This is a genomic window from Dorea sp. AM58-8, assembly GCF_003464045.1.
Taxonomy (GTDB): domain Bacteria; phylum Bacillota; class Clostridia; order Lachnospirales; family Lachnospiraceae; genus Claveliimonas; species Claveliimonas ammoniilytica.
Map to the genome: position 1 here is coordinate 1 of NZ_QSDM01000006.1, position 57671 is coordinate 57671.

The 57671-nt window shown below is 42.1% G+C and carries 62 protein-coding genes, 1 other RNA gene, 2 pseudogenes and 1 riboswitch (1 of these 66 running past the window's edge); of the genes and pseudogenes, 14 read left to right on the plus strand and 51 right to left on the minus strand.

Annotated features, from left to right (window positions below):
• Positions 1-228 precede the first annotated feature (228 nt).
• Positions 229-753 (plus strand): flavodoxin family protein, encoded by a 525-nt coding sequence (locus DXA18_RS06135; protein WP_118383156.1) that lies wholly within the window; start codon positions 229-231, stop codon positions 751-753.
• A gap of 84 nt (positions 754-837) precedes the next feature.
• Here DXA18_RS06135 and DXA18_RS06140 read toward each other — a convergent pair whose 3' ends face one another.
• The 4 genes from DXA18_RS06140 to DXA18_RS06160 form a co-directional block, all read right to left on the minus strand.
• Positions 838-1017 (minus strand): hypothetical protein, encoded by a 180-nt coding sequence (locus tag DXA18_RS06140; protein ID WP_117526579.1) that lies wholly within the window; start codon positions 1015-1017, stop codon positions 838-840.
• Positions 1014-1781, minus strand: a complete 768-nt coding sequence (locus DXA18_RS06145; protein WP_278337063.1) for a zinc-ribbon domain-containing protein — start codon at positions 1779-1781, stop codon at positions 1014-1016. The genes DXA18_RS06140 and DXA18_RS06145 overlap by 4 nt, the downstream gene beginning before the upstream one ends.
• Positions 1782-1936: 155 nt before the next feature.
• Positions 1937-2413, minus strand: a complete 477-nt coding sequence (locus DXA18_RS06155; RefSeq protein ID WP_015512791.1) for an MGMT family protein — start codon at positions 2411-2413, stop codon at positions 1937-1939.
• Positions 2414-2528: 115 nt separating this feature from the next.
• A complete protein-coding gene (locus DXA18_RS06160; RefSeq protein ID WP_117613823.1) occupies positions 2529-2933 on the minus strand; it encodes an LptM family lipoprotein in 405 nt (134 codons plus the stop codon).
• A gap of 368 nt (positions 2934-3301) precedes the next feature.
• On the opposite strand from DXA18_RS06160, the gene DXA18_RS06170 reads away from it, so the two are divergent.
• Entirely contained in the window at positions 3302-3538 is a 237-nt protein-coding gene (locus DXA18_RS06170) for a DUF6061 family protein (protein ID WP_118383158.1), read from the plus strand.
• Positions 3539-3713: 175 nt separating this feature from the next.
• Here DXA18_RS06170 and DXA18_RS06175 read toward each other — a convergent pair whose 3' ends face one another.
• Positions 3714-6212, minus strand: coding sequence for a X2-like carbohydrate binding domain-containing protein (locus DXA18_RS06175; protein ID WP_158567099.1), 2499 nt, complete (start codon positions 6210-6212; stop codon positions 3714-3716).
• A gap of 195 nt (positions 6213-6407) precedes the next feature.
• Here DXA18_RS06175 and DXA18_RS06180 point away from each other — a divergent pair, with 195 nt between their 5' ends.
• Positions 6408-8135, plus strand: a complete 1728-nt coding sequence (locus tag DXA18_RS06180) for a helix-turn-helix domain-containing protein (protein ID WP_118383160.1) — start codon at positions 6408-6410, stop codon at positions 8133-8135.
• Between the two features lie 120 nt (positions 8136-8255).
• On the opposite strand, the gene DXA18_RS15630 is transcribed toward DXA18_RS06180, so the two are convergent.
• The 7 genes and pseudogenes from DXA18_RS15630 to DXA18_RS16070 form a co-directional block, all read right to left on the minus strand.
• Positions 8256-8399, minus strand: coding sequence for a DUF6040 family protein (locus DXA18_RS15630; RefSeq protein ID WP_158567100.1), 144 nt, complete (start codon positions 8397-8399; stop codon positions 8256-8258).
• 64 nt (positions 8400-8463) lie between these two features.
• The gene (locus DXA18_RS06185; RefSeq protein WP_118383161.1) at positions 8464-9840 is read right to left on the minus strand and encodes a sensor histidine kinase; all 1377 of its coding nucleotides are present in this window, start codon (positions 9838-9840) and stop codon (positions 8464-8466) included.
• Positions 9828-10490: a response regulator transcription factor gene (locus DXA18_RS06190; RefSeq protein ID WP_118383162.1), complete on the minus strand. Its 663-nt coding sequence runs from the start codon at positions 10488-10490 to the stop codon at positions 9828-9830. The genes DXA18_RS06185 and DXA18_RS06190 overlap by 13 nt, the downstream gene beginning before the upstream one ends.
• Before the next feature lie 14 nt (positions 10491-10504).
• Positions 10505-11244: pseudogene (locus DXA18_RS06195) on the minus strand (lantibiotic immunity ABC transporter MutG family permease subunit).
• Position 11245: 1 nt separating this feature from the next.
• Positions 11246-11977 carry a lantibiotic immunity ABC transporter MutE/EpiE family permease subunit gene (locus tag DXA18_RS06200; protein WP_004853398.1) on the minus strand — a complete coding sequence of 244 codons (732 nt, stop codon included), beginning with the start codon at positions 11975-11977 and terminating at the stop codon, positions 11246-11248.
• Positions 11970-12683 (minus strand): lantibiotic protection ABC transporter ATP-binding protein, encoded by a 714-nt coding sequence (locus DXA18_RS06205; protein WP_005609481.1) that lies wholly within the window; start codon positions 12681-12683, stop codon positions 11970-11972. The genes DXA18_RS06200 and DXA18_RS06205 overlap by 8 nt, the downstream gene beginning before the upstream one ends.
• Before the next feature lie 165 nt (positions 12684-12848).
• Positions 12849-13037, minus strand: a pseudogene (locus tag DXA18_RS16070) (ParA family protein); the annotation flags it as partial.
• A gap of 581 nt (positions 13038-13618) precedes the next feature.
• On the opposite strand from DXA18_RS16070, the gene DXA18_RS06215 reads away from it, so the two are divergent.
• The 7 genes from DXA18_RS06215 (at position 13619) to DXA18_RS06245 (ending at position 19418) form a co-directional block, all read left to right on the plus strand.
• Entirely contained in the window at positions 13619-13816 is a 198-nt protein-coding gene (locus DXA18_RS06215) for a zinc ribbon domain-containing protein (RefSeq protein WP_118383164.1), read from the plus strand.
• A gap of 275 nt (positions 13817-14091) precedes the next feature.
• Positions 14092-15432 (plus strand): MATE family efflux transporter, encoded by a 1341-nt coding sequence (locus DXA18_RS06220; RefSeq protein ID WP_118383165.1) that lies wholly within the window; start codon positions 14092-14094, stop codon positions 15430-15432.
• A gap of 22 nt (positions 15433-15454) precedes the next feature.
• A complete protein-coding gene (locus DXA18_RS06225) occupies positions 15455-16777 on the plus strand; it encodes an MATE family efflux transporter (protein ID WP_118383166.1) in 1323 nt (440 codons plus the stop codon).
• The gene (locus DXA18_RS06230; protein WP_118383167.1) at positions 16752-17279 is read left to right on the plus strand and encodes an ankyrin repeat domain-containing protein; all 528 of its coding nucleotides are present in this window, start codon (positions 16752-16754) and stop codon (positions 17277-17279) included. The genes DXA18_RS06225 and DXA18_RS06230 overlap by 26 nt, the downstream gene beginning before the upstream one ends.
• A 119-nt stretch (positions 17280-17398) precedes the next feature.
• Positions 17399-17836, plus strand: a complete 438-nt coding sequence (locus DXA18_RS06235) for a radical SAM mobile pair system MarR family transcriptional regulator (protein WP_117676378.1) — start codon at positions 17399-17401, stop codon at positions 17834-17836.
• Positions 17833-18522 carry a radical SAM mobile pair protein A gene (locus DXA18_RS06240; RefSeq protein WP_118383168.1) on the plus strand — a complete coding sequence of 230 codons (690 nt, stop codon included), beginning with the start codon at positions 17833-17835 and terminating at the stop codon, positions 18520-18522. The genes DXA18_RS06235 and DXA18_RS06240 overlap by 4 nt, the downstream gene beginning before the upstream one ends.
• Positions 18510-19418, plus strand: coding sequence for a radical SAM mobile pair protein B (locus DXA18_RS06245; RefSeq protein ID WP_118383169.1), 909 nt, complete (start codon positions 18510-18512; stop codon positions 19416-19418). The genes DXA18_RS06240 and DXA18_RS06245 overlap by 13 nt, the downstream gene beginning before the upstream one ends.
• A 103-nt stretch (positions 19419-19521) precedes the next feature.
• On the opposite strand, the gene DXA18_RS06250 is transcribed toward DXA18_RS06245, so the two are convergent.
• Positions 19522-19875, minus strand: coding sequence for a cupin domain-containing protein (locus DXA18_RS06250; protein WP_004614173.1), 354 nt, complete (start codon positions 19873-19875; stop codon positions 19522-19524).
• A gap of 140 nt (positions 19876-20015) precedes the next feature.
• Between DXA18_RS06250 and DXA18_RS06255 the strand changes: the two genes are divergently transcribed.
• Entirely contained in the window at positions 20016-20348 is a 333-nt protein-coding gene (locus DXA18_RS06255; protein WP_008373705.1) for a winged helix-turn-helix transcriptional regulator, read from the plus strand.
• 65 nt (positions 20349-20413) lie between these two features.
• A complete protein-coding gene (locus DXA18_RS06260) occupies positions 20414-20860 on the plus strand; it encodes a hypothetical protein (protein ID WP_118383170.1) in 447 nt (148 codons plus the stop codon).
• Between the two features lie 126 nt (positions 20861-20986).
• Here DXA18_RS06260 and DXA18_RS15780 read toward each other — a convergent pair whose 3' ends face one another.
• The 22 genes from DXA18_RS15780 to DXA18_RS06370 all read right to left on the minus strand — a co-directional run bounded on the left by DXA18_RS15780 (position 20987) and on the right by DXA18_RS06370 (position 40163).
• Positions 20987-21130: a hypothetical protein gene (locus tag DXA18_RS15780; protein WP_199665554.1), complete on the minus strand. Its 144-nt coding sequence runs from the start codon at positions 21128-21130 to the stop codon at positions 20987-20989.
• Positions 21127-21441, minus strand: coding sequence for a hypothetical protein (locus tag DXA18_RS06265; RefSeq protein WP_118383171.1), 315 nt, complete (start codon positions 21439-21441; stop codon positions 21127-21129). Before DXA18_RS06265 ends, DXA18_RS15780 begins: the two co-directional genes overlap by 4 nt.
• Entirely contained in the window at positions 21438-21890 is a 453-nt protein-coding gene (locus DXA18_RS06270) for a zinc-ribbon domain-containing protein (protein ID WP_118383172.1), read from the minus strand. The genes DXA18_RS06265 and DXA18_RS06270 overlap by 4 nt, the downstream gene beginning before the upstream one ends.
• 133 nt (positions 21891-22023) lie before the next feature.
• A complete protein-coding gene (locus DXA18_RS06280) occupies positions 22024-22908 on the minus strand; it encodes a MerR family transcriptional regulator (RefSeq protein ID WP_117603519.1) in 885 nt (294 codons plus the stop codon).
• A 137-nt stretch (positions 22909-23045) separates the two neighbouring features.
• The gene (locus DXA18_RS06285; protein ID WP_117529287.1) at positions 23046-23786 is read right to left on the minus strand and encodes an alpha/beta fold hydrolase; all 741 of its coding nucleotides are present in this window, start codon (positions 23784-23786) and stop codon (positions 23046-23048) included.
• 60 nt (positions 23787-23846) lie between these two features.
• Positions 23847-24449 (minus strand): Type 1 glutamine amidotransferase-like domain-containing protein, encoded by a 603-nt coding sequence (locus DXA18_RS06290; protein ID WP_118383173.1) that lies wholly within the window; start codon positions 24447-24449, stop codon positions 23847-23849.
• A 218-nt stretch (positions 24450-24667) separates the two neighbouring features.
• Positions 24668-26722, minus strand: a complete 2055-nt coding sequence (gene lysS / locus DXA18_RS06295) for a lysine--tRNA ligase (RefSeq protein WP_199665547.1) — start codon at positions 26720-26722, stop codon at positions 24668-24670.
• Between the two features lie 19 nt (positions 26723-26741).
• Positions 26742-27224 (minus strand): transcription elongation factor GreA, encoded by a 483-nt coding sequence (gene greA, locus DXA18_RS06300; protein ID WP_118383174.1) that lies wholly within the window; start codon positions 27222-27224, stop codon positions 26742-26744.
• Positions 27225-27288: 64 nt separating this feature from the next.
• Entirely contained in the window at positions 27289-28254 is a 966-nt protein-coding gene (dusB, locus tag DXA18_RS06305; protein WP_118383175.1) for a tRNA dihydrouridine synthase DusB, read from the minus strand.
• Between the two features lie 34 nt (positions 28255-28288).
• Positions 28289-29077, minus strand: a complete 789-nt coding sequence (locus tag DXA18_RS06310; protein ID WP_118383176.1) for a type III pantothenate kinase — start codon at positions 29075-29077, stop codon at positions 28289-28291.
• A 9-nt stretch (positions 29078-29086) separates the two neighbouring features.
• Complete coding sequence (locus DXA18_RS06315) at positions 29087-29434, minus strand: DUF6145 family protein (RefSeq protein WP_118383267.1); 348 nt, start codon at positions 29432-29434, stop codon at positions 29087-29089.
• Positions 29427-30407, minus strand: coding sequence for a biotin--[acetyl-CoA-carboxylase] ligase (locus DXA18_RS06320; protein WP_118383177.1), 981 nt, complete (start codon positions 30405-30407; stop codon positions 29427-29429). Before DXA18_RS06320 ends, DXA18_RS06315 begins: the two co-directional genes overlap by 8 nt.
• Complete coding sequence (gene argF / locus DXA18_RS06325) at positions 30408-31343, minus strand: ornithine carbamoyltransferase (protein ID WP_118383178.1); 936 nt, start codon at positions 31341-31343, stop codon at positions 30408-30410. It abuts the gene before it with no gap.
• Positions 31344-31368: 25 nt separating this feature from the next.
• Complete coding sequence (locus DXA18_RS06330) at positions 31369-32313, minus strand: SPFH domain-containing protein (protein WP_118383179.1); 945 nt, start codon at positions 32311-32313, stop codon at positions 31369-31371.
• A 2-nt stretch (positions 32314-32315) separates the two neighbouring features.
• Positions 32316-32750, minus strand: coding sequence for an NfeD family protein (locus DXA18_RS06335; RefSeq protein WP_118383180.1), 435 nt, complete (start codon positions 32748-32750; stop codon positions 32316-32318).
• Positions 32751-32817: 67 nt separating this feature from the next.
• A complete protein-coding gene (gene rlmB, locus DXA18_RS06340) occupies positions 32818-33621 on the minus strand; it encodes a 23S rRNA (guanosine(2251)-2'-O)-methyltransferase RlmB (RefSeq protein ID WP_118383181.1) in 804 nt (267 codons plus the stop codon).
• A 77-nt stretch (positions 33622-33698) separates the two neighbouring features.
• Complete coding sequence (locus DXA18_RS06345; protein WP_118383182.1) at positions 33699-34388, minus strand: response regulator transcription factor; 690 nt, start codon at positions 34386-34388, stop codon at positions 33699-33701.
• On the minus strand, positions 34381-35877 hold the full coding sequence (locus DXA18_RS06350) for a sensor histidine kinase (protein ID WP_118383183.1): 1497 nt from the start codon (positions 35875-35877) through the stop codon (positions 34381-34383). Before DXA18_RS06350 ends, DXA18_RS06345 begins: the two co-directional genes overlap by 8 nt.
• A 315-nt stretch (positions 35878-36192) precedes the next feature.
• A complete protein-coding gene (metK, locus tag DXA18_RS06355; RefSeq protein WP_118383184.1) occupies positions 36193-37380 on the minus strand; it encodes a methionine adenosyltransferase in 1188 nt (395 codons plus the stop codon).
• A gap of 167 nt (positions 37381-37547) precedes the next feature.
• Positions 37548-37647: riboswitch (SAM riboswitch) on the minus strand.
• Positions 37648-37705: 58 nt separating this feature from the next.
• The gene (locus tag DXA18_RS06360; protein ID WP_118383185.1) at positions 37706-38998 is read right to left on the minus strand and encodes a UDP-N-acetylglucosamine 1-carboxyvinyltransferase; all 1293 of its coding nucleotides are present in this window, start codon (positions 38996-38998) and stop codon (positions 37706-37708) included.
• Between the two features lie 174 nt (positions 38999-39172).
• The gene (locus tag DXA18_RS06365; RefSeq protein WP_118383186.1) at positions 39173-39673 is read right to left on the minus strand and encodes a shikimate kinase; all 501 of its coding nucleotides are present in this window, start codon (positions 39671-39673) and stop codon (positions 39173-39175) included.
• 76 nt (positions 39674-39749) lie between these two features.
• Entirely contained in the window at positions 39750-40163 is a 414-nt protein-coding gene (locus DXA18_RS06370; protein ID WP_118383187.1) for a hypothetical protein, read from the minus strand.
• 141 nt (positions 40164-40304) lie between these two features.
• Between DXA18_RS06370 and DXA18_RS06375 the strand changes: the two genes are divergently transcribed.
• The gene (locus tag DXA18_RS06375; protein WP_118383188.1) at positions 40305-40838 is read left to right on the plus strand and encodes a YcxB family protein; all 534 of its coding nucleotides are present in this window, start codon (positions 40305-40307) and stop codon (positions 40836-40838) included.
• Between the two features lie 81 nt (positions 40839-40919).
• Here the strand turns inward: DXA18_RS06375 and DXA18_RS06380 are convergent, their stop codons facing one another.
• The 13 genes from DXA18_RS06380 to DXA18_RS06440 form a co-directional block, all read right to left on the minus strand.
• Positions 40920-41417, minus strand: a complete 498-nt coding sequence (locus DXA18_RS06380) for a tRNA (cytidine(34)-2'-O)-methyltransferase (RefSeq protein ID WP_118383189.1) — start codon at positions 41415-41417, stop codon at positions 40920-40922.
• A gap of 14 nt (positions 41418-41431) precedes the next feature.
• A complete protein-coding gene (locus DXA18_RS06385) occupies positions 41432-42139 on the minus strand; it encodes a FadR/GntR family transcriptional regulator (protein ID WP_118383190.1) in 708 nt (235 codons plus the stop codon).
• A 335-nt stretch (positions 42140-42474) separates the two neighbouring features.
• Positions 42475-43233, minus strand: a complete 759-nt coding sequence (locus tag DXA18_RS06390) for an SDR family NAD(P)-dependent oxidoreductase (protein WP_118383191.1) — start codon at positions 43231-43233, stop codon at positions 42475-42477.
• A gap of 32 nt (positions 43234-43265) precedes the next feature.
• On the minus strand, positions 43266-44222 hold the full coding sequence (locus DXA18_RS06395) for a transketolase family protein (RefSeq protein ID WP_118383192.1): 957 nt from the start codon (positions 44220-44222) through the stop codon (positions 43266-43268).
• 22 nt (positions 44223-44244) lie between these two features.
• A complete protein-coding gene (locus tag DXA18_RS06400) occupies positions 44245-45081 on the minus strand; it encodes a transketolase (protein WP_118383193.1) in 837 nt (278 codons plus the stop codon).
• 158 nt (positions 45082-45239) lie between these two features.
• Positions 45240-46523, minus strand: a complete 1284-nt coding sequence (locus tag DXA18_RS06405; RefSeq protein ID WP_118383194.1) for a TRAP transporter large permease — start codon at positions 46521-46523, stop codon at positions 45240-45242.
• Complete coding sequence (locus tag DXA18_RS06410; protein ID WP_118383195.1) at positions 46524-46985, minus strand: TRAP transporter small permease; 462 nt, start codon at positions 46983-46985, stop codon at positions 46524-46526. It abuts the gene before it with no gap.
• Between the two features lie 17 nt (positions 46986-47002).
• A complete protein-coding gene (locus tag DXA18_RS06415; protein WP_243007054.1) occupies positions 47003-48061 on the minus strand; it encodes a DctP family TRAP transporter solute-binding subunit in 1059 nt (352 codons plus the stop codon).
• 408 nt (positions 48062-48469) lie between these two features.
• The gene (locus tag DXA18_RS06420; protein ID WP_118383196.1) at positions 48470-49645 is read right to left on the minus strand and encodes an aminotransferase class I/II-fold pyridoxal phosphate-dependent enzyme; all 1176 of its coding nucleotides are present in this window, start codon (positions 49643-49645) and stop codon (positions 48470-48472) included.
• Positions 49642-50133: an Lrp/AsnC family transcriptional regulator gene (locus DXA18_RS06425; protein WP_118383197.1), complete on the minus strand. Its 492-nt coding sequence runs from the start codon at positions 50131-50133 to the stop codon at positions 49642-49644. Before DXA18_RS06425 ends, DXA18_RS06420 begins: the two co-directional genes overlap by 4 nt.
• Before the next feature lie 92 nt (positions 50134-50225).
• Entirely contained in the window at positions 50226-51107 is an 882-nt protein-coding gene (locus DXA18_RS06430) for an AIR synthase-related protein (protein ID WP_118383198.1), read from the minus strand.
• Between the two features lie 21 nt (positions 51108-51128).
• Positions 51129-52655 carry a VanW family protein gene (locus DXA18_RS06435; protein WP_118383199.1) on the minus strand — a complete coding sequence of 509 codons (1527 nt, stop codon included), beginning with the start codon at positions 52653-52655 and terminating at the stop codon, positions 51129-51131.
• Between the two features lie 254 nt (positions 52656-52909).
• Positions 52910-54607, minus strand: coding sequence for a B12-binding domain-containing radical SAM protein (locus DXA18_RS06440; RefSeq protein WP_118383200.1), 1698 nt, complete (start codon positions 54605-54607; stop codon positions 52910-52912).
• A gap of 80 nt (positions 54608-54687) precedes the next feature.
• Here DXA18_RS06440 and ffs point away from each other — a divergent pair.
• An RNA gene (ffs, locus tag DXA18_RS06445) (signal recognition particle sRNA large type) lies at positions 54688-54950 on the plus strand.
• A gap of 45 nt (positions 54951-54995) precedes the next feature.
• Here ffs and tadA read toward each other — a convergent pair.
• The 3 genes in view from tadA to DXA18_RS06460 are tightly spaced (at most 32 nt apart) and all read right to left on the minus strand, a layout consistent with a single transcriptional unit that may run on beyond the window.
• Positions 54996-55496, minus strand: coding sequence for a tRNA adenosine(34) deaminase TadA (gene tadA, locus DXA18_RS06450; RefSeq protein ID WP_199665551.1), 501 nt, complete (start codon positions 55494-55496; stop codon positions 54996-54998).
• A 30-nt stretch (positions 55497-55526) separates the two neighbouring features.
• On the minus strand, positions 55527-56393 hold the full coding sequence (locus tag DXA18_RS06455) for a DUF6128 domain-containing protein (RefSeq protein WP_147345579.1): 867 nt from the start codon (positions 56391-56393) through the stop codon (positions 55527-55529).
• Positions 56394-56425: 32 nt separating this feature from the next.
• Positions 56426-57671, minus strand: the 3' portion of a protein-coding gene (locus tag DXA18_RS06460; RefSeq protein ID WP_118383203.1) for a deoxyguanosinetriphosphate triphosphohydrolase. It continues 179 nt past the right edge of the window; only the last 1246 of its 1425 coding nucleotides appear in the window; its start codon lies off the right edge, out of view; the stop codon is at positions 56426-56428.

Here is a 57671-nt window from a genome sequence, read left to right on the forward strand (position 1 = left end):
GCGGTTTAGGACCCACACTTATTATATCATTGGAGGTTTTCTTATCTAGGGCTAAAGCCGTAAGGGGAACCACCAGCATAGCAGGTGGTTTTATTGTATAGGCATACAAAAAAAGCCGCCTATTTTCCTCAAAATTGAGGTCAATAGACGGCTGGTAGAAATATTCACAATTTTGGTGTATAATATGAAATCCAGAGAAGAACAAATCGAAAGTTGGAGGATACACGCATGAAAATTGTAATCATTAATGGAAGTGCCAGAAAAGGAAATACGCTGGCAGCAATCAATGCATTTATAAAAGGAGCGTCAGAAAAGAATAAAATTGAAATCATTGAACCCGACAAACTCAACATTGCACCATGCAAGGGATGTGGTGTCTGTCAATGCTCCAAGGGATGCGTCGATAAGGATGATACAAATTCTACAATTGATAAAATTGCTGCCGCAGATATGATTCTTTTTGCTACACCAGTTTATTGGTGGGGAATGTCAGCACAATTGAAACTTATCATTGATAAGTGCTACTGCCGTGGATTGCAGTTAAAAAACAAAAAAGTTGGCACAATTGTTGTAGGTGGTTCTCCCGTAGGCAGTATCCAGTATGAGCTGATTGATAAGCAGTTTGACTGTATGACAAAATATCTTTCATGGGATATGCTTTTCAAAAAATCATATTACGCAACAGCCAGAGATGAACTTGAAAAAAATAAGGATTCCATGAACGAACTTGAGTGGATTGGAAAAAATTTATAAAGCACACACCAAATTCAAGTTTGTCGGACTTACTCTACAATAATCAAAGACCGCTTACATCGTGTAGGCGGTCTCTTTTCTTATTCAGAAATATTTGATTTTGAGCTTTCTTTTCTTGGCTGACATTACCTTGCAGAGAACATCGTCAACCCCATCGGTATATCTGCCTTGTGCTATCAGGCTGTTCTTCAAACGGATAAGTGATTGTATTACTCTGCCATATTCGTCATCATTAAGATAGATATGGAACTTTTCTTCTCTCATAGTCTTTTCCTCCATTCATTAAATTTTGCTCTGATTACCGAAACATCTGCATCAGTGTCAGAATAAATAAAGATATGTACGCTTTTGAAAACTGCTTTTACTCTGCCGGAATATTCCGCTTCCGTTTCGGTTGTCTTAAAAGGGAGTTTAACGAGTTTTATATTTCGCTGCTTGCATAAGTGGCTTTTGAGAACCTCCATCTGTTCTGAGCCGCTCGTAAATTCTATCGCCAGCTTTTCTGACGGAATGTAGGTTTCAAGTGGTATTCCTAATAGTTTATCTGAACCGAGCTGCACTTTTAATCCTTTTTGATTTGCGTAATAGGCAACAGCCAAGCCGGGGAACACGGAGCGATATTGGCTTTCGCATACGGTGCATTTTCCTTTAAGAATTGTTCTGTCGCTGATTTTTGCTTTCCAAGAGTGTCCGAGGGAACATTTCCACCACGCTCTCTTTGCTGAAGTTCGTGATACTTGTGTCGGTTTCAATTTATTCTGTTCATAATCCCATTCGCTGAGAAGCTGACTGTCTGTTGTCGCCAAATCATTATATCCGGCAAGGACTTCTCTCTCCGCACAAACAGGGCATACCGTACCTTTCACACGGGCATTGATAACTGATTTCCACTCGTTACCGCATTTACCGCATCTCCACCAGACATTTTTCCTCGACTTTGCATTTACTTCATCAGGCTTCAATGGTAAGTTCTTCTCCGACCACTCCGAAACAAGTTCCGGATGTACTTCTGCTAAACTGTTGTTCATAGCCAAACCTCAACCTCCTTGTGTTTAGAGTATATGAAGTTTTAGCTTTATCTTGTAGTTTGCGAATATCTGTATAAATAGAAAAAACCCTTTGAGAAAAGGATTTCTCCTCTCTCAAAGGGCAAATTGAAAAACTGGAATTTTCACATCATCTATTACAATGTAAATAATGCTTTTTCGTAGTCCTTAACATAATACTTAATATTGGTTTTACCTTTTTGGATTACGATATGTCCCTCTTTTTCAAGCATCTCCTTTTGTGCCTCAACGCCTCCTGGATACTTTGCATTTAATTCCCCTTTTGCTTTTAATGTTCTCCAATAAGGGGTTTTATCTTCTGCACGCTGATAACTCGCCCATGCAACTATCGAAACAAAAATTCCAGCTGTAATTGGCTCTGTAAAATCAGCACCATTTTGTTTAGCAAAGAATTCCCTTATTGTACCTACCGTAAGTAATTTTCCACAAGGCACAAGTCGCATTACTTTGTCGTAGTCAATAGGTGGGGCAAAATACATTTTATCTCCACCATATTTTTCGATGCTCTTTTCATCTGTTATGATTTGAACTTTTGGCATATCCTTGCTATCCATAAGCATAGCATTAAAATCTTTTTTATCTTCATTTGCCATAATGTATCACCTCCAAACCAATCATATCTTAATAAACGAAACCATACAATGAGACAGTTTTAAAAATCCTTACGAAACTTCAAATTTTCATGTGTTCGACAAACTTGAATTTATTTTAATATCCATGGTCAACATGTTGCCATTGTCCGCCGTTTGTTCTAACTAAAATCCACTTCCAATCATTGTATGTACTATTTGGATTCAGTGAACCATCTCCTCCAGATGAATCAACATCGAATGAAGATAGCAAAACAATGACTTCATCTGCATTGTTCCTATCTGCCCAATCTTGATGGTCTTTAGAGCTGTCATCCCCTGCATAATAAATTTCTGTAAGAGTACATCCATTCCAGTTGCTCTTAAACTCTTTTTTTATGGTGTCAATAGCAGCTGCAATGTCCTCTTCAGAATATATTTCAGATTCTACATTATGCGTATTTACTTCATTAACATTTCCGCCACAAGCACTCAAACTAAATACAAGCAGAATACATAGCATTGCACATACAATCTTTTTCATAATTCACACTACCTCCATCAATTCCGATTGAGATTTCACCTGTTTTAAGCGAGTTAATAACTGTTATATCTTGTTATTAAATTCTCCGCAAACCCTTGAAAACACTGAATTTGTCGCAGGTGAGCTTTCCCTTATTGTTTCCCTTGTGTTATATCATCCCATCAGTGTTTACGAACTCTGATAAGGGCAAATACAAGGGCACAAGAGGTCCGGTGGACCTCTGCTCTGTGCCGACCGAAGCGGCAGCGGAGACCAAAAAAATCATATAAAACAGTATAACACAAAATAAAAATGACATGGTGAACTGATTGAAATGCTTCTGATTTTTGTAACTGATGATTGATTGAATGATAAGGAGATTCGATACGATGAGAACGATATTTGCAGAATACAACCCACAACGCAACAGTATTGATGTTTATACTTCTGCTGGCTATATGCTCCGCATTGACTGTTGGGAAACAGAAAAAAATTTAAAGACTACACCCGGATCAGACTGTGCATTAAACGCATTTGCCATTAATGAACCACTTGAGTATGCAAGATTATGTCTTAATGGAAATTTGCAGATGTGGATAGATGCGGAAGATTCTCTTGAAATCTAAAGATTCTTTGTAGTGTCACGATCGAGGGAGCACTTACCGCACTTGTTTACATTATAAAGCTCCAGTGGGTCTAAAGCTCCCTCTTTAAGATATCTAAAAATTTTACAATAGAATCTTAATTAAAATAACGACGACCATCGTTCTCGATAGTCGCCGCATAAATTAACCTATTCTGTTATCTATTATACTGTTTCTTTCGATGTACCATCAGCGTACCAATAGTTACGCTTCCACTGACAAAAAGTATGATAAACCACAAAAACATATTGTTTGTATCGCCGGTTTTAGGACTTGTTGTTTCACTTGTATCCGGTTTGTTTACTTTTGATGAAGTGCTACCCGAATTATTACCAGTACTGTCAGTACTTGAAGTGATGCTTGCCGCCTTGATTTCAAACTCCGTGCTGCACTCGCCGTCGTTATAAACAATAGTCAGGGTATGCTTGCCGACAGAAAGAGTGCTGAGATAATCTTTTTTCAGTGTGATCACCGTAGAACCAGATACGGCAGTATATTTATCGGCTGCAACTAGCGTACCGTCCAACTTAACGCCGGTAAACTTGGAGAAATCTCCGTTTGCAACAAATTTCAGCGTGTCGTCGCTGTTCTGCTTCCAAGAGCTATTTGCACCCTCAGTGATTTTATATTCAGGGGTTGTGCCGGATACCTGTGGTGTCATGGTCAAATTTGTGTCAACCCACATCGTTGCATATCCGCCATTAGGATATTGTAACAGCGGGTCATAGTCGGTAATGTCATAATCGTAATATTTACCATTTATTTTTAATTTTGTATCAGTTGTAAAACAATATCCTTCTTTTGCCTTGAAATAAATTCCATAAGTGTAAGTTTTACCGCTTTCAAATTCGGTAAATAAATCATCTGGATTGTTGTCGTTCCAAAAATCGGCTGAGTAATGGTATTTTTTACCTCCATCTGTACTCCAAAATTCAGATTGATAAATATACGGAACATTCTCAGCTGTTTTTCCAGTGAATACAGGCTTATCTCCGACCTTAAAGCTGATTGTTGCATTATTTATTTCGACAATACTAATATTTTGTAACTGAACAGTTTCAGGTTTTATTGTTCTTACAGCAACTACAAAAAGTCCTGTTCCAGTATTTGTTATATTTGCATTATTTACATTTGTGCCATTCACCATTACTTTACTATTAGCTGCAAATGTATTTCCGTCTCTTGCTTTAAGAGAAAGACTATACATATAAGTTTTGCCATCCTCAAAGGTCGTTATTTTTTTGTCTTGTGCAAGTGCATTATTCTTGCTTTCATCAGAATACCAGTATTTTACTGGTATAGATTCACCGTTTACATTCGTTTCCATTTCTTCCCAATATTCGTATTCTATATCATATTGTTCATCCCATGGATCACATTTGTAAGCAGTTGCTTTTGGAACATCTCCCGGCTCATAATTAAAGGTTACACCCTCAATATCTACGTCACCAATGCTATTCTGAGAGCTTTCGTCAGTCGCTGTCACCTTTATGTCGTTAAACCAGAGGATTAACTGCTTTCTATCATCGGAGAGTGTGCCAGAAAACGCCGTTATAGTGGAGCCATCGCATATTACAGTGCATCCAACTCCGCTACCTTTGAATCCTTCATGGAAGTAGTAACCGTCTTTCGCTGTTAATTTCACTCCATATCTGTAGGTTGCCCCTGCAACCGGCTTTTTGGGATTGGATTTTGCAATTATAGGGCCATCAATAGTCCACTGCATCCAAAACTCGTCCGTAAGCGTCATCTGGTTTGCACATTCCGAGTTAGGATTGACTTCTGCTGTAAATGCAATAGGCTGTGAAGCATCAAGATTTTTCCAAATATTGCCAATGTCAACCATGGTGATAGCCTCATCCACAGCATCTGGTTCCTGCACAATCAGGTCATAAGTATAATCATATATTTGATATTCGTGAACATCCAGAATCACTGTGAAAGTACCGGTCGCATCCGGGTGCTCATTGAAATACTGCTTTGCCGCTTCTAAATCCGAACTAAAATCAACAGGATTGCCGGATGTGGGCGTAAAAGTATAAAGAGAGGCACTCTCAAAATGATCAATAATCGGCCCCGCACTCTCATTTTCACTTGTAACGGTTCCCCTAGCTTTGTACGGTGTCTCAATCTCGGTCTGAAGATTTTCCACTGCTGTCTGCAGCACTTCGGCACTTGGGAATCCTTCTGTGATAAAATTAAACTCACCGCTGCTTTTACTTACTTGTGTGGTTTCAACCACCGTACCGGTCGAATCCTTAACGGAAACATTGGCAGTTACATCAACTCGTGTGTGATATGCGTGCTTGTAGCCATCAGAAAAATACGTTACTCCCTGAGGGAGATAATCCGGTTTTGGTTGCTCGAGGGCAAGTGTCGCAACTTCCGCAGATGACTTTTCATTGGATTTATCAATCTGTTCATCCTTATTTTCTGTATTTGCATCTTCCGATGTATTTTCGATTACACTATTTGATGTATCCTCTGTTGCATTTTGCTGTTCTGGCATCTGAATTTCTTCTCCTGCAGAGTTCTCACTTTTTGCTGGAGCTGTATCTTCAGCAGCAAATGCTGTTGCAGGTATGATAGATAGTAACAGGCAGCCTGTAAGCAGAACAGACAACCACCTGATTTTTCCCCTTCTTCTTTTTTTCATAATCATCCTCCATTCTCGCTTTCATATAACTAAAACTATTGGTAACGCTTTAAATATACCATACATCCTGTACTTTACCCTTTCTATTTCCTGATTGTCAGTGACATTTCGGAAATTGCAATATTGTAATTCCCCGAGGATATTATATACTACAGGAAAGGGCACCTGTATCATTAAGAAGGAGAACATATCTCAATGGATTTTAAGAAATTATTAGATGACTACATGAAGCAATTGGACTGTACTGCCAAAGATTTAGCAGAAAATTCTGGGCTTTCTGCTGCTACAATCAGCCGTTACAGATCCGGTGAACGTATCCCGGAAGATGGATCCGAAAATTTTGACAGACTTATAAATGGGATTGTTTCTATTGCAGAGAACAAAAAAATACCTAATATCACAGTACAATCTGTCTCTGAAGCATTTTCTCCATATGTAAGAAATAACGTGGATATTGCTCATTTACAGAAAAATTTTCATACATTGCTGACTGTTGTACCGATAAACATTTCCGACCTGGCACGTTTTCTGAACTATGACCCATCCTATATTTCCCGTATCCGGAATGGGCAAAGACAGCCTGCCAACCCTACGGAGTTTGCCAGAAAGATTTCAATTTTTGTTACCAAACATTTCCAGACAGTGGAACAAAAAGCTGTCATATCCAGCTTAATCAATTGTCCCATGGAAGAATTGTCTAACTACACTGATTTTCAGGATCGGATGACAAACTGGTTGCTTGCCGGATCAGGAGCTGTCAAAGACTCAATGACCGTTTTTTTAGAAAAGCTTGATGAATTTAATCTGAATGAATATATCCATAGCATCCACTTCAACGAATTGAAAATTCCTTCTGTTCCATTTCAGATTCCGATTTCCAGAACCTATTGGGGCATCAAAGAAATGATGGAAAGTGAATTGGATTTTCTGAAAGCAACTGTACTTTCCAAATCCACTGCTCCAGTAATCATGTATAGCGATATGCCAATGAAGGAAATGGCAAAAGATCCTGAATTTCCTAAAAAATGGATGTTTGGTATGGCTATGATGCTCAAGAAAGGACTGCACCTCTATCAAATTCATAATCTTGACCGTTCCTTTGATGAAATGATGCTGGGGTTAGAAAGCTGGATTCCGATGTATATGACCGGACTAATCTCACCATACTATTTAAAAAATGTGCAAAACAACACATTCCTGCACTTGTTAAAAGTTTCCGGTTCTGCTGCACTTTCAGGTGAAGCAATTACCGGATGCCATGAAAATGGGAAATACTATCTGACAAAGTCCAAGCGAGAAGTGGCATACTATCAAAGGCGCGCAGATGAACTATTAAAAAATGCTGATTCTTTGATGGATATTTACCGCAGTGAAAGGGAAGCTGAGCTGAACACTTTTCTAATCTCTGACATCAGAAAATCTGGAAAACGCCGGGGCATCCGATCCACATTGCCGTTATACACAATAAGTGAAGAACTTCTCGAACGAATTCTTATTCGGCATGACATAGACGGCAGACAAAAACAGCGGATAAGAAAGCATGTTAAAATGCAAAAGGAAAGAATTATATCTATTCTTGCGTCTGAAACGCTTGAAGACGAAGTCCCTGCTCTGACACCAGAAGAATTCAGCAAAAATCCACCCGTTCTGGATCTTTCTGGAATTTTTTGTGAAACCAATCTTCCATACAGTGAAGAGGAATACATGATGCACATGAGTGATACGAAGGCTTTTGCCCGAAAAAATCCTAATTATATTTTGAGAATAAGTACAACCCATGCTTTTCATAATCTGCAGATATTAGTACATGAGGGGCAATGGGCTATAATATCAAAATCAAAAGCACCAGCGATACATTTTATTATCCATCATCCCAAGCTGCGCAATGCAATTGAGAACTTTATTCCACCAATAGTGGAATAAGCCGACTGAAAATATTTACAGAAGAAATAAACGATATCTTGTGGTGATTTTTACTTTCATTAATCTCAAGAACTATGAAAGAGAAGCGGACAGCCTTCTATACAGGCAGTCCGCTTCTCCTTAATAATATCCCCGTTCTTCCCGCCAGTCTTTCACATAACATCGGATTCCGATATAGATCACCTGCACCAGAAGTAACAGTAATTTATTGGTGGAAGATGTCTTCCATGAGATTACAGCAAACGTAGTAGTAATGTCTATCAAAAGGCTTTTACATATTAGATAAAAGCATGTAAAATTTCTTTTACATAGCTTAATTGCGGTCTATTTAGCTTGTTTCTTGACTACTCAGGAAAAATATTTCTACCCTCGCCCCACCTGTATTTTCAGAATTTGAAAGTTTAATACCTCCACCATTTTTTTCAGCCACAGTTTTTGCAAAAAATAGTCCCATCCCATAATGGGCTTCGCCATTTCTACTTGTGTCATCCATAAAAAACTGCTCTGTGCCATGCAATAATGCTTCTTTTGTAAATCCTGATCCGCTATCCTCCACAATGAATGTCAGCCGGCCATCCTGCTCCTTTGCGTCAATATAAATGATTCCATTTTCTTTTGTATGCTCCACTGCATTCTGAATCATATTCATTACGGCCCGGAACATTGGATCATAAGCAATCGTTACCTTTTTATCACTTTGTCCCGCCTTCCAATCTATTTTCTGGTGATAGATTTCTACCAGTCCGAGTGCCTGTTCCTTTATATCTGCGAAAAAATCTTCTAACCTCACCGTTGTATAGGTAACATCACTGCAATTCCATGATTTTGTGACATCTATCAACTGTTTTACATAACTTTGTATCTGTGTTGTGCCGTTCAAAACATAAGTGATATTATTCTTCTGTTCTGTGGTCAGTTCAGTCTCTGAAAGTAGTTCTGCATTTCCCCGTACAATCGTAAGAGGTGTTTTAATATCATGCGCCAAAGCAGACATCTGTTGTTTCTTTTCCTGCTCTGTTTTCCACTGCTTTTCTAAAGATTCTCGCAATGCATCTCGCATATCATCGATTGCCGATAAACAGTCATCAAACTCTTTGATACCGGAACAGGATGTCTCATATTCCAGATTTTGATCCTTTATTTGTCTGATTGCGTCTAATACAGGCTGCATCTGCTTTTTGATTCTTTTTCCAAAACGTATGGACGGAATGATGATAATCGCTAACGCTCCAATCACTGACATAATACTCATCACATTCTGTGGTTCTATAAAATGCTCCCTCAAAAAAGCTGAATGATATTGAGGTGTCAGGCGATATTGCAATACAACATATTCATTTTCCCTTACAATTACTTTATAAAAATATTTCCCGGATGCGTTTCCGTACTTTGCAACATTCCATGCTATCTGTTCGTATTGTTCTGACAGATCTCCACCTATTTTCTCTCCATTCTCTGAAAAGATTACATAATCACAAAGTGTAGGAATCATCTCAGCAGTTACTTTATCCGCACGTAAAATCGTATCATATGCTTCATTAATCTTTTGCTCTGCATAATTCGCCGGATAGATACAGCCCACACTAATCAAAAGGTACAGCAGCAGCCAAGCAACAATCACCAAACCTACTAATGATCCAAGCATGACCAGTACATATCTCATAAAAATCCAGCTGAGTGCATTGCTTCTCTTTACTCTTCCCATTTATATCCAATCCCCCAGACTGTTTTTATCGGTGTATAATCATAATCCGCAAATTTTGCTCTTATATTTTTGATATGCGTGATAATGGTACTGTCATTACTCTCACTGTCAAAACCAAAGACCTCTTCTAAAATCTGTTCTTTCGAGAAAACCTGTCCCCTGTTTTTAGCCAGGAATTCACAAATTTCGTACTCCGCTTTCGTAAGAGGAAGTTCCTTATTATCAACCAATAGTTTCTTTTGAGATATTTGAATGCAGACCCTCCCAAAAACCATCCGGACAGAATGTTCCCTGTGCTCTCTTCTAAGATGTGCATGAATCCTTGCCCGAAGTTCCATCACTCCAAATGGCTTTGAAATATAATCATCTGCTCCCAACGAAAGTCCGTTCACCAGACTTTTTTCCTCCGTTTTTGCGGTAAGAAACAAAATCGGACAATCCACAAGTGCCCTGATTCTTTTGCATAATTCAAAGCCGTCCATTCCAGGCATCATAATGTCAAGTAAAATCAGGTCATAACGATGTAATTCTTCCATATTAAGTTTCAGCGGATTACTTACTTTGGTAACCAGATGTCCATCCTTATTCAAAATGCTTTCTATCATTTCCAGAATTGCCGGTTCATCATCAACTGCCAGTATTTTTGCCATAGTTTCCCTCGATTCTATTCCGATATTCTGTTTCCTTCCCAGTGGTTTACCCACCAAAAATAGTATACCATACTAATCCCTGTAAATATTAAGCAACCTGGTATGAATGACAACCATTCACCTACACTAGTTTCTCCCAATACAGATTGCAGATAAGTATATGGTACTCTACCCGTCCAGCAGACAAATACATATTTCCACACATAATCTCCAAGTCCGGTAAGCATCAATGCACTAATTAGTCCTGATATAATCCCTGCTCCAATGGATACCCCTTTTCCAAACTGAAAAGCCAGAATCAGCTGCCACAGATAAAGTGGAACACTGCTTCCCCACAGCAGCAATGCTGCAAATATACATCCTTTCATGATTTCGATATCGCTTGATGCGATTCTTCCAAATCCAATTCCGAATATGATTGCTGTCAATAGGATAGAGCACAGACACAAAACCAGTAGCATCAACAGTTTCGATAAAAATGCTGCAGGTTTATCCGGTAAAGACAACAGATTTTGAAAATCACCTGCATTTTGTTCCTGTTCCATCACACTTGCTGTAAAAATTCCAATAAGTACCGGAAGTCCTGCTCCTATTGCCTGATAAAATGCAATCACTTTCATATTTTCATTCCATGGTGAAAAAAGTAATATATTAAAAATATAACGCTGGTTATAATCGGAATCAGTAAGTGTGCCAGAATCACAGATGTTCCTTTCATCTTTCGCAAGTCTGCATTAAGAGATCTTCCAATCATCTTATTTCACCTCTCTTCTCTCAAACCATTTCAAAAACAGAACCGTTACAAAAACAAACCAGATGATTGAGAGACACATTCCCGGAACAATGACTCCCGTATCCAAAAGAGGATTCCCTGCTTCTGCGGCAAGTCCATTTGGTAAAACATGAAGCAACGGGCACATCATTCGCATAGGGATTGCAGAAACAAGTACATACCAGATTCTGGTTTGTGATATTACCACACCGCTGACGGTAATAAATAGGCAGACGAACAGGTTTACAATCATTCCAAATCGTTCACTTAAAAATAAAGCTACCGGAATCTCCCATAACTCAGAAACCGTCAGAAACAATACTGCAATCAACGCTCCTCCAACTGGAACATGTGTCGTTAGAAGAAAGCCTCCAAGCGTTGCTCCTGCAAACACAATCACATTAGAAAACAAAATCATGTACCCAATATAAATAATTTTCCCCAGCAACAATTTTCTTCTGTCTGTGGGAATAGTCATTAAATGATAGTATTTTATCTTTTTCTCCTGCGCCACAGAAAGATAACAAAATAGAGCAATCATCCCCGGCAGCAAAAGTGTATACCACCAGTTCCAAACACTTTCTGCATAAGCATTTGTCATCCCAAGAGTAAATATAAATGCCATGACAAATGTAAGAAGAGGAAATCCCCAGATAAACTTTTTTCGCATGGTTCTTTTGGCTTTTTGATGTTCTGCTTTTATAATATTAACCATGGATTTCACCTGCTTTCTGGTTTTTTCTTACCACATTCATAAACAAATCTTCAAGATTATCTCCCTGCTTTAATGCTCCTTCGTATCCTAAGATTCCACCTGAAATAATCCCGACTTTATCTGCAAGTAACTGTACCTCTGAGAGAATATGACTGGAGAGAATTACAGTGATTCCCTGTTCCGGAAAAGACCGGATCAGCTCTCGTAATTCCTCGATGCCTATTGGATCTAATCCATTCGTAGGTTCATCCAATATCAAAAGTTCCGGTTCTCCAAGCAATGCCATTGCAATGCCTAGTCTTTGCTTCATCCCCAAAGAAAACTGTCCTGCTTTCTTCTTTCCGGTGTTTGTAAGTGATACAATCTGCAAGACCTCATCAATTCTGTTTTCATCTGTACCAAGCAATAATTGTCTTACCTTCAAATTCTCTCTGGCGGAAAGATTTTCATAAATAGGCGGATTTTCGATTAACGCTCCTATTTTTGATAAATCTTTCCTATCCAAAAGTTTTCCATCAAAGTAAATCTTTCCTGCAGTTGGTTTCATCATACCGGTCAGCATTTTCAATGTGGTAGATTTACCAGCGCCATTCGGTCCAAGCAGTCCATAAATCTGTCCCTTTTCGATATTAAGTGAAACATTATTTACCGCTTTCTGTTTTCTAAAATATTTACATAGATTTTGTGTCTGTAACATCATTTCCATCTTTACTATCCTTCCTTCTATATTTCATCTCTTACTGAAATATAACCTAACAGAAAAAAATAAAGATTTGATGAAGATTTATTCCCGTATGGAATAAACCATCAATTGAATATCATTATCAGAACTCGGCTTTCCTCTGAAATCAGCAAAGCTGTTACAAATACGAAGCGTGATACCCAGACTGTCCGTATCCTGCCACCCCAGACAAGTGGTTAAATCTCCCTGTGAGTCTGCATCAACAAGTAATACTTTCTTTCCCTGCATTGCAAGACCGATTCCGAGATTGACCGAAGTGGTGGTCTTTCCTACTCCGCCTTTCTGATTGCAGATGGCAATCGTTTTGCAGTTTGACACTTCTTGCGTCCTCCTTTCCTGAATATTCATAGCCATTGTAGAATGACTATGTACCTGACCGTTTCATTTCCTAAACGGTCGTGGCAACATTTGTTCTCAACACCCCTTGCCGAGCGTATCGCTCATGGGAAGCCACTAATGAACAGACTGCTGATCTGTATCATAGGATTCTAACCTCTGCCGGGTACTCCGCCAGCTCCTTAGAGAAGTATCATTATCTTTCTGACTGTCATCGCCATGTCAGGAGCAACCTGACACTCATACCGGGAGTTCTCGCTGTTCTGCATCCACAAAAGTTATGGCGTACCCGATAAGGTGGCTATCATCAGAATTAACGTCTTAGTGACCTGTATATTCAGTTTTAAATTTCAAAGGAAGGCGTTCCATTTTTGTTGATTGGAATTACTCCCTTCACTTATTTGGAATTGCTCAGGCTTTTGACACCCTATTTTTTATAATTTTTTTTGAGAGAGATTTTAGAACAATAGATAAGTAGAAAAAGCTTCAAATCCCGTGTATAATTAAGAAATAAAGATAGAAACAAATCGGAATTTAATTTATACATTTGGATGTGGTAAACAATGAGAAAATGTGTAAAATGCGGAAAAGCTATGGTATCAGATTTAAGGCTTAAAGTAAATGGTGGTGGCTATGGGATTGTTGTTCGTGTAGATGAAAAGCAAAAGGCAACAATTATAGATGATGTAAAAGTTGCAGTCTGCCAAGAGTGCGGTTATACAGAAATGTACTTAGAGGATTTAACTAATTTAAAAGATTAGGCGATAACTTCAAGTTTGCAGAACTAATAGAGAAATAACATATAAAACAATAAATATGCCGCCACAATTCCGTAATGATTAATGCTTGAAAGTCTCCTGAAAGAATGCTATAATACTGAGCGTAAAATTTGAGTGGACTTTTCCGGATTCGGTCATCTTTTTGCCACACAGCTATCTTGTGATAGCCGTGTGGCTTTTTTGTTGTCTGCATACTGGAAAATCTGGCAGAACGGAGGATGGAAGCTGCCGGACACTTTGTGGAGAGGAGGGAAAGTATGCAGACCAATAATAAAATGGCGGTCGTTTCTGTTGGAAAGCTCATCTGGCAAATGTCGATACCGCCGCTGATTTCCATGTTCCTGCAATATTCCTATAACCTGATAGACAGCGCGTTTGTGGCGCGGTTGAGCGAGAATGCATTGACCGCTGTTTCTCTGTCATTCCCGATTACAACATTGATGAATGCAGCGTCTATATGGATCGGTGTCGGCGTGAATGTGCTGATAGCAGGGTATCTTGGACAGAAAAAGCAGGATGAGGCAAATGCAACTGTCACACATGGATTGTTACTGGCTTTTGGAATAGGTGCTTTGCTCAACCTTATGTCATTACTGATTATGAAACCCTATTTTCGGGCATTCACCAATAATGAAGAAATTTATCAGCTGAGCATCGCCTATATGAGTGTGTGCTCCTTCATGCAAATTCCCAATATGGTGCATATCGCCATCCAGAAGATGATACAGGCCACCGGGAACATGGTCGCTCCCATGTGGTTCCAGATCGCGGGCGTGGTCGTTAACTTCGTGTTCGACCCCATTCTGATTTTTGGGATTGGTATTTTCCCGGCTATGGGAATCCGCGGCGCTGCAGTGGCTACTGTTGCGGGCTATTCATTATCCATGATTTTGGCATTTGCTTTGCTGCTGGGCAAAAAGCAGAAAGTGCAGGTAAAAATCAAGGGCTTTCATTTGCAAAAGCAGATGATCCGCCGTATTTTTGCCTTTGGCCTGCCATCTTTTATTATGAACGCCCTCAGTTCGTTTATGGTGACGTTCGTCAATCTGTTCCTGGTGGCGTATTCCGATACGGCGATTGCTTTCTTCGGCGCATACTTTAAGGTGCAACAGTTGATCGTTATGACGGTAAACGGCTTGATCCAGGGCTGTTTGCCTGTCATGCGGTTTAACTACGGCGCAGGCAACAGCGAAAGGCTGCATTCCGCTTTCCGATACGGAACCGCTTTGGTCACTGGTATGATGATACTGGGGACATTGGCCGTCATCCTTTTTCCAGCACAGATTTTGGAACTGTTTACGGCGTCGGAAACCATGCGCTCCTTTGGGATATCCGCTATGCGGATTATGGCGGCAAGCTATCTGTTTTGCGGTCTCTCTACTATGATTTCCACCTATTTTCAGGCTACGGAAAAAGTAGGTTCCAGCATGGCAATCCAATTATGCAGGCAGATGCTTTTCCTTGTTCCCGCCGTATGGTGTCTGGACAAATTGTTCCATCTGAACGGAATCTGGCTTGTATTTCCGGTTGCCGAAACTGCCACTTTGCTCGTTGCTCTTGTGATGATGGCATGGCATCGCCGCAAAAATATCTCATAACGTGTTCCAAGGAGGAAAAATGATGAACGACACTTTCATGAAAGAGAAACCGGTATTACCGCTGATTTTATCCATGTCATTGCCTATGGTGTTATCCATGCTAGTTAATTCTCTCTATAACATTGTGGACAGTTTTTTCGTCGCGCAGATCAGCGAGGAGGCTATGACGGCATTATCATTGGTTTACCCGGTTCAAAATTTTATCAATGCTGCCGGAATTGGATTTGGCGTTGGGATCAATGCAGTGATCGCCTTGTATCTGGGCGCGGGGGATCACAGAAAAGCGGATCAGGCAGCCACGCAGGGACTTGTGCTTGCCGTGATTCATGGCGTTGTTATGACAGTCTGCTGTATTACGATCATGCCGGTTTTCCTGCGGATGTTCACTTCATCCGAAGCGGTCATTGAACTTGGCGTCCGCTATTCTGTCGTTGCGTTCGCCTTTACACTCATTGTTACCGTCAGCATGACGTTTGAGAAATTGTTCCAGGCAGTAGGAAACATGAAAACGACCATGATAAGCCTGATGTGCGGGTGCATCACAAACATTGTCTTAGATCCCGTTCTGATTTTTGGCTATGGTCCATTCCCGGAAATGGGAATCGAAGGCGCTGCGCTGGCGACCGGCATCGGACAGGCTCTGACGCTGACGATTTACCTTGTAGTCTATCTTGCGCGGCCAATTCGCGTGCATATCCGCAGGCAGTACATTCTCCCCAGCAAAAAGATGGTAATAAAGCTGTACTCCATTGGCATTCCCGCAACCCTGAATCTCGCGCTTCCGTCTCTTTTGATTTCGGCGCTCAATGCGATTTTGGCGGCATATTCCGAAGTGTATATTCTGGTTTTGGGAATCTATTACAAATTGCAGACATTTGTCTATCTTCCAGCGAATGGCATTGTGCAGGGGATGCGCCCCCTGATCGGCTATAACTACGGCGCGGGGGAACACCAACGGGTCAGCCAGATCTTTAAGATCGTTTTGTGCATGAGTGGTATCATTATGGTGTTTGGGACAGTAATATGTCTGCTGATCCCCGGACAGTTGATGGGGCTGTTTACCCACACAGAAGCGACGATTCAGGCCGGGGAAACCGCCTTACGCATCATCGGGGCCGGGTTTATCGTCTCGGCGGTTTCTGTTACATCTTCCGGCGCATTGGAGGGACTTGGGAAAGGAACTCCCTCCTTACTGATTTCCCTTTGCCGGTATGTAGTGGTCATCATCCCGGCTGCGTTTTTACTCAGCAGGTTTTTCGGAGCGGTTGGCGTCTGGAATGCGTTTTGGATCACGGAAGCGATTACTGCGATCATTTCCCTTGTCATTTACCGCAAGGCAATATAGTCAGGTTGAGGAATATTTAAAAAATGGTTGGAATCCAAATGAAAGTACAAAATCAGTATATTATGCTATAAAATATAATCCAGATAGTAACAAGGAAAAAGATGAGTGGAAAATGTTAGAACTATTACTAAAAAATGGTGCTAAAACTGATGTTCAGATTTCTGAAAACCCAAAAGGCGTAAATACTCCATTAACATATACAACAGAATGTGGATATTATGGTGCAACAAAACTTTTATTGGAATATGGTGCAGACTGCAACTATCAAGAAAATTATATGAACCAAAATGGACTACTTGCTCTAAGATTTTATGAAAATAATAATGCTGCTAAGACATTGCAACTGTTGCTGGATTATGGAACAGATTTAGATGTAAAACAAATAGATAATAAAACTGGAAGAGAAAAATTAAAAAATTTTCAAAACGATTATATTAATATAAAAGATAAAGTTCCAAACTATGATGAAATAGTAAACATCATTGACGGACTTGGATTATAGATAAATTCCAGTTTTGAGAATTGAAAAAAACGGAATTTACTTATTAAGACATATAAACTGTTGACGATAAAGCTCCTATATAGTATGTTTTTAATAAACTACTATATAGGAGCTTTTGTATGGAAATGAATGGAGGATTTCTTGTTACCAAAATAAAACAGCTTGGAGACCGGATTTTCGAGAAGATTCTCAGCGAAAAGAATATTGATGCGTTTAATGGAGCCCAGGGGCGTATTCTTTATGTGCTGTGGCAGAAGGATGGTATTTCAATCAGGTCACTCTCGACTAAATGCGGATTAGCGATAACATCTCTTACTACGATGCTGGAAAGAATGGAAAAACAAGGGCTGATAAGCCGTGTTCAGTCTGAAACGGACAAAAGGAAAACACTCCTGTTTCTGACTGAGAAAGCACATGCCTTAAAGGGCGAGTACGATTCTGTATCTGATGAGATGGGCAGTATTTACTACAAAGGTTTTTCAGAGGAAGAAATTACCCGGTTTGAGGAATGCCTCGACCGCATCAGAAAGAATCTTGAGGAGTGGCAGAAGTCATGAGTATTTGTATCAAAGATCAGATTCAGAACATGAATATCGTCATTGGCTGCACAGTGGGGTGTGCATATTGCTATGCCCGCAACAACGTGAAACGCTGGCATATGATTGATGACTTCGCTGACCCTGAATTCTTTCCGGGTAAGTTCAAGATGATGGAAAAGAAACGTCCGCAGAACTTTCTTCTTACCGGCATGAGCGATCTCTCCGGATGGAAGCCGGAATGGAGAGACGAGGTATTTGCAAAGATCCGTGAAAATCCACAGCATCAGTTCCTGTTCCTTACCAAGCGACCTGATTTGCTGGATTTTGATACCGATCTGGAAAACGCATGGTTTGGCGTTACGGTGACGAGGAAAGCAGAACTGTGGCGTATCGACGCCCTTCGGAAAAACGTCAGAGCAAAACATTACCATGTTACCTTTGAGCCGTTATTCGATGATCCCGGCACAGTTGACCTTTCCGGAATCAATTGGATCGTTGTCGGCACCATGACCGGAGCTCAGAGCAGGAAGATTCATACGGAGCCGGAATGGGCATGGTCTCTGACGGACCAGGCACATAAGCTCGGCATTCCGGTGTTTATGAAGGAAGACCTTGTCCCTATCATAGGGGATGAAAATATGATTCAGGAAATGCCGGAAGAATTTAATAAAGTGTTAGAGGTACAGAAATCATGGAAGAAGTAATGAATGGAATCCTCATTCGTGAGGTGGAAACAAAGAACATCATGACTAAGTCTAGTCTGCCGGTAGGCGGTTACTCGGTCAATCCCTATGTGGGCTGTACACATGCCTGCAAGTATTGCTATGCTTCTTTTATGAAGCGCTTTACCGGGCACAAGGAGGAATGGGGCACTTTCCTTGATGTGAAGCATTGGCCAGAAATTAAAAATCCGAAGAAATATGCCGGACAGCGGGTGGTCATCGGTTCTGTGACAGATGGCTACAATCCACAGGAGGAGCAATTCGGGAATACCAGAAAACTTCTGGAGCAGCTGATCGGCAGTGACGCAGATATTCTGATCTGCACAAAGTCGGATCTTGTGGTACGGGATATTGATCTGTTGAAGAAGCTTGGACGTGTAACCGTTTCATGGTCGATCAACACACTAGATGAAAATTTCAAGAACGATATGGATTCTGCTTCGAGCATAGAGCACCGTATCGCTGCTATGAAGCAGATATATGAGGCAGGTATCCGTACAGTTTGTTTCGTATCCCCGGTATTCCCCGGTATCACGGATTTTGAAGCAATCTTTGAGCGGGTAAAGGATCAGTGCGATCTGTTCTGGCTCGAAAATCTCAATCTTCGAGGCGGTTTCAAAAAGATAATTATGGATTATATCGCCGGAAAATATCCTGATCTTGTACCACTTTACGACGAGATCTATAACAAGCATAACCGCAGCTACTTTGAAGCACTTGAAGTAAAAGCTGAGAAAATGGCTAAGAAGTATGATTGTGCCTTTGTGGATAATGAAATGCCTTATGGCAGAGTCCCGCAGGGACATCCGGTGATCGTAGATTATTTCTATCATGAGGAAATCCGTGGGACAGAGAATACCGGAAAAAGAAATCGCTAACTTCTTGTTTGAAAAATTGAGAAAACGTAATATTGAACAAAAAAGAAATGCACAGTTCTTAGCATATCGGGAACTGTGCATTTCTGTATATAAATACTTTTAATTAGCCGATTACGGCATCCTCTGCTGTAAAATGTTCCAGAGAATTTTCTTTTACCTGAATGCAGATATAAGTAATTCCGGAAATATCGGATGCAAAAAACTGACGCTTTGCAGCAGGTGCGATTTTTAGCCAGTCTCCAGTTGAAAGGCTAATTTCTTCTCCATCAATTATGGCTTTGCCGTTACCTGAAAGAATTCCATAGATTTCTTCATTTTCTTTATGAGAATGAACAAATGGGACATTTGCTCCTGCAGGTAGTTCGTTTAAACTGATTTCTGCACCTGTTAAAGACAACTTTTCGTGCAGCTCAATTCGGTTTTCCTTTCCAATAGTTGTTTTTGTGTAATTTGCCATAATAACCTCCATAGTTAATTTGTAGTTTCTGGTTGCTTGATGTTAGTATAGTGTGAGACACATACAAAAACAAGTACGCACCTTTTTGTAACTGTACACTCAAAATCGAATGTGTTACAATAGCCTCGGAGGTGAGAATTATGCGAGCAAAAGAAGAATTACCGGAATGCCCAGTTGCAACAGCAGTATCTCTCATCGGAGGAAAATGGAAACTGCTGATTTTGCGTAACTTGAAAGAGCGTCCATGGAGATTCAATGAGCTACAACGAAGTATAGATGGTATTTCACAAAAGGTTTTGACAGATAGTTTAAGACAAATGATGAGTGATGGACTGGCATATCGCCACGATTACCATGAGCAGCCACCAAGAGTTGAATACGGCTTAACGGAACTCGGAACAAAAATGCTTCCAATTGTTAATTCACTTGCTGACTTTGGTAACTACTATAAATCAATTATTGAACAGAATTAAGGACGTTAGTATTTGAAAAGCTTGAACAATTCAAGTTTGGAGAATTGAGAAAATCGAAGTTTGTGATGGTAGATAATATGGAATGGTTTAATGTTTTTGGGCTGATTTTTATTGCAGTCATTATGATACCCAATGTTGTATTTGCGATTAAGTGCAAAGATGGATTTGATAATAAGTGGAACAATAAATATGTTGAGGTCACAGAACAAGTAGGGAGATTGGGTTGTTTCGGATTCATGATAATCAATGTTCCGGGAACTTGGTTCGGGTGGTGGTCTGACGAAGCATTTGCACTATATCTGATTGTAGATACCATATTGGTAATGCTTTATTGTGCTATTTGGATTATATGTTTTAAGAAAAACAGCGTTTTCAGAGCATTAGCACTTTCTATTATTCCTTCAATGTTGTTCTTATTTAGTGGGATTATGAGTAGGTCAGTGCTATTGATTATTGCATCAGTATTATTTGCACCAAGTCATATTGTGATTTCATATAAAAATGTAAAATGATATTTACAAATTCCAGTTTGTAAGGATAATATTACCATTAAAAAGACCGCTTGCATTTCGGTGTAGGCGGTCCTCTTATATTCTGAACGATATGTAATTAGATGAAAAAATTATGCTTCTTCTTGGCTACCAATACCTTGCAGAGAACATCATCCACTGCGTCAGTATATCTGCCTTGTTCGAGAAGCTCATTTTCAGCCGGATAAGTGACTGAATAACTCTGCTCTGTTCTTCGGCTGTTAAGTAAATATGATATTTCTTTTCTCTCATTGGCTGTTCCTCCAGTTCTCATATACGTTTCTGATTGTCCCGACATCTTCTTCCGTATCGGAAGCAATAAATATATGTACACTTTGAAAGGCAGATTTGATACGTTGAGTATAAGCACTTTCTGTTTCATTAGATTTCATAGGTAACTTGATCCGTTTAATTCCTCTCTGCTGACAGAGATGTTCTTTTAAGATTTCCATATCTTCTGAGCCGATGTTCACTTCAATCGCCACCTGTTCAGATGGGATATAAGTATCAAGCGGTATCCCTAAAACTCTGTCTGAGCCGAGTTCGATTTTCAATCCTTTCATATGTGAATAATAACTGAGGCAAAAGCCGGAAACACTGATAAATACTCCTGCTCACATATCCTGCAACCTTTTCCGAGAATTGTCCGTTCATTGATCTTCATACTCCATGAATGTCCGTGTCTGCATTTCCACCATGCCCGTTTAGCAGAAGTTCGTGATATTTCTGTCGGCTGTATTCTGTTCTGTTCATAATCCCAGTCACTGAGTAAATTTTTATCCGTTGTCGCCAGATCATTGTATCCTGCAAGCACTTCTCTTTCGGCACATACCGGGCATTTTTCTCCATTAAAACGAGCCTTAACGCTTGTTTGCCATTCGTGTCCGCAAGTACCTTTCCACCATACTTTTTTATTTGAACCAAAGGTAATATCATCAGGTGTAAGCGGTAAATTCTTCTCCGACCATTCCGTAATAAGCTCTGGGTGTACTTCTGCTAAACTGTTGTTCATAGCCAAACCTCAACCTCCTTGTGCTTAGAGTATATGAAGTTTTGGCTTTATCTTGTAGTTTGCGAATATCCGTATAAATAGAAAAAGCCCTTTGAGAAAAGGATTTTTCCTCTCCCAAAGGGTAGTTTAACTTTTACTTAGAATTATCTTTTTTAATAACTAAGTTATAATTGCTATCATAATACAGTCCAAGTTCTCTACACATTCTATCGTTCACATTATCTAACGCTTTCTTATATTCTGCATACGTTGGAGACAGAACCATTAAATTAGGAATGAATATATCGTTATATCCTTTATTTTGTAACTCTTTCTGCATTTTTCTCTGTGCAATAAATGCTGGATGGTATTTCATTATACCGTTTTTCATTTTAGCACCTTTCCATACTTTTTCTTTTAGTCTTTCATATTCACTTTCACTCATATCACGATAATAGGCTATCATCTCATCTGCGGTTCTGGTTTCTTGTGCAATTCCACCTATCATCTTCGCACCTATTCCCATAATGAAAGGAACTTTCAATATCGTTTCATCGCAATATTCTAATATGTTTTGTAGTGCTCGCTTCTGTTCCAGAGTCTTCAACCTTACATTAAGAAATGGTTTGAAATGACTTTTAAAATAATCTCCCCATTCTTTTCCCGGTAGCAAAGACTCAATTGCATTTTCAACGGTTTGATAATCAAGTGCCTCATTTGCTTTGTCTGCGTCACCATCATCTATAAATTGCTTCAAAGCTTCAAGTTCTGAGTCTTTTAAAACTTTTTCCTGCACTTTTTCTTGATAAATACGAAGAAGAATACTTTTGTCGCCAGTTTCCAAAAGGCTCTGTATGTCTTTAATACTAATACCGAGTTTTCTATATACTGAAATCTTTTTTAAAGTTTCAACATCTTGTGCAGTATAGTTACGATAACCATTGTTATCTTTATCCACTGACAGCAATCCTTTTTCTTCATAATACTTAACTGCACGCTTTGTCATTCCAACCTCATTTATAATTTCATTCAATAACATCGGATGCACCTCCTTATGATGATAGTATAAGGGTGTACGTTACGTACAAGTCAATATATTTTTGAAGTTTTCATTTCAATCATACAAATTCAAATCTTCTGTTGCTTTCAGTCTCTGCCGAAGACTGAAAGTTACCTTCACTTTACTATTTCTAATAGTTTTCTCACATAATCATCTGCGTGGTTTATTGAAAACTCTCCATGATACATATTAGGAAGAACTTTTATAAAACTATCCTGCAATTTTTCATGAATGATTTTAGCAGATTTTTTCATTGATTGATTTTCTTTTTCTCCAACATAAATTTGAACGGTTGCTTCACACTCTCCAATGCCATCTTTTAGTGAATATACTGAGTTTTCCTGTAAAAAGGCAATCATATCACTCTTTTTAATAGCACAAGTATCTTTGTAATATTCATCAAACAAATTCGACTTTATTCGTAGTGATTTGAATTGCAATTTTGAAAACCACTTATACTTTATTAAGCCATAGCAACTTCCAAACGCCGGTTTAATCATAGAATATGTAAATTTTGAAGGTATCACAAGTACACTTTCCACTATTGCATACTTACATATATCTTTGCGTTGAGATAAAATTTCAAGCAAAATCTGCCCTCCAAGCGATAGTCCTCCCATCATTAAAACAGAACCGCCCAATTTGCTATTTACAAATTCTATAATATCCAAAGCATTATTCTCTATCGTCGTAAACTGCTTATCACATCCTGCATGACCATCTAATATAGGCAAAACCACATGATAATCTGTTTGAAGTCTTTCAGCAACCTCTTTGTAATTCCACCATGATAAACCGCCTCCATGTAAGAGGATAATTACATCGCTGTTTTCTTTTCCATATTCTACATAATTCAACCTCTTTCACCTCGCTGTAAACTTCAAATTTTCATGTGTTCGACAAACTGGAATTTCAAATTAATCTTTGCAAATAACCTTTGAACCTTCACCATCAATTACAATTCCCTGACGGTTGTTAATTGGGCATAGATTCAACTCCGAAAACTCAGTCATTATTTTCTCGGTAACTTTCTTAAATGGTGCTGTAAGATAATGCGGAAGAACATAGAAATCAATCAAATCAAGCCCTGCATCATCTTCTTGTGAGTAGTCCTCTGGCTTTTCATCCATTTGCTCGATATATTGGATGCTTGGAGCGCATATAATTGCGCCTGCCGACTCGCCGATCATCAATTTTCCATTTGCCAATTCCTTTTTCAGTAGCCCATCAGCTCCCGTTTTACGGAGCTGGTCCATAAGAAAGAAAGAATTTCCGCCGGTAAAATATATCACATCTGCTTCTTCAAAAACAGACTGTATCGTTGAATAAGCCTCCGTTGAAATATCAATTTCAGTTACGATTGCTCCCAACTTTTTGAATAATTTTCGAGCCGAGCCGACATAACCGGTGTAGCCTTCACGCAGTGAAGCTGTTGGAATAAATGCGACTTTCTTATTTTCAATTTCTTCCTTTATCAGACTTCCCACACTTGAAAAGTGCGAACATAAAAATAGTTTCATCAATATTCTCCTTTATAAATTTATATTTCTGTTTGTTTTAAAATGGGCAACTCCGATTGGAATTGCCCACTCAATGCACTAATTATGCGATTTTTTCTTGCTTGCACCGATTTCTGCATCAATTGATGTAAGTTTGATGTAAATCGCTGTTTTTTTAGTTTTTTATCAAATGAAGTACGTCCCGTCTATTTGGTAAAACGGTACATCTTTACATCATCTTAATAGAGCTTTGCACCTGCCGGAATGTGGTCATCTACCATCAGAAGATGAAGCTTTTCTTCGCCTTCTTCTTCATGAATAGCACTGAGGAGCATACCGCAAGACTCTATTCCCATCATCTTTCTCGGTGGAAGGTTTGTGATAGCGATAAGCGTCTTTCCAACCAGTTCTTCAGGCTCATAAAAGCTATGAATACCGCTTAAAATGGTTCTGTCTGTGCCTGTTCCATCATCAAGAGTAAACTGTAACAGTTTCTTTGACTTCGGTACTGCAACACACTCTTTCACCTTTACTGCACGGAAATCTGACTTGCTGAATGTATCAAAGTCTACCATTTCCTCAAATAAAGGCTCTACCTTTACCTTAGAAAAATCAATCTTCTCTTCTTTAGTCGCAATCTGGTCGCATTTTTCTGCTTCGTTACTCTTAGATGCCTTATTTTCCTGCTTATCTGCGCCGATAGACTTCATCGTCGGGAAGAGCAGTACGTCACGGATTGCCTCTGCCCCTGTCAGCAGCATGCAGAGACGGTCGATTCCGTATCCGATACCACCTGTCGGTGCCATACCGATCTCAAGTGCGTTCAGGAAGTCTTCATCCGTATGCTGCGCTTCCTCATCACCAGCTTCTGCATTAGCATCCTGCTGTGCAAAACGCTCTGCCTGATCGATTGGATCATTCAGCTCTGAGTATGCGTTACACATTTCCCATCCGTTCATAAACATCTCGAAACGCTCTACGTATTCCGGATTACCAGGAATCTTCTTGGTAAGCGGTGAGATCTCGATTGGATGATCCATTACAAATGTAGGCTGAAGCAAATGTTCTTCTGCATATTCTTCAAAGAACAGAGAAAGGATATCACCCTTCTTATGTCTGTCTTCGTATTCGATGTGGTGCTCATCTGCCAGTTTCTTGGCATCCTCAGTTGTCTCCACATTGTTCCAGTCAATACCGGCGTATTTCTTAACAGCATCGACCATAGTAATTCTCTCAAATGGCTTACCAAGATCCATTTCAATGCCTTTGTAGACGATCTTAGTAGTTCCGAGAACTTCCTGTGCCACATAGCGGTACATATTCTCTGTCAGATCCATCATTCCATTGTAATCTGTGTATGCCTGATAGAGCTCCATCAGCGTGAACTCTGGATTATGTCTTGTATCAAGACCTTCATTACGGAATACACGACCAATCTCGTATACCTTTTCCATACCGCCTACGATAAGTCTCTTCAGATAAAGCTCCAGAGAAATACGAAGCTTCAGGTCTTCGTTCAGTGCATTAAAGTGTGTTTCAAACGGTCTTGCAGATGCTCCGCCGGCATTACTTGTCAGGATCGGAGTCTCTACCTCCAGGAATCCCTGATCACCAAGGAATCTTCTGATTGCGCTGATAATCTTAGAACGTTTGATAAATACATCCTTTGATTCCGGATTCATAATAAGGTCAACATATCTCTGACGGTATCTGAGGTCTGTGTTGGTCATGCCATGGAACTTCTCCGGAAGGATCTGAAGACTCTTAGAGAGCAGTGTCATCTCTTCAGCATGGATAGAAACCTCACCTGTCTTTGTACGGAAGGCATAACCTTTCACACCATAAATATCACCGATGTCAGACTTCTTAAAATCTGCATATGCATCTGTACCGATCACATCTCTTGCAACATATACCTGAATGCTTCCATCCAGATCCTGAATATTGCAGAATGAAGCTTTACCCATCACACGCTTAAACATCATACGTCCCGCGATGCTTACATGAATCGGACTTGCATCCATGATCTCTCTGCGCTCATTGTAATCGTCATTGACTGCCTGCTTTGCTTCCTGCTCATCCATACCCTCTGTATTCACAGCAGCTCTTCCTGCAAGAAGCTCTGCTTCGTGAGCATTGTACAGCTCTTTTACTTCCAGAGAGTGGTGTGTCTGATCATATTTTGTAATCTGAAATGGGTCCTTGCCCGCTTCCTGAAGGTTAGCCAGCTTCTCACGGCGAACCTTTCTTAACTGATTAATATCCTGTTCCTGTCCATTCTTCTGTCCAGCCACTTTCCTTACTCCTTATCTCTTAAATAGATCTCTCAATCTTCAATACTTTATAGGTAATATCTCCTGCCTGTGTCTCTACGACTACTTCATCGCCGACTTCACGTCCGAGAAGCGCCTTTCCAACCGGAGATTCGTTGGAAATCTTGCCCTGAAGGCTGTTAGCCTCTGTAGATCCTACGATTTTGAATTCAATCTCTTCGTCAAACTCTTCATCATATACAGCTACTGTACATCCGATGTTAATCTTATCAGAGTCTACTTCATCCTCTACTACAACTTCTGCATTCTTCAGAATCTGCTCCAGCTCATCGATTCTTGCCTCGATATCGCGCTGTTCATCTTTAGCAGCATCGTACTCTGCATTCTCTGACAGATCGCCCTGTTCTCTTGCTTCTTTTATCTTTGCAGCAACTTCTTTACGCTTAACAACTTTCAGATTCTCAAGCTCATCCTCCAGTGCTTTTAAACCTGCATACGTAAGAATTTTCTTCTTTTCTTCCATGTTTCTCATCGCTCCTTACTATACTTTCGCAATTTCATAATTATACATAATTGAATCATTTCTGTCAATTGTTTCCGGTTATCATTTTTGTCAAAAGTGCTTCTAATTCTTCATATGTCTCTACTTGATTCACCATGTCTCTGAGTCTGGCGGATCCGGTCATTCCTTTGGTATACCACGCTGTGTGCTTACGCATTTCCCGGATTCCCAGATACTCACCCTTGAACTCAATCTGCAGTCTCGCATGTCGAAGTATCGTATCACATATCTGCTGAATGTTTGGACGCTCTGGAATCCGTCCGGTCTCTTCATACACCAGCAGTTCATGAAAAATCCATGGATTCCCCTGCGCTCCTCTTCCGATCATCACTCCATCACAGCCCGTCTGCTTCCGCATATCTGCTGCAAGCCTCGCCGAAGTCACATCTCCATTACCGATAACCGGAATCTTCACCGCCTCTTTCACCTGTCGGATAATCTCCCAGTCTGCCTTGCCGGAATAATACTGTTCTCTGGTTCTTCCGTGTACCGCAATTGCTGATGCCCCTGCCGCTTCTATGACCTTTGCAATCTCTACTGCATTTAGTGACTGTTCATCAAAGCCTTTACGTATCTTTACCGTCACAGGTTTTCGAATTGCTTTCACTGTTTCGGCTACAATATTATATACAAGCTTCGGGTTTTTCATGAGTGCTGATCCCTCGCCATTTTTTACCACTTTTGGAACCGGACAGCCCATGTTAATATCCAATATCTGAAACGGCAGATTTTCGATCTTCTTTGCCTGTTCCGATATAATCTTCGGATCTGAGCCAAAGAGCTGTAGTGATACCGGATATTCATCAGGATGAATCGAAAGCAGTGCTTTTGTATTTTTATTCTTATACTGTAATGCCTTGGCACTGATCATTTCCATACACAACAGTCCCGCGCCCTGCTCTTTGCATAGCAGACGAAATGGCAGGTCTGTTACACCTGCCATCGGCGCCAGAATGTATGGATGCTTGATTGTCACATTTCCTATCTGCATGTCCACTCCTTATACTCCGCGCAGACACTTCCGCCTACACGCTCTCTCTGGCTGTCTTTTTATTCTTCTCATAGATCAGTTCCAGACCCTTTAATGTCAGATTCTGATCATAATAATCAATAGAGTCTGTCTCTTTATAAATGATATTGCCCAGTCCACCTGTCGCTACTACCTTCGCATCAGTAAACCCGGATTCTTCTTTCAACCGGCGGATCAGATACTCTGTCTGACCAATATATCCATATACAAGCCCCGCCTGCATACTGGAAATAGTCTCTCTCGCAAGGATCGTATCCGGCTTGCGAATCTCAATCTCCGGAAGCATCGCTGCCCCACCCCAAAGTGCTCTTGCCGATGTCCGGATACCAGGTGCCGTTACACCTATACCAAAAGTACCATCCGGTTCTACCAGGTCAAAAGTTGTTGCTGTTCCAAAGTCTACTACAATAATCGGTCCACCATATAATTTATAGGCTGCAACCGCATCCACAATTCGATCCGGCCCCGTCTGTCTTGGATTCTCTGTCGCTACTCGGATACCAGTCTTGATCCCGGCTGACACGATCACCGGCTTATGTCCAAAATATTTAATAATAGCACTACTGAATGAATGCATAATATCCGGTACAACAGACGCAATGATAACTGCATCAATCTCATCCGGATTCATATTCTGATTCCTTAAAAGCTCTCTTAGCGTAATACCATATTCATCGGAAGTTCTTGACATCATTGTTGTCATACGGAACTTTCCCAAAAGCTCTCTGTCTTCGAATACTCCCAACGTAATATTCGTATTTCCTATATCTATTGCAAGTAACATAGCGTCCTCCTATTCCTTACCAGCCAGATCCATATCTTCATTCAAAAAAAATACACGAAAATACATCTGAAGTGCTTCCAGCAGCTCTGATTTTTCTGTCTGCAGCTTCTTAATCAGCAAGCGACTGCCAATATCATCAAATGTCGGATCAAAATCTTCGGATGTAACCTCAAAGCACAGTTCGCCATTTTCTTCAAACACGAGTGTTAATACGCCTCCGACATCGTGCACATACAACACACACATAATCTTTAACTCTTCTTTTACATGATCCGGAAGTCCTTCAAAATCCGGATTCAGATAATACTTCTCATTATAAGAGTTGGCTCCACAGAGCACAACTTTATCATCATACATACCCATATATTCCTCTTACCGATACCTCTCCGGCATAGATCGTCTCGACCTGCCCATTTTCCCGGCGCACCAAAAGCTCGCCATTTTTATCAATACCGATGGCATGTCCAGTATATTCATGCCCCGGCTCCAGCACACGCACCTCCCGGTCTCTGTTGACAAGCATTTCGTTATACCGCTCCCAGATCACCGACAGATCCCCTTCTTTTTCAAATTGCTCATAATATATCTCAAAACGTTTCATCACTTCTGCCACAAGTTCAGCCCGCTTTACAGACTGTGCACCAGCCAGATCCAGCGATGAGGCCTTATCTTCCAATTCCTCTGGAAATGTCTGCTGATGCACATTAATACCCACACCAATCACCACATAGTGGATCCATGTCATTTCCGTACTCATCTCAGTCAGGATTCCACAGATCTTCCTGCCATCCATTACAATGTCATTCGGCCACTTGATTCCCGGCGTAATTCCGGTCACCGTCTGTATGGCATCTGCCACGCTCTGCGCCATCAATACCGTAAGCATCGGCGCCTGTTCCGGCTTGATACCCGGTCTCAGAATTAACGTCATATAAATCCCGGTACCTTCCGGTGACTCCCAGACCCTACCGCGTCTTCCTTTCCCGGCAGATTGATGACCTGCTACTACCAGAGTACCGTGAGATACTCCCTCTTCAGCAAGTCGCTTTGCCTTCACATTAGTAGAATCTATGACTGGACAATAAAAAACGCTGCATCCGGCCCATTTCGTCTGCAGACGACTCTCAATCTCTGCCTGCGATATCACATCCGGAACACTGACCAGATGATAGCCTTTGCCATGCACCGCTTCTATATCATACCCTTCCGCTTTCAACTGTTCTATTACTTTCCAGACAGCAGTTCTGGAAACCTTTAACTGGTTACAGAGCTGCTGTCCTGATACATATCCCTCCGCACTGCGGAGCATGGATAATATTTCTTTTTTCATTTATTCACCCAGTGTAGCCACCATAATTGCTTTGATCGTATGCAGGCGGTTCTCTGCCTCATCAAACACCTTGGATGCTTCACTTTCAAATACTTCCTCAGTTACTTCTTTTCCTTTGTTAGCCGGCAGACAGTGCGAGAAAATTGTAGTATCTTTACCTGTTCTTGCCATCAGCGCACTGTTGATCTGGTAAGGCACTGCAAGACGGATACGCTCCTGCTCTTTTCTTTCCTCACCCATAGAATACCACACGTCTGTATACAGCATATCAGCGCCTTCTACTACATCCAGCTTATCAGATACTGTTACGGTAGATCCTGCTTCTTTCGCCAGCTTCTCACAGGTCTCTACTAACCATGTTTCCGGCCACAACTGCTTCGGAGCTGAAATTGCAACATCAATACCAACCTTTGCACAGGCAACCATCAGACTGTTCGCTACGTTGTTACGTCCATCTCCAAGATACACTACCTTCAACCCCTTCAGGTATCCGAAGTGCTCTTTCAGTGTCAGCATCATTGCTAACGGCTGTGTCGGGTGCCACTGATCTGTCAGTCCGTTCCAGACAGGTACACCACTGTGTTCAGCCAGTTCTTCTACATAAGAATGGTCAAAGCCACGGTATTCGATACCATCAAACATTCTTCCCAGTACACGGGCTGTATCTTCGATACTCTCTTTTTCACCAAGCTGCAGTTCACTTCCTGCAAGGTAAGTTGCCAGAGCACCCTCTTCCTGTGCCCCGATGGTGAATGAACATCTGGTTCTGGTAGACGGTTTTTCGAAAATAAGTGCAATGTTCTTATCCTTCAGGCTATTGCCTCTGATGCCTTTCTTTCTCTTCTCTTTCAGATCCTGCGCCAGATCTACGAGATAAACAATCTCCTCCGGTGTAAAATCAAGTAATTTCAAAAAACTGCGTCCCTTTAAATCCATGTCTTTTTCCTCTTTTCTTTATGTTTTATTCTTCTGTCGTATCTTTTCCAATCTCAGTCACGGATTTCACCAGCCCGGCGATCCCCTGAATTTCAGATGGAATAATGATCTTAGTAGCCTTACCATCTGCCGCCTTGGCAAATGCTTCCAAGCTCTTCATTGTAAGCACTGCCTCATCTGCTCCTGCTTCCTTCAGAAAACGGATACCGTCTGCATTGGCCTGCTGTACTTTCAAAATTGCCTCTGCCTGACCTTCTGCTTCTTTGATCATCTTTTCCTTCTCCGCTTCCGCGCGCAAAATTGCTGCCTGCTTCTCAGCCTCTGCATCCAGGATTGCAGATTCCTTATGTCCTTCTGCCACCAGGATCGTAGACTTCTTCTCGCCTTCTGCACGAAGGATAGCCTCACGTCTCTCACGCTCAGCTTTCATCTGCTTCTCCATCGCATCCTGGATTGCTGCCGGCGGAATAATATTCTTAAGTTCTACTCTGTTCACCTTAATGCCCCACGGATCTGTTGCCACATCCAAAGAAGCTCGCATCTTAGTATTGATCGTCTCTCTTGAGGTAAGTGTCTGGTCAAGTTCCAGATCTCCAATAATATTACGAAGTGTTGTAGCTGTCAGATTCTCAATCGCCATGATCGGATTCGCCACACCATAGCAGAACATCTTCGGATCAGTGATCTGATAAAACACAACCGTATCAATACGCATCGTTACATTATCTTTGGTAATTACCGGCTGTGGTGCAAAGTCTACTACCTGCTCCTTCAGATCCACTCGTCTTGCCACACGGTCAACGATCGGAAGCTTCACATGAAGTCCTGTTCCCCAGGTTGCCTGATAAGCACCGAGTCTCTCTATTACTAATGCCTGTGCCTGCCGTACAATACGCACACAGGATACTACAACTCCAATCACAATCAAAAGAATCAAAATTCCTAACATACTGAAAATACCTGCCACCATAACTAATCCTCCTTTGCCTTTACAATCAACTTAACTCCCTGGATTCCCTGGATCATCACAACCGTATCTTTTGCAATGAAACCAGACATCTCTTCTGTCTTCGCCGACCAGATCTGCCCGTTCACTTTTACCTGTCCTGATGCATGCAGCGTATCCACATCTTCCAGCACCAATGCCTGTTGCCCGACCAGGCTTTCCACATTCGTTTTCTGTCTGTTCTGGTTAAAATACTTCACCGCAATCGGTCTCGTCAGTACCAGCAGCAGAACCGATACGATGATAAATACCACAACCTGTACCGGCATCCCAAAGCCTAACACTGACATCAGAAACGCCGCCAGCGCACCTCCGGCAAACCAGATCGTTGTAAGTCCCATGGTCAGAAGTTCGATCACAATGAGTACAATAAATATAATCAACCATCCCATTGTCTCCATAAGAATCCCTCCTTCGATTATGGTTCCATAACGGTTGGTATCATTATAATTATTCCATCTTCAAAAGTCAATGCCGACGTTGGCGCCCCGCTTCAAACATCACTACCGTAGCTGCGATCGCCGCATTCAGGGATTCCACCTGACCTGCCATTGGAATCTTAATATATGTATCCGCAAGTTCAGCTACCTGATCTCTGAGACCGTTACCCTCGTTGCCCACAAAAAATGCTGACGGTGTGCGATAGTCCGGCTCATCGTAGGCAAGCTCTCCTGCCAGGTGTGTTGCATAAGTACGGATACCATGCTCTTTCATCTGCCGAATCACATCCGTTACGTTCTCCACATACACAAACGGTACACGAAACACAGATCCCATCGTTGAACGAATAACCTTCGGATTATACACATCCACACAGTCGGAGCTCATGATAATCCCTGTTACAGCTGCCGCTTCCGCAGTCCGTAATATCGTCCCCATATTTCCTGGATCCTGAAGATTATCTAACAGCATGATAAGCGGTACCTGTTCCGGTGCTTTAAGTTCCTTTTCAAGCCACGCTTCTCCCTGATTCTCCTGTGTCACCACACACAACACTCCCTGAGGAGTCTTGGTATCCGACACCAAATTCATCACAGTATCCGTCAGCACCTCCATCTGGCATCCACTCTTCTTATGCTTTGCATCCACCAGTGCTTTTTCCTTTTTATAGAAATGTTCGGTCACATAGATTTCCAGAAGTCTGTCCTCCGGCACTTCCTCGAACATCCGAAGTCCTTCTGTAAGAAATACCTTTTCTGTATCTCTGGCTTTCCTTTTCTTTCTCAAATTCACAAGTCTTTTTACCTTTGCATTGGATGTACTGGTAATCATAGTATTCTCCTAAATCTTCAAATAAATAAGCGGATTCCTGTTGGAACCCGCCCGAATAACTGTTATCAGAACTATTACTACATCTTGAATCTGTATCCTACACCCCAGATTGTCTCAATATACTGCGGGTTGGATGTATCCATCTCGATCTTCTCACGGATTTTCTTAATATGAACCGTCACCGTTGCTATATCTCCGATGGATTCCATATCCCAGATCTCGCTGAACAGTTCATCCTTAGTATACACATGATTCGGATGACTTGCAAGAAATGTGAGCAGATCAAATTCTTTTGTGGTAAATGCTTTCTCCTGACCATTAACCCACACTCTTCTGGCCGTTGTATCGATCTTCAGACCGCGGATCTCAATGACCTTATTCACCTCTGCTGCGCTTCCGATCAGTCTCTCATATCGTGACAGATGTGCCTTAACTCTTGCCACCAATTCACTGGGGCTGAACGGTTTGGTCATATAATCATCAGCTCCCAGACCCAGACCCCGGATCTTATCAATATCATCTTTCTTCGCAGATACCATGATGATTGGTGTATTCTTCTCTTCACGAAGCTTGCGGCAGATTTCAAATCCATCCATTCCCGGAAGCATCAGATCCAGGATTACCAGATTATAGTCCTCCTCCATTGCTTTCTGGTAACCGATCAGTCCGTCATTCGCCACTTCTACATCAAACCCGGACAGTTCCAGATAATCCTTTTCCAAATCTGCAATTGCTACTTCATCCTCTATTATTAATATCTTACTCATGAATCGGTACCTCCTGATATTTTCTTAATACAAAATACATGGTCGTACCAGTGCCTTCCCGGCTGGTCGCCCAGATCTTGCCACCATGCTCCTCAACGATTTTCTTTACAATAGACAAACCAATGCCGCTTCCTCCCTTCGAAGAATTACGAGATGCATCTGTCCGGTAGAATCGTTCGAATATCTTCGTCAAATCCTTCGCTGCGATACCTTTACCATTATCTTCCAATTCCACCTGTACAAAATCTCCTACATCCTTCACACGCAGATTGATCATGCCTTTCGCTTTGTCCATATATTTGAGTGAATTATTAATAATATTGTGAATCACTCTCTTAATCTGCTCTGCATCTGCGATGATCTTCACATCACCTTCTACGTAATTAAAATATCCAAATTCTACATTTTTAGACTCAAGTTCCATGGAAAGTTCTTCCGCGCAGTCGTCAAAATATGCATTAACCGGGATAGTATTAAAATTATACGGAATACGATTCGTATCGATCTTAGAATACAACGTCAGCTCATTGATCAGCGTGTTCATCTCATTAGCCTTGTTGTAGATCGTTCGTACATACTTGTCAATCTTTTCCGGTGTATCTGCCACGCCATCCATAATACCTTCTGCATATCCCTTAATCGTGGTCACAGGTGTCTTCAGATCGTGAGAGATATTGCTGATCAGTTCCTTATTCTCTTTATCAAACTGGATCTTCTCTTCCGCGCTCTCTTTCAGACGTATTCGCATATCTTCAAAGTTCTGATATACCTGACCAAATTCATCATTATCAGCTTTTGGCATCTCAAAATCCAGATTGCCATTCTTAATATTCTCCGCAGCCTTCTGGATCTTTGCCACCGGTCCCATGACTGCTCTGTATATCCACACGATCAGTGCTGCGATTGTAAAAAGCAGGATCAATACCACAATGATTACAATTTCTCTCGCCATCGCACGTACTTCCGGCATCACAGTTCCCACATCCGTAACAAGAAATGCGCTGCCCTCTTCACCATCTTCATACTGAAAATCAATCTGCTTTACAAGCGCCTGCGCTTCACCTCCAAGATAAATACTGTTCTCCGATGGAGTTCTGTTCTCATCATATTCCGGCAACTGGCTGATCACCGCTTCTGCTTCATCATAGTCTGTACCCATATATGCCATCATGTCATTCCTGCGCACCAACAGATAAGACTTCTTCTCTTCCAGTTCCTGATTAATCTTCTCCAGAAATGCCGCATCTTCCATCTTCTGTGGTGTCCGGTCGATCTCATTACACAATTCTCTGTACGGCTCCATCGTCAACTGTCCAAGTGTCTTGATTGAGTTAGACAGGCTCTCTACCGAAGTCCCACTGATACCATATGTCTTTTCTATACAATTCATCTGGTACTTTCCCACCGCAAATATAACACTTCCCGATAGAATAACCGGCAAGATCACGACTGTAAGAAATGCTACCACCAGTCTCGTCTTCAGCTTCATAATCAATAACCTCTTTATCTAAAAGTTATTCTTATCATAGCACAAAAATGGGTGCTTCTCACCAAAGCACCCATAAACATTTCTAAACTTTTTATAAAACTCCAGGCAACTATTAAGAAGCTCTTGCGCACAAGAAAAGCAAATCCGTCATGCTTGCATGTAAGGATTGCTTTTCTTGTGCGCAAGGCGGCTCGAATAGAGCTGCCGCCACCCATATGAGCAGAATTAGCTGCACAGCAGCGGGAAAGCACGAGCACTCGTGCGATTCTGCGAATATATAGGCAGGTTCTTAATAGCTGTTCTTCTATTCATCTCTTACAGATATGCTTTCAGTGCATCCACCTTGTCTGTCTTCTCCCACGGAAGATCGATATCTGTACGTCCAAAGTGTCCGTAAGCCGCTGTCTGTTTGTAAATCGGACGTCTCAGATCCAACATCTTGATCATGCCTGCCGGACGGAAGTCAAAGTTCTCTCTCAGGATCTCAACCAGCTTCTCATCCGATACTTTTCCTGTGCCGAATGTATCTACTCTGATGGAAGTCGGGCAAGCCACACCGATTGCGTAAGAAAGCTGAATCTCACACTTCTTGGCAAGTCCTGCTGCCACGACATTCTTAGCCGCATAGCGTGCTGCATAAGCTGCTGTACGGTCTACCTTTGTGCAGTCTTTACCTGAAAATGCACCACCACCATGACGAGCCATTCCGCCATAAGTGTCTACGATGATCTTACGGCCTGTCAGTCCGCTGTCTCCGTGAGGTCCGCCGATTACAAAACGTCCGGTTGGATTCACAAAGAACTTGGTATCAGCATCTACCATATTAGCCGGGATCGTCTCATCAAATACGTATTTCTTAATATCCTCATGGATCTGCTCCTGAGTCACCTCCGGATCATGCTGTGTAGAAAGTACAACAGCATCCAGACGAACCGGTCTGTCCTGCTCATCATATTCTACAGTAACCTGAGTCTTTCCATCCGGTCTCAGATATGGCAGAGTTCCATTCTTTCTTACCTCAGTAAGCTTCATAGCCATCTTCTGTGCCAGCGCGATCGGATATGGCATCAATGCTTCTGTCTCATCAGAAGCATAACCGAACATCATACCCTGATCTCCTGCTCCGATAGCGTCGATTTCTTCGTCAGACATGGTATGTTCTTTTGCTTCCAGCGCCTTATCAACACCCATAGCAATATCTGCAGACTGCTCATCCAGTGCTACTACTACACCGCAGGTATCTGCGTCAAATCCATATTTGCCACGAGTATATCCAATCTCACGTACCGTGTCACGTACGATCTTCTGAATATCCACATATCCTTTTGTTGTAATCTCTCCCATGACCATAACCAGACCTGTCGTAGTGCATGTCTCACATGCCACACGGCTCATTGGATCCTGTTCCATAAGTGCATCCAGGATCGCATCTGAAATCTGGTCGCACATTTTGTCCGGATGTCCTTCAGTTACTGACTCTGATGTAAATAATCTTTTTTCCATCTTCTTGTGTTCCTTTCTGTTGTGTAAATATATCTTGTTATTAGCTGCATGATTATATATTCTCGACCAGGCTAACGCCTGTCCGATGTGCAATCAATGCTCTTTCATTTATTGCACAAAAGCAGCCCACCAAGTGGACTGCTTTATTTCATAGTTATAAACCAATCCTCTTATTGTTCGATTTGCTCGCTCAGGTTGGCACCTTCCTCCAATGGGGGTTGCCGCAGCTTCTCAGATCCTTTGTATCTCCACTGCTCTGAATAAGAGTTAGTCATAGTCAGGGACTTTTGCCCCTGCCATCATATTATTCAATTGTCTGCCGCCTCTAGCTGACTTTCAGCGTAAATCTGCGAATCTCACGTTCTGTACTGACACGCTCGATCACTGCGCCAAGACTTCTCAGCTTCTCTTCAAACCGCTCATATCCTCTCTGAATATATACGATGTCATCTACAATTGTAATACCATCTGCTGCAAGTCCTGCGATACAAAGCGCAGCTCCTGCACGGAGATCCGGTGCACTGACACGTGCTCCCGAAAGCTTCTCCACACCTTCGATCGAAGCGGAATTACCTTCTACCTTCACACATGCACCCATGCGGGCAAGTTCATCCAGATATTTGAAACGGTTTTCAAAAATACTTTCAGTAATCATACTTGTCCCTTTACAAAGAGCAAGCGTAACACCAATCTGTGGCTGCATATCTGTCGGGAATCCCGGATATGGCAAAGTCTTTACATGTGTACTGGTGAGTCCTCCCTTGGAAACCACGCGTACCGCATCATCAAACTCTTCTACTTCACAGCCAATCTCTACCAGCTTGGCAATGGTTGCTTCCAAATGCTTCGGAATGACGTTACAGACAGTCACATCACCCTTGGTAGCTGCTGCTGCAAACATAAATGTTCCGGCTTCAATCTGATCCGGAATAACAGAATACTCTGTTCTGTGCAGGGAACGCACACCTCGGATCTTGATTACATCAGTACCTGCGCCACGGATATTAGCACCCATACTGTTCAGGAAATTCGCTACATCTACTACATGAGGCTCTTTTGCTACATTCTCCATAATCGTCAGTCCATCAGCCATAGCCGCTGCCATCATGACATTGATCGTAGCACCTACACTGACAACATCAAAATAAATATGCTTGCCGACAAGCTTCTCTGCCTCAGCGATGATCTTGCCATGCTCGATCTCAACCTCCGCTCCCAGAGCACGGAATCCTTTCAGATGCTGGTCAATCGGACGGCTTCCGATATTGCATCCGCCCGGAAGCGCCACAACTGCTTTCTTGTACTTGCCGAGTAACGCACCCAGCAGATAATATGACGCCCGGATCTTCTTGATATACTCATATTCAATATCAAAATTAGTAATTCCTTTACCATTGATCCTTACCGTATGTCTGTCAATACGGTGAACGGATGCGCCGATTCCGGCTATAGCGTCCAATAATACATTAATATCATTCACATCTGGCAGATTATCGATCAAAACCGTCTCGTCAGTCATAATAGCTGCCGCAAGAATAGCCAGAGCTGCATTCTTAGCGCCGCCAATCTCCACTTCCCCAACAAGCGGATTGCCGCCTTTGATAATATACTGTTCCATTTTGCACCTCAATTATTTTCTATTTATACTCTCGCCTTTATGTCCCAATATATATGGCACGTAAATCCAATTTCAATTAAATAACATTATTCGTATAGTCTAGTATACATCAGTAATAAGTATTTGTAAAATCTTTTTTACAACCCCGTAAGATTTTCGTAACATTTACCAATATTATTCCTGCCCGAAAACCTCTACTACTTTACCAATAGTTTCAGACAATGTCAATCCATCTTCGCAAATTGTAACATCTGCATACTTTTCAAACAACACTCTGCGCTCTTCATAGAGATCCTTAAGCGTCTGTCCTTCCCGCAACACAACCCCTCGCTTCTTTGGATCTCCGATTCTTTCTTTTATTGTTTGATAACTGGTCTGTAAATATACTACCGTACCAATTTCTTTGTAATGTTTCATGGCATTTTCACAGTATACCACACTTCCTCCCGGTGCGATCACTGACCGTTCCGCTTCAAGATCTGCGTTTACCTGATCTTCAATCACCAGGAAACCATCCTCCCCTTTTTCTGCAATGATCTCCCTGAGCAATGCTTGCTCCTGCTTCTGGATCAGCAGATCTGTATCTATAAATTCATAACCAAGCCTTTTTGCCAGTACAACTCCAACTGTGCTTTTGCCTGATGCCGGCATACCAATCAATATAATATTATCCATGCATCTGCTCCTTATCTTCTGCTCTGTCTCATTTTTGCGCAATCAGTATAGCATACGTTTTGTATTCTGCACAAGGCTAACCTTTTGGAAATGCGATCCCCTGATAATACTTCTGATTATATTTGCGCTGATCACTGCGACGCTTATAGATTTCCTGATAAAGCATCACTTGTATCAGATCCCGTATCCAGGATTCATCCGCACCCTTTCCTTCGCTTCGGATCAACTTTTCAATCACTTGATCTTTTTCTGTTCTGTCATACACGCGTCTTCCCATCAAGCGCAGCTGAAGCTGATCCGGATATTCATCAAACATCACACTTCCTTCATATGCAACACGGTCACATTCATCCTCTATATATGGAAGAAGCTGCTTCGCCGCATCCGGATACATACTTTTCATATATTCAAAATCCATCCGGTCTCTGCGCTCATCATCATATAAAAGTGGTGTAGGATATGCCATATAATATGGTAATTTCTGATCCATCTGTGATTCCTCCTGCGATTCGACTGTCATTCTGCTTCATTATATGCAGAATCCACGTCTGCGTGATTGCCTTTCCCTCCCACATCCGTTATAATGAAATCAATCATTACGGCTGACAGCCGCTATACTAAGGAGTTTACTATGGCATCATCATCAAAAAAATCAACCACCATTGTGAATCAGTATCAGTACACGGATCCACTGATGGTAGAAGTGCAGGACGGCCACGCCGCACAGACCTACAAGAACTATATTACACTGATCATCATTGCTCTGATCTGTGCATTCTTTACCTGGCGAGAATACAACACCCACAAAGGTGTGCTCTGTATACTCTTTGCAATCATTGTTGTATTATGTGTAATCGCTACTATTGTGTCGCTGGTCAGCACAAATAAGAGAAAAAAAGCTGAGATCCAGGCTTTCCGCGACAGTTATTCAAAAGACGGCTATGATCTCATGATCACGATTGAGGGCACGCGCATCCGCTCTTATAAGAATAATGCACCGGATGTAGATCTTCGCAAGAATGATGTGCGCGGTGTATTTGAGACAGAACGTTTCTTCGTGTTCCAGCTTACAGGCGGTATACTACTGCCACTGAAAAAAGACGCATTCATTAAAGGAGATGTAGAAGCTTGTCGGAATTATATTCCGGAATTAAAGAAAAAATAATATTTCTTTTCATGCAAATGAGCTGGGTATCTCCATACCCAGCTCAACTTAATATATATTCGCTTTATACAGATGCTTCTGTTAATCCTTCCACTCTAATCGATGCAGATGTCCTTCCAGATTCATCCCTCTGAATCCATTCTGGCGCAGTGCCTCATACAGCACAATTGCCACAGAATTGCCAAGATTCAGCGACCGAATATCTCCAAGCATCGGAATGCGGATGCTGTCTTCTTTGTGCTCTACCAATACCTCTTCCGGGATACCTGCACTTTCTTTTCCGAACATAATATAGCAGTCCGGCTCGTATTTCACATCGGTATATACATTCGGTGCTTTGGTCGTCGCCATGTAGATCTTCGCTCCCGGATTCTTTTCCATGAAATCATTAAAATCAATGTAAGTTGTTACGTCAAGATCTTTCCAATAATCCATACCCGCACGCTTCAAACTCTTTTCATCCAGTCGGAAACCCAGCGGTTCGATCAGATGAAGCCTTGTTCCTGTTGCCACGCAGGTACGTCCGATATTCCCCGTATTTGCCGGAATCTCCGGCTCATATAATACAATATTTAACATTTGCTTAATCCTTCTTAATGTTCGTATGCGCTCAGAAAATACGTGCCTGCAATGGACTCGTATACGCCATTCACCTGTCTGCGTTCCAACATATGATATACTTCTTCATGCGCTTCATACAGTTCTTCACCACGTCCTGATTCCAACATTCCCTTTACGGAATAATATCTGGTAGAGTGAGTCAGCACACGTGTGATCGCATTGATCTTCAATACCATTGCATTGTGTCCCATATCTGCGATCATATCATGGAACTTATTGTCAATTTCAAACACTTCATCTACGTTAGGGTTCTTCTGTGTCATACTTGCTTTCATAACTCCAAGATGCTCTTTCAATTCTGCCAGTTCTTTATCGGAAGCCTTCTCGATCGCAAGACGCATAACACCGCTCTCTATCATCGTCCGCAGTTCATTCAGCTCCTGCTCATTCTGCTGATTTAATATAATTCCATAAACCATAGGATCAATCAGACTCTCGGAAAATCCGTCACAGACAAAAGTTCCATCTGCGCGGCGTATCTCCAGCACTCCAATATATACAAGTATCTTTACAGCTTCTCTGATCGAGTTCCTGGCTACTCCCATCTGCTCAGCCAGCTCCATCTCTGTCGGTATACGGTCTCCCGGTTTCAATTCTCCACTGACAATTGCTTCTGTCAGTCTATCGATCACACGCTGTACGACAGATGATCTGTTAATTTTTTTTAAGTATTCGGCCATCTGTTCATTCCTTTCTTAACATCCAATGTTATTCATTATCTGTTTATCATATTATACACAAACTCAGACTGACATTTCAACCAGTTTTACAATTAATTCAAGAATGCCTCGCATTCTTGCTGCGAGGTGCGCGTCATGCAATTGCATGACATACTTCTACTGCGCACCTCTGCAATCCTGCCGGAGGCTATATCAGCTGGGTGGATTGACTCCCAGCTGATATACATAAAAACCCGCCATTCTTTCAAATAGCGGGTTCTTCAATGCACTGACTGGATGCATTGGGAGGATTATTCAGAACATAATATACTTGGGTTGATGATTCAGTGTCTGACTTAATCCATGTGAGATCCACCGTTAATGTCGATCTCTTCACCAGTAATATAGGAAGCTTCCTTAGAAGCGAGAAATACGATTGCGTCAGCAACTTCCTGTGGCTCTCCAGGACGTCCCATTGGGATTCCATCGATAACAGCATCTGCCTGTTCCTTTGGAAGTGACTTCCAGATCTCTGTGTTGATCAGTCCAGGGCATACACAGTTTGTTGTGATACCATAAGAAGATACTTCACGGGCAAGGTTCTTAGAGAATCCAAGTACTGCGGCCTTAGAAGCTGAGTAATGAGCTCCGCCAAAAATACCGCCACCGCGTTTTCCGGATACAGATGACAGGTGTACAATACGTCCATAGTTCTGTTTCTTCATCACTTCGCATACTGCCTGTGTAATCAGGAACAGACCAAACATATTTACATTGAAGATACGTTTGATATCATCAAGTGTCATATCTGCAACAGTTACTTTCTGTGAAATACCTGCGTTATTTACAAGTACATCAATACGTCCATATTTGTCTACGATTGTGTTAACCAATTCCTTAACTGCTTCCGGATCTGTCAGGTTAGCCGCATATCCTGTAGCATCGATGCCCATTTTCTTCATTTCTTCTACATTAGCATCACATCCTGCCTGGTTGATATCACAGATAACAACCTTAGCACCCTGTTTGCCAAATGTCTGGGCGATCACACGTCCCATTCCTTTTGCAGATCCTGCTCCTGTTACTAATACTACCTGATTTGTAAAATCTAACATTTTCGTTTCCTCCTGTTTTAATCTTTATACGATTACTGCAGCTCTTCTGCTGTCTTTACAATATTTTCTACAGTGATTCCGTTCATAGCGAGCAGTCTCTCGTAAGGAGCTGACTGTCCATACTGATCCTGTACACCGATTCTTTTTACAATACCTTTGCCCATCTCAGCTGCCACTTCACATACTGCTGATCCAAGTCCGTTCAGGATGTTATGATCTTCAACTGTGATAACCTTGCCAATCTCATTGATACAAGCTGTAACTACTTCTGTATCCAGAGGTTTGATGGTGTGCATATCCAGCACTCTTGCTGTGATTCCTTTTGCTTCCAGCTCTTTTGCTGCATCCAGTGCCAGACGTACAGTATCACCATTTGCGATAATCGCAACGTCTTTACCTTCTTTGAGCTGGTTTGCTTTACCGATTACAAATTCTGCGTCCTCATCATAAATCTGTGGAATTGCATCACGTGTAAAGCGAAGATACATTGGTCCGTATGTTTCCGCTGCCTGACGTGTCAGTTTCTTAGCTGCCACATAGTCTGCCGGCATAATAACTGTCATATTAGGAAGTGTACGAAGAACGCCCATATCCTCGATTGCCTGATGTGAAGCTCCATCGTTAGCCGGAGTCAGTCCACCATGAGAGCATGCAATCTTTACGTTCAGATTCGGATAGCAGATTTCCTGACGGATCATCTCGCACATACGGAGGGAACCGAATACTGCATAAGTTACTACAAATGGAACCTTTCCGCATGTAGCAAGTCCTGCTGCCACACCGGCTGCATTCTGCTCTGCAATACCTACATTTACATACTGATTCTTATCGTCATGATACTCTGAAGATAATTCCTTACGGAAGTCTCCTGTCTTACAGCTCTTTCCGATATCTGCATCGATTACAAGAATATCCGGATTTTCTTTTCCTAATTTTAATATCTCTTCACCAAATCCTGCTCTGGTTGCAACTTTCTTTAATTCGCTCATTTTTCAAACCCTCCTTATGCTATTACTCGATAATCTGTGCCTGCAGTTCCTGCATTGCTTTCGCATGTTCTTCTTCATTTGGAGCTACTCCATGCCATGATACAGAATTCTCCATGAAGGATACGCCTTTACCTTTGATGGTATGTGCATAAATACATTTCGGCTTGCCGTTCTTTGATGCATAGCATTTTTCAAGTGTTGCACAGATCTCTTCCATGTTATGTCCGTCAATCTCAATTACTTCAAATCCGAAAGCACGGAACTTCTCGCCAAGATCTCTATTCGGCATAACCTGATCACAAGGTCCGTCAATCTGCAGTCCGTTGTAATCCATAAATACGATCAGGTTATCCAGCTGATATTTGTGTGCTGTATTGGCTGCTTCCCAGATCTCACCTTCCTGAGCTTCGCCATCACCGACTACGCTGAACACTTTATAGTCTTTGTGATTCATTTTTCCTGCAAGTGCCATTCCTACTGCACATGCAAGTCCCTGTCCAAGTGAACCGGTTGAAATGTCAATGCCAGGACACTTATTCATAGATGGATGTCCCTGTAATTTGGAACCTTCCTGTCTCAGTGTATCAAGTTCTTCTTCCGGGAAAAATCCGAGTGTTCCGAGGCATGCATACTGAATCGGGCATACATGTCCTTTGGAAAGAACCATACGGTCACGATCCTCCCACTGTGGATTCTTTGGATCCACATTCATATACTTAAAGTAGCATGCTGTCATAAAATCTGCTGCTGACAGTGATCCGCCCGGATGTCCGGACTGAGCTTTGTAGATCATATCCACTACCTTCATTCGCATCTCAGTTGCCTTGTTTTTCAATTCTTTCATTGATACATCTTTCATTTTCTTCACCTCATTTTATTCTACGTAGGATGTTAGTTGTTTTATATAAAATCGGGTAGTCAGCCCGATTCATATTCTGTTTGGAACCATGCCCCCGAGACCAGCGACATGGTCTCGGGAAGTTCCAGGAGTTCTATATGTATAAATGGATTAATGGGTTACACAAACATCAGTGAGATCGCCGGGATATAGGTGATCAGCAGCAGGATAATAAGCATCGCCACTAAACAAGGTATAATTCCTTTCGATATATCCTCGAGTGATATCTTACCGATACCACATGCCACATACAGGTTGACACCAACAGGCGGTGTAAACAGTCCGATTGCCAGGTTGACGATCATAACTACACCAAGGTGGATCGGATCGATTCCAAGCTGTAATGCAACCGGTGCAAACAGTGGTGTGAAGATGTACAGTGCTGATGTCGAATCTAGGAAACATCCTGCGATCAGCAGTACGATATTTACAATAATGAAGAAGATAACTACACTTCCTCCTGTTACGTTCAGCATCACATTCTCAATTGCTTCATCCAGCCTTGCTCTTGTAAGAACATATGCAAAAAGTGATGCACCCATGGTGATGAACATAACTGTTGCTGTTGTTGAGCAGGAATCTACCATGATATCTGACAGCTTATTCAGATTCAGATCTTTGTAGATTACGAATCCTACAAACAGTCCATAGAATACGGATACAGCAGCCGCTTCAGTTGGTGTGAAGATTCCTCCGTAAATTCCTCCAAGGATGATGACTGGCATCAGAAGTCCAGGTACTGCATCCTTGAACGCTGCTAAACGTTCTGCGCCGGAAGCTTTCGGTAACACTTTCAGGTCACATTTTCTTCCTATGACTAATGCTGTGATAATCAGTCCTACTCCCATCAAAAGTCCAGGTACCATACCTGCCTTAAACAGGCTTGTGATTGATGCATCAGCAATGGAACCATATACTACGAATGTGATAGACGGTGGAATTACTACTCCGATCGCTCCACCGGCTGCCATTAATGCACAGGAGAATGCTGCCGGATATCCTGCTTTCACCAGTGCCGGAATCATGATCAGTCCAAGCGCTGCTACGGTTGCCGGACCAGATCCTGAAATTGCTGCAAAGAAACAAGATACTACGATACATACCATAGCCATACCGCCTTTGATGTGACCGAGACATTTCTCTGCAAGGTTGATCAATCTTCCTGAAATACCTGCTTTTTCCATTACATTACCTGAGATAATGAAGAATGGAATCGCAAGTAATACGAACTTACTGCTTGAAGCAGAACAGATACGAGGCAGTACACTCATAACTGCTACAATCGGTTTTCCTGCTCCCTGAACCAGCATTGCTGCTACACTTGACATTCCCAGACATACTGCAATGGGAGCTCCACAGATCAGCAGCACTACAAATACTCCTAACAATATTACACCTGCCATTTAATTGTCCCCCTTTGCTATTTTGATCGTTCCATCCAGAAATGCGACCATTGAGAATGCTCCGCCTAACGGTACGAATAATCCGTAGATCCATTCCGGCCACTGCATAGTTGCTGTCTGCTGTCCCATCTGATACTGACTGATAACCATCTCAATACCAAAGATTACAATCAACAGACAAAACAGTGTTGCGATTGCATACATAACTGTCTGTACAATTCTTGCTGCATTCGGTGACAATTTGTCAGTCAGAAGCGTTAAACCGAGATGTGCTTTTCTTCTGGCTGCGATCGCTGTACCCATAAAGCTCATAAGTACAAATAAGTAACATGACATCTCATCGGCAACTGCCAGAGGGCTATTAAATACAAACCGGGCAATAACATTTATAAAAACCAGGATTGCCATCACTGACACGCTTAAGCATGCTACGATTTTTTCAAATTTCTCTATATACTTCATGCCATCTTCCTCCTGATTTAATTACTGAATTTCACGCCTTCTGTATCGATACCAAACGCTTCACATGCATCTTTGCCGTATTTTGCTTTGATCTCATTCATAGGCGCTTTAATCAACTCTTTAAATGGCTCCAGCTGTTCATCTGTCAGCTCATCCACCTGCATTCCGTTGTCTTTAAACTTCTCAATAAGAGTTTTCTCATCTTCAACGATTTTATCGTTACCCCACTCACAGGCTTCTGCAATACATTCTTTCAGAAGATCCTGTGTCTTCTCATCCAGGCTGTCCCAGACTTTGGAATTTGCTATTACCAGATCGGCATCATAACAGTAGTTCCAAAATGTCAGATACTTCTGTACTTCATACATCTTAGCTGAATCTGTGATCGGAACACCATTTTCCTGTCCGTCGATGGTTCCCTGTTGGATCGCTGTAAATACTTCAGACCAACTCATCGCTGTCGGGCTTGCGCCAACCGCCTGCCAGAATGTCATGTAAATTTCTGAACCAGGAATTCTGATCTTCAGACCCTTCAAGTCATCTGGTTTTGTAACCGCATGCTTACTGTTTGTCAGCTGACGGAACCCGTTATGAAAAGCTCCGAGATAGGTAAGTCCCTTATCATCCAGCTCGTCTGCATAATACTCACCGCCGGTTGTTGCGATAACTTCCGCTGCCTGTTCATAAGAATCGAATGTCCATGGCATTGTTGCGATATTCAGTAATGGATCAATCGCTGACAATGTACTGGTCGCATATGCTGCCAGGTCAGTAGATCCTGCACAGACATACTCTATTCCCTTGGTAGCATTACCGCCTGCCAGTGTGTCATTCGGAAATACATCGATCGTAATGTTACCACCAGACTTCTCTGACACCAGTTCTGCTAGCTTTTGACCAACCTGTGTGTCGATCTGTGTGTCCGTTCCGTTAACAGCCATGGAAAGATTCAATTCAGGATATTCTGAATTTGAACCGGTGCTTTTCGTATCACCGCCGCTCCCGCATGCTGTCATGCTTGATACTATCATTGTTGTTCCTGCAAGAACCGCAAGAACTCTTTTATACCTCTTCACCAATAGTTCCTCCTCTCTTGAAATCCTCTTATTCTATTCATCCTTTTCATATTCGTTCAATGTAGAACGTTGCTCTTTGCTTGTGACTTAATCATATCACTTTTGACCCAATAGTCAATAATTGTTTATTTTTTAACCGAACATTTGTGTAATGTTTACAATTTCACACTTTCTTTTTATCACTTTTAACCAACGTTCTACGTTCTACATTTGTTAATTATAAAACAGGATTGTTATTTAATTAATATATATTTTCGCTTGTATTTACTGCCTTTCTATAATTCCACCTCCTTTTTTGTTGTTTTCATAACTCAAAGTTTGTATTGTTTTTTAACAAAAAATAAGAGAATGAAAAAATTCCATTCTCTTAACTCACACTCTTTGAAATATTAGTTCTTTTTCGCTTTTCTACTTCTTTTCTGCTCTCAGACGGTTCACAAAATGTTCCAGTCTTCCGAGTGCTTCTTTCAGGTCTTCCAATGAATACGCATAAGAAATTCGCAGGAAACCTTCTCCGCAATCACCAAATGCGGAGCCCGGGACTGCTGCCACCTTCTCCTCTTCCAGAAAACGTGTCGCAAATTCTTCGGATGTCATGCCAAATTCCCTAATACATGGGAATACATAAAATGCACCGTACGGCTCAAAACATTCAATTCCCATACGTTTGAATTCACTCATCAGGAATCGTCTTCTCTGGTTATATGCATCCCGCATCTTCTTCACTTCATCCCCACAGTTGCGCAGTGCTTCCACTGCTGCATACTGGCTGTTGGTCGGTGCACACATGATCGCATACTGATGGATCTTCAGCATCTGATCCATAATGATCTGTGGTCCGCATACAAAGCCAAGTCTCCATCCTGTCATGGCAAATCCTTTGGAGAAGCCATTGATAACCAATGTTCTCTCTTTCATACCCGGCAGCGATGCTATCGAAGTATGTCCGCCTTTATAGGTCAGTTCGCCATATATCTCATCCGAAATCACATACAGATCATGTTCTTTTACCACTTCCGCAATCGGCTCCAGTTCTTCTCTGGTCATGATTGCACCGGTCGGATTATTCGGGAATGGCATGACAAGAATCTTGGTCTTTGGCGTAATAACTGCCTCTAATTCTTCTTTTGTCAGCTTAAATTCATTCTCATTTTTCAACGGAATCGATACTGGCACGCCATCAGCCAGAATCGTACACGGATCATACGACACGTACGATGGCTGGGGAATCAGAACTTCATCTCCCGGATCCAGCATCGCACGGAGTGCAATATCAATTGCCTCACTTCCGCCAACGGTCACCAGCACCTCATGCTTTGCGTCATAAGATACGCCGATCAGGCGTTCCATATATTTACTGATCTCATCCTTCAGTTCCTGCAGACCCGCATTGGATGTATAGAATGTACGTCCTCGTTCCAGTGAATAGATACCTTCTTCTCGTATTCTCCAAGGAGTATCAAAGTCCGGCTCGCCGACACCGAGCGAAATTGCATCTTTCATCTCGCTCACAATGTCAAAAAACTTACGGATACCAGATGGTTTGATCTCCGTGATCTTTTTCGATAATGGATTTCTTGTCATGGCGTCACCAGCATCCTTTCTTCCTGTTCCTTCTGTGCCAGGATGGTTCCGTGATCTTTATATTTCTTCAGTATGAAATGTGTTGCTGTACTTGTGATACCTTCAATCGGAGACAATCTCTCAGATACAAAACGAGATACCTCAAGCAGTGTCTTTCCTTCCAGTGTTACGAGAAAATCATACGCACCAGAGATCAGCGATACGGATGATACTTCCGGGTAATTATAAATACGCTCTGCCAGCTTCTCGAATCCCTTGCCGCGCTGTGGTGTCACACGCACCTCAATCAGTGCATTCACCTGCTCTACACCTGCTTTATCCCAGTCGATCATTGTATGATAACCGCAAATAATTCCTTCCTGCTCCATAGCTTTGATCTCACGAAGGACAGTAGCTTCGTCTGTTCCAAGTAAAACAGCCAGTTCCTTCGGATCTACTTTACAATTCTTTTCAATAAATTTTAATATCTGCACTCTTGTGTCTTCCATGGTGAACCCCTACTTTCTTATTACATAAAAAATGATGTTGGATGCCTACGGATTGTTCCGTGCTTTGCACTCCCACAATCCACCCTGGCATCTTAGAATACTTTCATTAATTCATCCGGAGCCGGCCGATCAATATATCGCATATCCTCTCCGTTATGAATGATCTTGTCGTTGCTATCAGTGAGCTGTCCGATCACAGCTGCCTGTATACCTTTCTGATTCAGCGCATCTGCCAATGCTTCTCCATTCTCTGTTAACATCAGAAAACTTCCGCCAGAAGCAAGCTGATATGGATTCAGTCGGAAATGTTCACAAACCTCAATTGTCTCCTGTCTGACTGCAATCTTCTTCAGATCAAGATTAAGACCAAGCTCTGTATCCTTCGCCAAATCCCACAGCGACGCCAGTATTCCTCCACGAGATACCTGACGTATGACAGATACGCCCATGGCATCAGCAACTGCAATCTTTGACAGACCGCACAATTCACTGTCATAAGCTTTCATCTGTCCGATAAATGCCGGGGTAAATCTTTCCCGGAGCTCTGCTTCTTTCTCGCCAATGATCCGAAGCATTCCTTCCAGTCCTGCCCATCCGGCATATACGATGTCCTGTCCGGCTCGTGCGGTCAGCAGCGCATCTGCTATACGCTCTTTCTGATCTGTCTCGCCTGCTGCTGTAATCACAATCTGTGGTACTCGAAGCGCCGCACATTTCTCGCCTGCAATATGAAGTTCTTCCAGCTGAAAATCTTCCGTTTCAAGCTTTTCCATAGCTTTCGCTATATGATTCCGAATGGAATGCATCCTGGACTTATCCATATCCGCCGGAATCTCAATGCGGATCTCTGCTGATCCCGCATGAACGCCCTGCGCTGCCAGCTCATTAACCTCTGTCAGAAGTCCGTAAGCTGCACCATCCCGCATACCTCCGTAATAGACACCTGTATGTGTCAGGAATGTCTTATAGACCATGCTTCATTCTCCTCATAATATCTATTCTTCACTTCCAGTGCTTCCAGAACTCTCTGAACTGCCGGAACTACTGGAACTATTGGAACTGCTGTAAATCCCTGCAATCGCATTATTGATCGCCGTCGAATCATTCGTCGCAACTGCGCTCTCTAATGCGCTGATCGCTGCTGCACTTCCTCCGGCGGTACCTACTTCTATCACTTCATCCGCTTTCTGGTAATAACTGGTGTTAAATACCTCACGGCTTACTTCTTCACCATCTTTATATACGACCTTCCACAACTGCGCCTCCCGCCCCGTATGCGGATTACCTGTATACTGCATTGCACCGAAATTGAGTGATGAATTAATCTTATAGGTAACAGAATACTGATCCACACTCAATGTCTCACTCTCAAATTCGATCGTTCGGTTCTTTGGTCTTGTTTCTTTTCCGTAAATGATCATACGGAGCTGATTATCAGAATCAATTTCTCCATAAATATATATCGGTGTATCATAAGAATTTTTAAAGCGGAAATCCATTAAACCACCAGCAATTGCCGCATCTCTGGATGGCTCCACGTAGTCAACCGTCATAGAATGCGGATGTCTTTCTACCACTTCAAGTTCCGCATAGATCACTGCATTATATAGAGTCGTCGATACCTGACAGATTCCACCGCCATAAGACGGAACTACCTGTCCATTCTCATATGCGGTACCTTCTGCATAACCATGTTCTTCATCATACGGCGCCGTTGAATCATAGACCGACAATTCTTCACCCGGCTGTAAGATAATACCGTTCAACATAGAAGATCCTGTCTTCAGATTCGTCCAGCGTTCACCACCGCCAGCATCTGTCGAATATGCCCCTAATTCATCCGTCATATCTTTCAGATCTGCCTTCGTCACCTCCGGCTTCTCTGTCTTAATCACAACCTGTTCTTCAAAGTCTTCATGCTTCCAGTTATCGTTCAAATCATCATTCAACTGCTTCACAGTCGCTTTATAATCAATGATCTCTCCTTCTTTTTCCGCTACGATAGAGACTTTTCCATCTTTATCCCTGGAAAGGCTTGCATTTTCCGGCCCCTGCAAAATATCTCCGGCTTTCTCTTTTAATAGGGATTTAAGCTTCTTACGGCTTACGCTGTACTCTTCATCAATTACAAATGGTTCCTTCTCCAGTCGCTTCATCTGTCGATAGCGCATCCAGAGATTGCCTTTCTTACCATAGCTGACGGCCTCATCCACAAGCTGTTCTTCATCTTCCTGACCGGAGAATCCCAGTTCTTTCAGAAATGCCTCAACCTTCTTATCCCGGACTGTCAATGTTACTGTTTTGCTCTCATCCGTTGTCTTCTGGTTCTCCAATGCCTTCTGCGCCTCTTTCTTCGTCATACCTGAAAGATTGAGATCATTAATATATATATTATCACAGATAACATCATCCTTTACTTTTCCAACATAATTCTTCAACGCAGAATAAGACCCACCAAAGACAACTGCAAAAGCTGCCACGCCGATCACGATCAATGCTCTCTGCTTACGTTTACGCTTCATCGCTACTCTCCTGCTGCGATGCTTTAATTTGTTTGATGATGCCATCCTCTATCCCTCATTTACATTCCTTTATACTTTCAGCGTCTATATCATCATCGCTGGGAGTAATGTTGTTGCAACCATTGCCACTACAATTACCACGATCACAACGGCAACGATCCTTCTTGTATGCTTATTGTGGAAATTCATATTCCATGCCTCTTTTCTCTGTCTTCTTACAATTTGTTTTGTTAATTATCATACCTGTTTTAAATCTATTTTGCAATAATAACTGTACGCGCTTCATGTGTTAACGGACTGCGTTCCCGGTAGTCGAAAAGCACCGTTTTATTAAGACACAGAAACCTTTCTAAATGCGTCATTTTCCGCATCTGATTCCGATCATATTTCTCATATCCCGGCAGGTATTTATGGCTTTCGGCCTCCTCTTCATAAAATGCACGGACTTCTGCCTTGTCCATCTGATATTCCCCGGCGAATTCCGGTCGGTTACCTGCATTCTCCCTGAGATAATAATCATAAGTAAGAAACTCTCTCACTACATCCATCTGCTCCGGTGCATACTCTTTCACAAACTCAAGCAAAATTTCGTATCTTGCCGCCCGCTTGTGATTAATCTTAAAATATCCATTCTTATCATAATATGCAGCCATGTCTGCATACATGATAAATGGATCTTTAAAATATTTTTCCAGCTCAGGCATGGTCTGCGTAAACTGTCCACTGTTATAGTAGACTTCTACCATTTCTTCGATTCCTTTTAGCCGAAGCACATCGTCATATGGAAGCCAGTCCGTGTACAACACTTCATACGGAGGTATATTTTTCACCACCAATCCGTATTCTGCCTGATGTTCCTGCATGTATGAACCTTTCAACACTTTCAAAAACCCCAGTTGTAACTGCTCCGGATGCAGTGCATATACATCATTAAAGCTTCTATGGAAACTTTTTAGATTCTCATAGGGCAATCCTGCGATCAGATCCAGGTGCTGATGCACATTGCCATTCTTCTGCACTGCCCGCACATTCTCCGATACCTTTTCAAAATCCATTGTTCGGTGAATCTCTTTTACCGTATCCGGATTCGTAGACTGCACACCGATCTCCAACTGGATCAGTCCTGGGCGCATCGTCTGGATCAATGCAATCTCTTCTTCATTTAACAGATCTGCTGCCACCTCAAAGTGAAAATTTGTAATGCCATTATCATGCTCTGCGATATACTTCCAAATCTCCATTGCATGCTGATGGCTACAGTTAAATGTTCTGTCCACGAATTTCACCTGCGGTACTTTATGGTCAATGAAAAACTGTAATTCCGGCTTCACCTTTTCCACATTCCGAAATCGAAGTATCTTATCTATAGACGACAGGCAGTAGCTGCATCGAAATGGACAGCCTCTGCTGCTCTCATAGTATATAATCTTATGTTCAAAATCTGCCATATCCTCATAAACAAATGGCACTTTGTTCAGATCCATGACCGGTCGCCATAGATTCTCAATAATCTCTCCGTCTTCTCTCCGCCAGGTAATTCCCTGAAGTCCGACAAGTTCTATCCCTTCTGCCAGCTCAGCAAAGGTCTCCTCTCCTTCTCCTTTCATTACGCCTGTCACTTCCGGCAAACGCTTTAGTACGGCGACCGCATCGTAAGACACCTCCGGTCCTCCTAACCAGATTTTCGTGTCCGGAAGCACCTTGTGCACTTCCCGAAGTACCGTCTCCACATAAGAAATATTCCAGATATAGCAGGAGAAGCAGAGCACATCCGGCTTACGGCGGTAAATATCCATCAGGATGTCATCCGTCTGCTGATTGATCGTATACTCTGCCAACGCAATCTCTGTATCAGGATCTGTGACACGAGACTGCGCGTATGCCCTTAAACTATACACAGCCAGATTAGAATGTATGTACTTTGCATTAATTGCGGTTAATAATATCTTCATAATGAATTATTTTACACCAGCAGGATACGAATGGCAACGATGTGTGTTGACTTTTCCCTCGAAACACGATACAATATGACTCGTGCAGCCGGGGTGGTAGCGGTACCTTGCACCTGCAATCCGCTATAGCAGGGGTGATATTGCGCAGAGGGCATATGCTGGTGAAGCTGCCTTTGGAAAGTGGCGTTGATGTCCGGGTCTCACGCGACGGAAATCTGTGAATCGTGTCAGGTCGGGAACGAAGCAGCACTAAGCGGAACCTTCCGGGTGCCGTGAGGGTGCCTGGACTGAGTTAACTACCAGAGTAACGTTTATTGGTTTTAGTTCGAAGCGCAATGCACATAAAAAGACAAATCAGGCAGTCTGTCGGTTGACAGGCTGCCTTTTCTTATTCCATGCTTTCTGCACGCTTCTTCTCTTCTTTTTCTTCTTTTTTCCGCTGTCTCAGTTCGCGGAAGAACTGTTTCATAAGCTGACTGCATTCTTCCTCCAGCACACCTGTTTCCAGTTCTGCCTGATGATTAAACTGTGCTATATGCAGCAGATCCAGTACCGATCCGGCACATCCCGCTTTCGGATTCATACATCCAACCACTACCCGCGGTATCCGGGACTGTATGATCGCGCCCGCGCACATCTGACATGGCTCCAACGTCACATATAACGTGCATTCTTCCAGCCGCCAGTCACCAAGCTTTTTACTCGCCTTTCGAATCGCTGCAATCTCTGCATGTGCCAATGGACTCTTATCCGTATTTCTCCGATTATATCCACGACCGATAATCTTGCCCTCATGCACGATCACACAACCGATCGGTGTCTCATCCAACGCATAGGCTTTCTTAGCCTGCCGGATCGCTTCTTTCATATATTTCTCATCCATCGACATCATGACCATTCCTCCTTGCCGCATAGCGTCCTATTTACTTCGCATATGTCTTACTTTTCTGCACCAGTAGCCAAACATCTCATTTTCTTCCGACTCATCCTGCTCTGCCTGCACGAATCTGGTAAATCCAAATACTTCTGCTGCTTTCGCTTCCCTTCGGTGATAAATCCCCGGTACGCCTAACCACATTTGATTCTCTTCTTCCAACAGAATTAAGTAATGATAATTATAATACCCATGCAACAGAAAGCTATTATTTGCCACCCGCCATTCACACCGGGGCAGCATGGCAATCTCCTGTCTCTGGATCTTTCGTATCTGAGGCTTTGTCGGTTCAATATAATGATCAATCTCCTCTTCTGTCAGAGGCACTTCCACGTCCTGCTTTTCTTCTTGCCCGGCTGTCTGCTCCGGTTCCACTGTTTCTTCCTGATCCTGCACAACTTTCTGCAAGATTTCTTCTGTTATAGTCACCGGAATCGGCTTCTCCTGCCAGATTCGAAGTTCACTGATCCGAAGCAGCGCATCACTCCACACCGCCGCATATCTCCGTCCGCTTTCTGACATCAGCAGTATCCCGTCAATCTCTGAGTAATGCTCCGGTACTCCGGTATCCTCTGACGTATACACCAACCGATAATTAATCGTCGGATTCACATTTGTAACTTCTCCCTGATATACACACACCGGCACCTGCTCTTCAGGATAGAAAAGATACAGCTTCAATGCAGTCTCTTCTCCCAACCTGAGTCCCTTCCCATGTATATGAATCGTTGTACAGTCATCGGCAGTCTCAACCTTTACAAATCCTACATTGCGAATCGGCCTGTCACTTTCGTATTCATACAAATAGCGGATAAACTGCTCCACATTCTCACTTCCGTTCGATGTATTCAAAACAGTTTATTCCGCTTATAATTCAAACATTCCTAATATACACTGGCTGTCAGTTCCTGATACAGTCGTCTCGCATAACTGTCCGTCATACCACAGATATAGTCTGTCGCCAGCAGTAATCTCAGATACAGTTTCTCTGCTTCGCTCTTGCCCTGTGCATGAAAATGATAGGACCGTTTATAGTTACTGGATATAAACGACACCAGACGACGGTCAATCGTTCCAAGTTCCTGTTCTTTATCATCATATCCGATTACCGCCCCGATAAAGCGATCCATCAGATAATTGATCATAACACTTTCCGATACTTCCATCCGATAAATGGTCTCTGTAGCAAACACTTCACGAAATGCCAGATCCCCTAGCAGATCCATCAAGCGCTCCGCAAATGTCCCATGGAACAGATCATACGGATACGTTCCGTTCATGATTGCATCATAATTGGATGTAAATCCATACGTTGCGCAGTTGATCAAAAATCCCTGCACCCGAACGATCCAGTTCTTCACAGCATATTCTTCCGGATCCTCCACATGCATATCTTCCGCTCTTCCATACAACTCCTTCAGCTTAGCAGCTGGTCGAAAACTGCTTCGCGGCTGTGCATAAAGTGTCTCCATCTCCTGTAGTTCTCTGTATAACTTAGCATAAGAAACGAATCCCTTTACAAATGCATCCTCAATATCCGCTGTCTTGTATGCGATATCATCTGCGGCTTCCAGAATAAATGTCAATGGATGACGCGATCCGTTGGTTCCTGTCGCTGTTTCCACTTCTCGGAATATTTCTTCATCTGCATGATAGAATCCCAGTTTATGACTCTTAATATCCCGACTCTTAGGCTTAATATCCAAAGACGTAACCGGATATTTTACAATTGTATTCAGCAATGCATACGTCAGATTCATCCCCCGGTCATCTACCAGATAATGAAGCTTCGTTACCAGGCGAAACGCCTGTGCATTTCCCTCAAAATGATACAGATCCTCCCGCATCTGCAGGGTCAGGATCTCATCCAACGATCTGCCATGATATTCCAATGTATGAAGATGATCTCTGAACCACTCCCGGATCGCATCTTCTCCAAAATGTCCAAACGGTGGATTACCAATGTCATGGATCAGTCCCGCACACTGTAATACATTGCAGATATCTTCTTTCATCTGTACCGTAAACGACGGATCCTTCTTATATGTAAGAATGTTCTCTCCGATATTCTGTCCCAGAGACTTGGCAAACGAAGATACTTCTAGGGAATGCGTCAGTCTGGTACGAATA

Coding starts and splice junctions, on each gene's coding strand:
- DXA18_RS06135 (WP_118383156.1), top strand. CDS start 229: ATGAAAATTGTAATCATTAATGGAAGTGCCAGAAAAGGAAATACGCTG.
- DXA18_RS06140 (WP_117526579.1), bottom strand. CDS start 1,017: ATGAGAGAAGAAAAGTTCCATATCTATCTTAATGATGACGAATATGGC.
- DXA18_RS06145 (WP_278337063.1), bottom strand. CDS start 1,781: ATGAACAACAGTTTAGCAGAAGTACATCCGGAACTTGTTTCGGAGTGG.
- DXA18_RS06155 (WP_015512791.1), bottom strand. CDS start 2,413: ATGGCAAATGAAGATAAAAAAGATTTTAATGCTATGCTTATGGATAGC.
- DXA18_RS06160 (WP_117613823.1), bottom strand. CDS start 2,933: ATGAAAAAGATTGTATGTGCAATGCTATGTATTCTGCTTGTATTTAGT.
- DXA18_RS06170 (WP_118383158.1), top strand. CDS start 3,302: ATGAGAACGATATTTGCAGAATACAACCCACAACGCAACAGTATTGAT.
- DXA18_RS06175 (WP_158567099.1), bottom strand. CDS start 6,212: ATGAAAAAAAGAAGAAGGGGAAAAATCAGGTGGTTGTCTGTTCTGCTT.
- DXA18_RS06180 (WP_118383160.1), top strand. CDS start 6,408: ATGGATTTTAAGAAATTATTAGATGACTACATGAAGCAATTGGACTGT.
- DXA18_RS06185 (WP_118383161.1), bottom strand. CDS start 9,840: ATGGGAAGAGTAAAGAGAAGCAATGCACTCAGCTGGATTTTTATGAGA.
- DXA18_RS06190 (WP_118383162.1), bottom strand. CDS start 10,490: ATGGCAAAAATACTGGCAGTTGATGATGAACCGGCAATTCTGGAAATG.
- DXA18_RS06200 (WP_004853398.1), bottom strand. CDS start 11,977: ATGGTTAATATTATAAAAGCAGAACATCAAAAAGCCAAAAGAACCATG.
- DXA18_RS06205 (WP_005609481.1), bottom strand. CDS start 12,683: ATGGAAATGATGTTACAGACACAAAATCTATGTAAATATTTTAGAAAA.
- DXA18_RS06215 (WP_118383164.1), top strand. CDS start 13,619: ATGAGAAAATGTGTAAAATGCGGAAAAGCTATGGTATCAGATTTAAGG.
- DXA18_RS06220 (WP_118383165.1), top strand. CDS start 14,092: ATGCAGACCAATAATAAAATGGCGGTCGTTTCTGTTGGAAAGCTCATC.
- DXA18_RS06225 (WP_118383166.1), top strand. CDS start 15,455: ATGAACGACACTTTCATGAAAGAGAAACCGGTATTACCGCTGATTTTA.
- DXA18_RS06235 (WP_117676378.1), top strand. CDS start 17,399: ATGGAAATGAATGGAGGATTTCTTGTTACCAAAATAAAACAGCTTGGA.
- DXA18_RS06240 (WP_118383168.1), top strand. CDS start 17,833: ATGAGTATTTGTATCAAAGATCAGATTCAGAACATGAATATCGTCATT.
- DXA18_RS06245 (WP_118383169.1), top strand. CDS start 18,510: ATGGAAGAAGTAATGAATGGAATCCTCATTCGTGAGGTGGAAACAAAG.
- DXA18_RS06250 (WP_004614173.1), bottom strand. CDS start 19,875: ATGGCAAATTACACAAAAACAACTATTGGAAAGGAAAACCGAATTGAG.
- DXA18_RS06255 (WP_008373705.1), top strand. CDS start 20,016: ATGCGAGCAAAAGAAGAATTACCGGAATGCCCAGTTGCAACAGCAGTA.
- DXA18_RS06260 (WP_118383170.1), top strand. CDS start 20,414: ATGGTAGATAATATGGAATGGTTTAATGTTTTTGGGCTGATTTTTATT.
- DXA18_RS15780 (WP_199665554.1), bottom strand. CDS start 21,130: ATGAGAGAAAAGAAATATCATATTTACTTAACAGCCGAAGAACAGAGC.
- DXA18_RS06265 (WP_118383171.1), bottom strand. CDS start 21,441: ATGAAAGGATTGAAAATCGAACTCGGCTCAGACAGAGTTTTAGGGATA.
- DXA18_RS06270 (WP_118383172.1), bottom strand. CDS start 21,890: ATGAACAACAGTTTAGCAGAAGTACACCCAGAGCTTATTACGGAATGG.
- DXA18_RS06280 (WP_117603519.1), bottom strand. CDS start 22,908: ATGTTATTGAATGAAATTATAAATGAGGTTGGAATGACAAAGCGTGCA.
- DXA18_RS06290 (WP_118383173.1), bottom strand. CDS start 24,449: ATGAAACTATTTTTATGTTCGCACTTTTCAAGTGTGGGAAGTCTGATA.
- greA (WP_118383174.1), bottom strand. CDS start 27,224: ATGGAAGAAAAGAAGAAAATTCTTACGTATGCAGGTTTAAAAGCACTG.
- dusB (WP_118383175.1), bottom strand. CDS start 28,254: ATGCAGATAGGAAATGTGACAATCAAGCATCCATACATTCTGGCGCCG.
- DXA18_RS06310 (WP_118383176.1), bottom strand. CDS start 29,077: ATGTTACTTGCAATAGATATAGGAAATACGAATATTACGTTGGGAGTA.
- DXA18_RS06315 (WP_118383267.1), bottom strand. CDS start 29,434: ATGTATGATGATAAAGTTGTGCTCTGTGGAGCCAACTCTTATAATGAG.
- DXA18_RS06320 (WP_118383177.1), bottom strand. CDS start 30,407: ATGAAAAAAGAAATATTATCCATGCTCCGCAGTGCGGAGGGATATGTA.
- argF (WP_118383178.1), bottom strand. CDS start 31,343: ATGGATTTAAAGGGACGCAGTTTTTTGAAATTACTTGATTTTACACCG.
- DXA18_RS06330 (WP_118383179.1), bottom strand. CDS start 32,313: ATGGTGGCAGGTATTTTCAGTATGTTAGGAATTTTGATTCTTTTGATT.
- DXA18_RS06335 (WP_118383180.1), bottom strand. CDS start 32,750: ATGGAGACAATGGGATGGTTGATTATATTTATTGTACTCATTGTGATC.
- rlmB (WP_118383181.1), bottom strand. CDS start 33,621: ATGATTACCAGTACATCCAATGCAAAGGTAAAAAGACTTGTGAATTTG.
- DXA18_RS06345 (WP_118383182.1), bottom strand. CDS start 34,388: ATGAGTAAGATATTAATAATAGAGGATGAAGTAGCAATTGCAGATTTG.
- DXA18_RS06350 (WP_118383183.1), bottom strand. CDS start 35,877: ATGAAGCTGAAGACGAGACTGGTGGTAGCATTTCTTACAGTCGTGATC.
- metK (WP_118383184.1), bottom strand. CDS start 37,380: ATGGAAAAAAGATTATTTACATCAGAGTCAGTAACTGAAGGACATCCG.
- DXA18_RS06360 (WP_118383185.1), bottom strand. CDS start 38,998: ATGGAACAGTATATTATCAAAGGCGGCAATCCGCTTGTTGGGGAAGTG.
- DXA18_RS06365 (WP_118383186.1), bottom strand. CDS start 39,673: ATGGATAATATTATATTGATTGGTATGCCGGCATCAGGCAAAAGCACA.
- DXA18_RS06370 (WP_118383187.1), bottom strand. CDS start 40,163: ATGGATCAGAAATTACCATATTATATGGCATATCCTACACCACTTTTA.
- DXA18_RS06375 (WP_118383188.1), top strand. CDS start 40,305: ATGGCATCATCATCAAAAAAATCAACCACCATTGTGAATCAGTATCAG.
- DXA18_RS06380 (WP_118383189.1), bottom strand. CDS start 41,417: ATGTTAAATATTGTATTATATGAGCCGGAGATTCCGGCAAATACGGGG.
- DXA18_RS06385 (WP_118383190.1), bottom strand. CDS start 42,139: ATGGCCGAATACTTAAAAAAAATTAACAGATCATCTGTCGTACAGCGT.
- DXA18_RS06390 (WP_118383191.1), bottom strand. CDS start 43,233: ATGTTAGATTTTACAAATCAGGTAGTATTAGTAACAGGAGCAGGATCT.
- DXA18_RS06395 (WP_118383192.1), bottom strand. CDS start 44,222: ATGAGCGAATTAAAGAAAGTTGCAACCAGAGCAGGATTTGGTGAAGAG.
- DXA18_RS06400 (WP_118383193.1), bottom strand. CDS start 45,081: ATGAAAGATGTATCAATGAAAGAATTGAAAAACAAGGCAACTGAGATG.
- DXA18_RS06405 (WP_118383194.1), bottom strand. CDS start 46,523: ATGGCAGGTGTAATATTGTTAGGAGTATTTGTAGTGCTGCTGATCTGT.
- DXA18_RS06410 (WP_118383195.1), bottom strand. CDS start 46,985: ATGAAGTATATAGAGAAATTTGAAAAAATCGTAGCATGCTTAAGCGTG.
- DXA18_RS06420 (WP_118383196.1), bottom strand. CDS start 49,645: ATGACAAGAAATCCATTATCGAAAAAGATCACGGAGATCAAACCATCT.
- DXA18_RS06425 (WP_118383197.1), bottom strand. CDS start 50,133: ATGGAAGACACAAGAGTGCAGATATTAAAATTTATTGAAAAGAATTGT.
- DXA18_RS06430 (WP_118383198.1), bottom strand. CDS start 51,107: ATGGTCTATAAGACATTCCTGACACATACAGGTGTCTATTACGGAGGT.
- DXA18_RS06435 (WP_118383199.1), bottom strand. CDS start 52,655: ATGAAGCGTAAACGTAAGCAGAGAGCATTGATCGTGATCGGCGTGGCA.
- DXA18_RS06440 (WP_118383200.1), bottom strand. CDS start 54,607: ATGAAGATATTATTAACCGCAATTAATGCAAAGTACATACATTCTAAT.
- tadA (WP_199665551.1), bottom strand. CDS start 55,496: ATGTCGATGGATGAGAAATATATGAAAGAAGCGATCCGGCAGGCTAAG.